Here is a 57671-nt window from a genome sequence, read left to right as displayed (position 1 = left end):
GCGCGCCGTATGTGGGCTAAGATAACTTCTGACTTAGGCGCGACTGACCCTAAAGCGCAGATGCTCCGCTTCCATACACAAACTGGTGGTAGCACACTTACAGCGCAGCAACCTAAGAACAACATTATTCGTGTATCACTACAAGCACTAAGTGCGGTACTAGGTGGCACACAGTCATTACATACCAACGGTTACGATGAGGCATTATCCTTACCTACTGAGGAAGCTGCTACAATAGCATTGCGTACCCAACAGGTAATTGGTTATGAAAGTGGTGTAACAGATACTGTTGATCCACTTGCGGGTTCTTATTTTGTAGAAAACCTCACCGACCAAGTAGAAGCGGAAGCGTGGAAACTTATTGACAAAATTGATGTAATGGGCGGTGCTGTAAAAGCTATTGAGCAAGGTTTCATTCAGGAAGAAATTGCTCGCTCTTCTTACCAATACACAAAGGACATAGAAAGTGGTGCTAAACCAATAATGGGTGTCAACAAATATGTAACGGACGAGGTGAAAGACACGCCTGTTTTCAAAATAGATGATTCTATTCGTCAAGTACAATCGGAGAAGCTAAAAGCACTCCGCGAAAAACGCGACAGTGAGAAAGCAAAAGCATCTCTAGAAGCAGTACGTGCTTGCGCTAAGGGTACAGACAATTTAATGCCTGCTGTAATAGATGCGGTAGAAAATTTGTGTACGCTTGGCGAAATAGCTAATGTGCTTCGCGAAGAGTGGGGTGAGTTTAGAGGCTAAGGAATAGCAATTAGTTTTTGCTTGAGTGTATCACTAGCTTGCTCCCAAGCCCAAGTGGTCACAGTTGCTTTTTTGTAAGAGCCCAAACCTTCTTTCTGTTGTAACATTTTCAAATACTTATCGTATGCTGCTGAGCTGTACGCACTTAAATCTGTTTTATAACGTTTGCGTATATCTCTCAAGGTATCAATGTGTGCTAATGTAAGTCCATTTAAATCGTGTTTGATACTATTGGCTTTTGCACTATCTACAATGTACATTTTGTAATGTGTATACAACCATATATTGAAGTAAGCTGAATACAGAAACGTAGTATCCTCAGTTTTTGTTCCCAATACAAATGCCAACAAATTCGCATCATCTTCTGCTGCTATACCCGATTGGTGTGCCAACTCATGGCTGACTACAAATGGCAACATAAATTTGGGTAAAAACCGATTCACCTGTGCTTCACCTGTAAGTGGATTATAATACCCCTGTATACCCATATACTGCATGGCAAAGTTGAAGAGCGATGGTTTAATATTCAGTCCGTGCAGTTTGGTTTTACAGTCGGTGTGTTCATCATAATATTTTTGGGTTCGTTTTTTTACTTCCTTAAAAGCTAAGGGCTGGTAGTGCATCGCATAGTCGTTCAGCTTACTGACCAAATATCTATCGTACAGCTCTAGTGTAGTATCATAACTCCATTTGCTTTTATCCATCTGCCAATGTTCAGCTAGCGATGGTTTGAAGTAGTTGCCGCCCCAACCTATAAAAAATAGTATATACACCACACAAAGCACGATCACAGTATTGAGCATGGAAGCTCCTAAGCGCTGCTTATGTGTTTTGAACTTGATAAGATAAACTACCCAGCGAACAAGTGTATATATTATCAAAACACTCAAGATACTATACAATATATCCCCCATACTGATGGGCACTAAACCAAAGAGCGCATTCCGTACAGACTGATAAGGAGCAAACAGAAAACGGCTATACCAATCTACCCACTTTGGCGCATGCGGTAGCACCTGCTGTATAATGGCTATCAGCAGTACCAGAGGGATTAAGACCAATAATTTTCGTTTCATACTAGTCAGTATAGCTCTTCGAATTTATTGATTAATACAATAGCTTCCTTAAACAGTTCCTAATATTTATAAAAGCATTAAGTATCTCTATTATAAGCTGCGCCTTATTGCGTAACTTTGCCCACGATTATGAAATCATTCGACGTACCTGTACAATACCGTAGTCCGCTGATAACTGCTATAAAGGAGCAACGTAAAGCAGCAGACAAAATGAAAAAAGACTTTGCACCCACCGCCTTAAACTTGGGCGATGTGACAGTGTACTTGGCGCGTCATTTCGGATTTTGCTATGGGGTGGAAAACGCTATTGAGATAGCCTTCCGCGCAGTGAATGAGAATAAAGATAAACGTGTATATCTACTCAGCGAAATGATACACAACCCTGGTGTGAATGCCGACCTTTTGGATATGGGTGTACAGTTCATCATGGATACAAAAGGCGGTATACTGATAGACTGGGACGAGCTAACGAGTGAAGACATTGTCATCATCCCTGCTTTTGGTACTACCATAGAGCTGGAGAACAAACTGAAAGAAAAAGGCATTGAGCCATCGCGCTACGAAACCACCTGCCCCTTTGTAGAAAAAGTATGGAACCGTGCAGAGAAGATAGGTAAGGATGGCTACACCATTGTAGTACACGGGAAACCAAGACACGAAGAAACACGCGCTACCTTCTCGCATAGCAAAGAGCATACACCAACCGTAGTGGTGAAGGATATGAGCGAGGCAGAGCACTTGGCTAAATATATAACAGGCGCACTACCTGCCGAGCAGTTTTATACTGATTTTGAAGGGCAATACTCTAGTGGATTTGATGTAACCAAAGACCTACAACGTGTAGGTGTGGTGAACCAAACCACCATGCTAGCAAGCGAAACACAGGGTATAGCCGACTACCTGAAAGAGGTAATGATAGCGCACTACCAACTGGCTGCCGATGAAATAAAAAATCATTTTGCGGAAACACGCGATACTCTTTGCTATGCTACCAACGACAACCAAAGTGCTGTAATGGGTATGCTGGCACAAGAGGCCGACTTGGCTATTGTGATTGGTGGGTACAATAGTTCTAATACCTCTCACTTAGTAGAACTATGCGAAGAAAAAATGCCAACCTATTTTGTAAAGAATGAGAGCTGCTTGATAGACGACAATATCATCTCTCATTTTGACCTGCACACACACGAAGAAAAAACAACGGCCAACTACCTACCCAACCAACGCCCGCTCAACATTATGGTGACCAGCGGTGCCTCTTGCCCCGACGCACTGGTAGAGGGTGTTGTAAAACGCATTGCCGAGCTAACAGGCAACAGTGAGGGTTTGGAAAGCGTAATGCAGGAGTGGATGACCAACGAATAAACAAAACAACTATGCCGCATTTTATTATAGACTGTTCTGAAAATGTACTGACCTTGCAAAACCCCAAGGAGGTGATGCGCCGAGTACACGACACTGCCGATGCAACAGGACTATTTGCCAAAGGAAATATTAAAGTAAGAATGCGCCCTTACGAGCATTATAATGTAGGCAATACCGAAAACGATTTCATTCATGTATTTGGGAATATAATGGGCGGGCGAACCATTGAACAAAAAGCCGACCTCTCTAAAAGAATTACCCGAACACTCAACGAGCTTTTCCCCGATGTGCCTGTTATCTCCATCAATATTATAGACTTTGAGAACGAGAACTACTGCAACAAAGGCATGTTGTAGATTAAATGAACAAACAGTACAAATCATAGTGCCTATGAAACTTGTACAATATTTACTTATTTATGACGTTGCAAATACACAGAAATACTAACTTGTCCCCATACAAAATCTTATCCTTATGAAACCCGTACTACTATTCCTATCAACCCTTCTTATATCTTATACCGCTTGTGCTCAAACAGTAGTATCTGGAGGCATATATAGCAATACAATATGGAACAAATCTGCCAACCCTATAATTGTCAAAAATGAGGTGGTTGTTTTTTCTGGTGCTACATTATCAATAGGCCCGGGAGTCGTTTTGAAATTTGACAAAAATGCAAAGATAACTGTAAGGGGTCACCTAAATGTAATCGGGAGTAAAAACGACAGTATTAGATTTACGTCGAACTCCCCTACACCTATGGCAGGAGATTACCTTGGCATTGTAAGCGAAGTAAATAGCGCTGTACCTTTTGGCCAGAAAAACAATCAGATAAATATTAATTATGTGGTTGTTGAATACGCTAAAGAATTTCTTGATTTTGGGGTATCTGGCGGAAATGGACCTTACAGTATTAAAAATAGCCGTTTCAACAACAATCTAAATATTCTTCAATATCTATCAGCAGCTTGTAGATCAACAAGTTTTTACTTTGAGAACTGCCTTTTTACTAATAATAAATTTTGTATAACTGGTGGTGGCGAGGATCAACATGTATACATTAATAACTGTTGGTTTATTAAAAACGAACAAGGCACGAGTGGCGGATATGTAACTAATTGCTTTTATACAGAAAACACTAAACTAGGAGCCTTCTTATATCATGAAATACACAATTCTTATTTTTTCAACAATGAAATTGGTGCAAATGTAGACATGCATCATGATACAAAGTTTGTAAACAATCAGGTTTACAATAACAAAATTGGAGTAGTTATTAACAGAATGACATCTCCAACTCCCGGAATACTATTTGAGAAGAATAAAATATGTCACAATACTACTTGGAATATTAGACATGACTTTACTCACAATATTGACTTAACCGACAATTGTTGGTGTTCTAACGACTCTAGTTTTATTGCATCGAAAATAAGAGATGGGTACGATGATATATCATACGGGTTGGTAAAATTTGATTATCACCTTAATTGCACTACCACAACTCCGCCACAACTAAACATTTCTCGTAGAGTTTTAAAAAATACTCAGTCAAAAGTTTTTATCTCTCCTAATCCCACAAAAGAAAAAATAAAACTTACTTCTGAATATTCAGATTATCAAGTGACAATTAGTACTCTTGATGGCCAAATTCTCAAACACCTAAATGTATCTTCTAATTCCATAACAATTGACGTTTCCTTTTTCCCATCTGGCCTATATATATTGAAAATGCAAAACGAAAATGGTTTAAATCAAACTGAAAAAATTCTTATTCAATAACACTAATGAGTTCAATTTTATAACATAAAATTGATTTTAGTCGAATAATTTAGCATTAGTATATCGTCACCACCAAGTCATTGGTATTAACTGGCAGGTATATCAAAGTCAAGCTTTAGCATCAACCATTTTGCTTGCTCAATCATTATAAGGTCTATTATTTACAGTGTATCTTGAAATTCCTTTAAACACTCTTTCCAAAAAGCTTTCCATTCAGCTACTTCTTCGGCAGTGTTTAGCTTTTCATGGTTTACACCAAACCCTACTTTTGCAGGTGCTTTCTGGTATATATTTATATTCGCCTTGCTATCATCTGCCAATAGTGCACGCCAGTAGCGCCACTTATCGGTCTTGGTAATTGTAGGCGGTTCTTTATAAGGCACAGTATTCAGGCTATCCTTATCTTTCATAAAGTTTTGCCATGCGGTAAATACGGCATCCATAGTACCTGCTAATGTTTTACTAGCACCCGCCTGAAAGTCCCCTTCACAGCTCTGCCCTACCTCACGCCTGCCTATCATCCGTTCATACTCTATGGTAATGGTTTGCGCCCACCAAAAACCTATGTCATGATCTTCTACAAGTTTTGCTGCAATTTCTTTATGAGATAGTTTACTTAGGTTTTGTTGTTCCAGTAGCGATAGCCACTCATCCCAAACTTTACCTGTTGCTTTCATTACGGCTTTGTCAGATGTGCTCATATTGCAAATAAAATAAAAAACTCGCAACCACTAAAAGTAATTGCGAGTATATAAAAGTATTTACTTAATACAATTAGTCCATCGTCACCACCAAGTCGTTAGTGTTTACCAGTGTACCTTCGGTGAGTTCTATAGCCGCAATGCTACCTGCATCGTTAGCGGTAATTACCGTCTCCATCTTCATGGCTTCTATTACAAATAGCGGCTGGTTCTTTTTCACAGCATCGCCTTTCTTAACCATTAGCTTAGAGAGCATGCCTTGTAGCGGTGCGCCTATATGCTTGTCGTTGTCTTTGTCTATTTTTCTATTCTCTACCTTGTCTACTTTTACAGAGCGGTCCAGTATCTCAATATTACGCGTCTGTCCGTTTAGCTTAAAGAACACCGTACGCATACCATGCTCATTCACATCGCTAATGCTCAGCAAGCGCACCAGTAGGGTTTTACCCTTAGCAATCTCTATAGTAGCCTCCTGCCCCATCTCCATACCAAATAAGAACAGCGGTGTAGGCACTACAGACACATCACCATATTGGCGGTAAAATTTCAGATAGTCTTCAAACACCTTAGGGTATAGCTTGTACGAGAGAAAATCGCAGAGCTCTAAGTCGTTGCCCAGCTCTTCTCTAAAGGCTTTTAGCTCCTTATCAAAATCAACCGGTTCTAAATGTTTGTTCGGTCTGTCGGTAAACGGCTCTTTATCTTTCAGTATTATTTTTTGTAGCTCCTTCGGTAGTCCGCCCTCTGGTTGCCCCAGCACACCCATAAAGAATTGCTGCACCGACTCGGGGAAAGAAATGCTGCCACCCTTCGTCATCACATCTTCACGGCTATAACCATTCGCCACCATAAACTGCGCCATATCGCCCACTACTTTAGAACTTGGTGTCACCTTCACTATATCGCCAAACATATCGTTTACCGTAGCATACATTTTCTTGATATCTTCAAACTTATCTTCCAGTCCCAGCGCCTTCGCCTGCGGACGAAGATTAGAATATTGCCCTCCCGGTATCTCATGGCGGAACACCTCTGCAGCACTCGCCTTCAAACCACTCTCATAAGGGTAGTAGTACTCACGCACCGCCTCCCAGTAGTTAGAAAACTCGTTCAGCGAATCAATATCGTAATGATGCTCGCGCTCATGGAATTTCATCATCTCCACTATGGCATTAAAGTTGGGCTGCGAGGTAAGCCCCGATACTGCACCTAATGCCACATCTACCACATCAACACCAGCCTCTATGGCTTGCATATATGATGCAGGTTGTAGCGAAGAGGTATCGTGCGTATGTAAATGTATCGGTATGTTCACCGTATCTTTCAAACCAGCTACCAGTTCTTTAGCCGCATATGGTTTCAATAAACCCGACATGTCTTTTATCGCCAAGATGTGCGCACCTGCATTCTCCAAATCTTTAGCTAAGCGTAGGTAATAGTTCAAATCATACTTCGTGCGTTTTGCATCCAGTATATCACCTGTGTAGCATAATGCCGCCTCTGCCAAACCACCCGTGCGGTTACGTACCATTTCTATACATGGCGCGATATTCTCCATCCAGTTCAGTGAGTCGAATATGCGGAAAATATCTACGCCCTTCTCCCAGCTTTGTTCTACAAACTTTTCAATCAAGTTGTCAGGGTATGCTGTATAGCCAACACCATTAGCCCCACGAATGAGCATCTGTAACAAAATGTTGGGCACTGCTTCTCTTATCTGCTCCAAACGCTTCCACGGGTCTTCGTTCAAGAAACGCATAGCCACATCAAAAGTAGCACCACCCCATACTTCCATACTGAAAGTTTGGGGATGTAGCTTTGCAAAATGCTTGGCCACCTTTAGCATATCATGCGTACGCATACGCGTAGCCAATAGCGACTGATGTGCATCACGCAGGGTAGTATCGGTATAATGTATTTTCTTTTCTTTCTTCAACCACTCACTAAACTTATCAGGACCAAGTTCCGTCAACAAGTCTTTAGTTCCTTTAGGGTATTCCATCCCCAATGGAGACATTGGTATCTCAGGCTTACGAAACTCACGACCATCATACTTAACCTTAACATCAGGATTGCCGTTTACCGTAACATCTGCCAAGTAGCGCAATGTCTTTGTACCCCTATCTTGTCTTTTCTTGAAATGGAATAGTTCAGGATGCTCTTGTATAAAGCCTACTGTTGTCTGTCCACTGCGGAAACCCTCGTGTGTAATTAAGTTTTCTAAGAACGGTATATTGTTCTTCACACCACGCACGCGAAACTCACGTAATGCCCTATGCATTTTCATCGACGCATCTTCCAAACTCAAGCCCCATGTACTCACCTTCACCAACATACTATCAAAAAACGGACTGATCTTCATACCAGCATAAGTACTACCTTCATCTAAACGCACACCAAAACCTGCAGCATTACGATAAGTTACTAGAGTACCATAGTCGGGTTTGAAATCGGCAGCAGGATCTTCTGTTGTGATACGACATTGCACAGCCACACCATCAATAGATAGTTTGGACTGGTCGCCTATTCCTACTTCCTTATCGCTTAGCTTATAACCGTCTGCTATGTATAATTGTGTTTTTACCAAGTCTACACCAGTCACCATTTCTGTAACAGTATGTTCTACTTGTATACGTGGGTTTACCTCTATGAAATAAATATCTTCTTTGGCATCTACCAAAAATTCTACTGTACCTAAGTTGTTATAGTTCACCTCTGCAGCTATAGAGGTCGCATATTTATAAAGTTTATCTTTTGTTTCCTGCTTTAGGGTAACGGCAGGTGCTACCTCTACCACTTTTTGGAAACGACGTTGCACGGAGCAATCACGCTCAAACAAGTGAACGATATTGCCATGATTATCTGCTGCTATCTGTACCTCAATATGCTTGGGATTCTCTACATATTTTTCTAGGAACACGGTATCGTCACCAAAAGCATTCTTTGCTTCGCTTCTTGCTTCAGGGAAAGCTTTTTGCAAATCGGCATCAGTACGCACTACACGCATACCTCTACCACCTCCACCTGAAGCAGCTTTCAGCATCAATGGGTAGCCTATCCTATTAGCTTCCTTAAACGCAATATCAATATCAGCGAGCGCTTCTTTATTACTTTCTATAATAGGCACCTGTGCTTTTATAGCAACTTCTTTTGCTGTTACCTTATCACCCAGTGCCGACATCACATCAGGACGAGGACCAACGAATATGATACCATTATCCGCGCACTTCTGAGCAAAGGTTGCATTCTCAGAAAGGAAACCATATCCAGGGTGAATAGCATCTGCACCACAATCTTTGGCAGTAGCTATTATCTCATCTATATTCAAATAAGGCTTTAGCGGATCTGTATCTACTCCTATTTGGTAAGCCTCATCCGACTTGTATCGGTGTAGCGAATACCTATCTTCATAAGTATATATTGCCACAGTGCTGATCTGCAATTCAGAAGCGGCACGAGCTATACGAATAGAAATTTCTCCTCTGTTGGCTATAAGGACCTTTTTTATCTTCATAATCTCTTAGTAATTCTTTCTTTGCTGGGATAAAGGTAATGCAATGCGATACCATTATTATGAGCATTGCTCCCAATTATGTTTAAATATTCCTTAATTATTATTCTATGTGATTTTTTACTACCAATAAATGATAGACATTTAAGGAATCGTCACTTCGATTTTAGAGCCGTAAAATTTGGGCTGCTTATTGAACATTAAGTCTATCATCATTTTCACTCTCGCCAAACGTTCTCTCAACTGTACTTTATAACTATATGCTCGAGGAACTTCCTTTGCATTAAATGCAATTGCTTTTATTTTTTTTCTATTCGCAATAAACAAGGCTCGTTCATTATGAAATGGCTGCGATATAATAGTAAAATCCTTCTCGCCAAATACAACATTACACCTCATGATACTATCTAATGTTCTAAAACCTGCATAATCCAAAAATATCCTACCCTCTGGTATTCCTCTTGCAATTAGATCTCTCTTCATGGTATTGGGTTCATCATATTGCTTGGTACTATTGTCACCGCTCACTAATATACAATCTATCTTACCTGCTTTGTACAGTTTCACCGCAGCCTCTATTCTATATTTGTAGTACAAGTTCACCCAACCTTTTTTCACATACTTAGATGTACCCAACAACAGTCCCACCTTTTTATGAGGAATACTTTTCACATCATTATACATCTGTTTTTTTACAGTAGTTGATACTGTTATATCTATAACCAAAACGCATACCACCAATGCAATTACGGATATCACCGCAAAGCGTAGTATCTTTTTAAATTTGGTCATTTAAATACTGTTTTTGCTGTATCCAGCTTCGGTATAGATAATGATACTTCTGTACCTACATTTTTTTCGCTTACAATATTAAACTTGCAATTATTCTTCTCTGCAAACTCCAAACACATTTTCATACCTAACCCTGTTCCTTTTTCTCCATTTGTACCTCTGGTAGTAAATATGTCCGACTCATTCAATATCTTATTTACAGTTTTTTCATCCATACCCTGCCCCGTATCTCTCACACTTATTTCCGCATATCCATTTTTCTCGTTTGTATCAATTGTAATCACACCATTTTCAGGAGTAAACTTCACAGCGTTGTTCAATACATTACGAACAATAAGTACCATTTGGTTAAAGTCAGCATAAGCATGTATTAAATCAGAGGGGCTATACTCTAGCTTTATATGCTTATCATCCATAGTGTATTTGTATAACCTTATACACTCTTCCACTACATCACTCACTAGTATATCAGAAGGAGCAACTTCCCAACCACTGAGTTGTGTTTGTGCCCACTCCAACATATTATTCATAGAGTCAGACAATGTAGTTACATTATTCGAGGTCGACTGCAGATGTTCTAAAAACTCCTCTTTATTGATTACATTTTCTTTTAATAATTCTAAAAGCCCCTTCAAGTTATTTATCGGCGTACGTAGGTCATGTGTGATAATGGAAAGCAACTTATCTTTTGAGTTACTAACTGACAACAACTTCTCACGAGTACTAACCCTATCCGTTACATCTATTATCGATCCGGCCATCCTTATAGGCTCGCCTTCTTTATTCCATATAGCTTGCCCTGAAGTCTCATACCACCTGTAAGTGCCATTCTTATTCAGCATTCGCACCTCATGTTTATATGGTGTACGTTTTTTTAGGTGTTGGTCTACCGAGTTTAAAATTTTATCCTTATCCTCAGGGTGCAATAATATATTCAAAAAGCTATCGTAAGTCGAAGGTATATCTCCACGCTCATACCCCAGCACCTCAAAAAACCTATCGGACCAATTTTCTTCACCTGTCATAATGTCCCATTCCCAAACACCAGCCTTAGTACCTGTTATAATTAGTTCGTTGGTCTCATACAAACTTTCTATTACCTGTTTTTGTTCTTCAAGTTCCTCTTGCTGCTTCTTTACCTTTTTATACATATTCACTAACCGCTTGTGATATGGATAAACAAAAACGATCATTTCTATTACGAGCAACAGACCAGAGAATAACGCCAGTAACTTTTGACTATTGGCAGATCTTTCCAAGTCATCCGCAGCATTTTGTTCTATAGTAGCAACAATATTGTCCATCTTGGGCAAATAAATCTGCTCTTCACTTCTGATCTTATTCAACAAACTAGTGCCGAGGTTTCCTTCAGCTACTTGTTCAAAACCAGCATATAGACTTTGGAAATATGGTGTTAACTCTTTGAACTTTTCTAAAACCTCGGGGTGACCGTCCTCATATATATTTACACCGTCACTACTATTTTCCAATGCAAAATGTGCTTTCTTCCACTGCTCTAAATTATCCTTTATAGCTTGTGAAACGTCCTCTCCATTTTGCGCTTGCAGGCTTAACTTGGTCAGTTTTTGACTCAACATCCTCTGCTTACCAGCAACATTTAGAGTTTTAGTATACTCTAAATTTCTACTGATCTCTTTTTTAATGTTAACCCTGTTAGCAAATACAAGAATTGCTATGGTACAAAAGAATAATATATATGGCCAAAAATACTTAAGCTTGAACATAAGATACAACACGGTGATATTCCTAAAGTTAGGAAATATTCATCATGCTAAAAGTTACAAAAAAAAATGTTCTACTGCAATTACTCAGCCATCGCTGTTTTAAACTCACTAGTAAAGTGGAATTGTATATCAGGGTTGTTTTGCTTCTCTGTATTGAGGAACCATTCGCTTTGTGCTAAGTAAACAAGATTACCATCTTTATCTTCCATGATGTTACTTTGTTTATACTTAATAAACTCCTCTATTTTTTTCTTATCACCTGTTATCCAACAAGCTTTGTAGAAATTCATTGGAGCAAAGGCGCAAGATGCACCATATTCATGCAACAAACGATATTGTATCACCTCAAACTGAAGTTCACCTACACAACCAATGATCTTTGTATTACCTCTATGTTGCACAAAAAGTTGAGCTACACCCTCATCTGTTAGCTGACGAATACCTTTATCCAACTGTTTGGTTTTCATAGGGTCTTTATTCACCAACTCTTTAAATAACTCTGGCGAGAAGGTAGGGATACCTGTAAATTGTAGCTCTTCTCCTTCCGTAAGTGTGTCTCCTATCTTAAAGTTTCCTGTATCGTACAATCCTATTACATCTCCCGGATAAGCATTCTCAACTACATCTTTCTCTCTGGCCATAAAAGAATAAGGGTTACTAAACCTTACATCCTTCCCTACACGTGTATGTCTAAAGTATTTATTACGCTTGAACTCTCCTGAGCATACACGCAAGAACGCAATTCTATCTCTATGTCTTGGATCGAGATTGGCATGTATCTTAAATATGAATCCTGAGAATTTATCTTCAGTAGGCGCCACAAAGCGGGAACTAGTTTGCCTGCCCAAAGGTGTAGGTGCTATATCAATGAAAGTATCTAATAGCTCCTTTACACCAAAATTATTTACAGCACTACCAAAAAACAGTGGTGCTATCTGACCTTTCATATATGCTTCAATATCCAGATCACCATATACCCCATCTAATAGTTCAGCATCTTCACGTAATTGGTTTGCATCACGCTCACCAACTTTTTCGTCTAAAAGCTTATCCTCTAAGTTTGAAATAGGAATACTATTATCATCAGTCACCCTCAAGTTAGGTGCAAAAAGATTCAAGCTTTTATTATGTAGATTATAAACCCCTTTGAACTCTTTACCCATGTTAATAGGCCAAGTAGTTGGGTGCAGTTGTATATTCAGCTCTTTTTCAATTTCGTCTAGCAAATCGAAAGGAAACTTACCGTCACGATCCATCTTGTTCACAAACACTATCACAGGCGTATCTCTCATCCTACACACTTCCATCAACCTTCTGGTCTGCATTTCCACACCATTCACGCTATCTATCACAAGTATTACGCTATCCACAGCTGTTAAGGTACGGTAGGTATCTTCAGCAAAGTCCTTGTGACCAGGTGTATCTAATAGGTTTATTAAAGTATCTCTATACTCAAAACACATTACCGACGTTGCTACCGATATACCACGCTGCTTCTCTATCTCCATAAAGTCACTCGTAGCATGTTTTTTTATCTTATTGCTCTTCACGGCACCAGCCACCTGTATAGCTCCGCCAAAAAGAAGCAATTTCTCGGTCAATGTAGTTTTACCTGCATCGGGGTGAGAAATGATAGCAAATGTTCGCCTACGGCTTATTTCGTTTTGAATACTCATACTTACTAGCTAAAACTGAAAAATGACGGCAAAGTTCCGAAAACTATGGCATTAAAACCCATTTTTTTAAGATGTGGATACTTAAATGATAAAAAAAATACATCATTTCAACAGCAATATTACATTTGTGGTAAGCAAATGCTGTTCCATATATGTCATCCACAAGAATACAGGACGACCTTTTAAAGGAGTTTAACGAAACAAAAAAAATGATTTACGAGCAGGTAGAACTGCTTGACCCTTTGGCTACGTCATTGAGAAAACCTGCTGCACAGCGGTTAATAAATAAAGGAGCTTTAGCATTTACTGAGATAGTTTTATACCTGCTTTTTGCAGGCACTATACTATTCGCCTTTTTCATGAATAAGATATATCCCTTCTATATACTTACAGAAATGAAGTATAAGCCGGAATATAGACCGCTAGGCATCGAAAAAATTGAATTCTTAAACATCACTATATATGCTGTAGTTGGCATTATCGCATTGCTATTTTATGCATTGGCGCGCACTGTTAGGCATATTAGATTGAAAAACAACATCCTAAACCTTGCTGGAAAGAATATCAAACACATTGTAGGGCAACACTTAGAACGCAAAGCTGTTATTGATGCAATAGTGCAAAGGCATTTTTTAGAATTGCCTAACACTCACTTAGAAGAAGGTGTTGTAACTTCGGCAAACGAAGTTGCTAACCCTGGCTACGACGAAGCATAGCCTTTGTTCTCTTTTAATAAAATACATTTACATAGCATATGGCACTTTACGATAAAATTGTAGAGACCACCTCTTTCATACTCGAAAAAATCAAGATCAAACCCACTGTTGGTATTGTACTAGGTAGTGGCCTAGGCGACCTTACTAATACCATAACAGTAACTACAAGGTTAGCGTATAAAAATATACCCCATTTTCCTGTATCTACCGTAGAAGGCCATACTGGCGAATTACTTTTTGGCACTATAGCCGACAAACCTATAGTAATGATGTCGGGAAGGTTTCATTACTATGAGGGCTACAGCATGCACGAGGTCACCTTCCCCATACGCGTCATGAAGGCACTAGGTGTTAGCACTGTAATACTTTCCAATGCATCCGGAGGGATGAACCCTAAACTACAAGTGGGAGATATTATGATCATCAACGATCATATCAATCTATTCCCTGAACATCCGCTACGAGGCAAAAATGATGAACGGCTGGGTACTCGCTTCCCTGACATGAGTGAGCCCTATAGTCATCATCTTATTAACCTTGCTACGGATATAGCCCAAGAACAAGACCTACCGATACATATAGGCTGCTATGCAGGTTTGCAAGGACCTACTTATGAAACGCCTGCCGAATATAACTGGCTACATACCATCAAAGCCGATATTGTGGGTATGAGTACCGTACCCGAAGTAATAGTGGCTAAACATGGCAATATGAATGTATTTGCTGCAAGTATAGTAACAGACTTGGGCGTAACGGGACAGGTCAATACGGTTTCTCATGAAGAAGTGCTGGCTGCAGCCAATAAAGCTGCACCAAAACTAGCCAACTTAGTTACTGAACTCATTAAAAGGATATAAGCATATTAAGTTATCTTTGCGGGCTATACGAAACAGATCAAGATTGTCTCAACTAAAACAGACATTACTAACTATACACTGCTTGTTGATAATAGTATTATTGTCAACGGTAAATGTTAGCGGGCAAAGCAACCCTGCAGCTCCGTTAAACATAGAGCCCGATACGGTTAGCTTTAAAAAATCAAATACTGATGAGTGGCATAATGGCGATGTTAGGATCCACTACACCTACCTTGGCTCTAATAAAGAACATACTCCAGACTCAAGCATTCATAGTTTCCACCGCCGCGCTTTGGCACAACCTTGGCAGCGAGACCTAGGCAATCAAGGTGGCCCTTCTCAAAGCCTACTCTTTACTACAAGAACTACCACAGGACCAACCCTTGGTTACTTTATCTATGATGCCTATCGTTTTACTGTAGACAGCTTAAGATTTTATAATACCAACAGACCATACTCTGCTTTCACCTTCCAGCTAGGTAGCAAACTAGAACAGGTAGCAAGCATACACCATACGCAAAACATTAAGCCCAATTGGAATTTCTCAGTTGAATATCGTAAGATATTCTCTCCTGGCTATTATTCTATACAACGTGCCAACCACGATAATGGCAACCTTACCACACATTACAGAAGTATAGACAGACGTTACAATTTATATGCTGGTGTGGTATATAACAAAGAGCAAAACGATGAAAATGGCGGCATCTTAGCTGATAGTCTTTTATCAGACCCTGCTTATGGAGACCGCAGAACAGTACCTGTAGCTTTTGCCAATTCAGGATTTGGGACTTCGGGAACCACAGTACCCCGTTCTTCTGTCAGCAATACCTTAAGAGACTATAGTGCCTTTATTGACCATAGCTATACTTTTGGAAGTACTGACACTACTTATAATGAAGATTCTACTCAATACTCTTTGGCACTTACCCCAAGATTTAGCATCAGGCATCGACTACAAGTAAGTGGCTATAAGCATGTGTTTAATGATGTAAGACCTGACTCCTTACGATATGTTGGGTTCTTCAATCAAAGTTTTGCGGGCAATGGTGCCGATTCCGTATACTCAGAGCAAAAATGGTCTTCTATTGACAATAAACTTGTGTTGAACGGCTTCTTAGGCAAAAGAGAACGTCAATTACAATTCAGTACAGGCTTAGGTTTAAGGTCTGATAAATTCAGTACCAACTACCTTGTCGGTACTGAAACTGAAAATATTGCAAGCATTTATGCTATTGGAGGGCTTCAAAAAGAAGCACTTAGATCGGGTGAGTGGTTCTATAATGCTAACGCTACATTCTTTATAACAGGTGCGGCATCGGGCAACTCCCTATTGCAAGCATCCATTGGCAAAGACCTGAAAGATGATTGGGCCACCATTGATATAGGTGCTTCACAACTCATCACCAATGCTCCTTATAGTTATGGCTTATATATCAACCAATACGATACTATAAACAAACAGTTGAGTAAAGAAAGCTATACACAGCTTTATCTAAAACTATATAGCCGTAAACTCAACCTACTTGCCGGAGCAAGAAACTATATTATAGCCAACTATGCTTACCTAAATGCTACTCAACGTCCCTACCAATACGCTCCAACATTTAATATTGCTCAAGTTTGGGTACAAAAGATATTTAGATGGCGCAGTATAGTGCTGGATAATGAGCTAGTTTACCAACAGCCTACAAGTGGAGCTCCTATCAACGTACCACAACTACTGGGCAGACATCAGCTAAGTGTAGAAACCAAGATATTTAAGAACACACTGAAAGTAGCTACAGGTATTCAAATAAGATATCATAGCGGCTATGCACCTTCTGGCTACAGTCCATTCTTCAATCGTTTCTATTATCAAGACACTTATTCCGTAAGCAATGCTCCCGAAACTGCCGTTTTCTTCAACTTTAAGATCAAGAAACGTTTTAGAGCGTATGTGATGGGCGATCAAATGCAACAATTATTTACTACTAATAACTTAATAGCACAAGGGTACGCAGGGCAAAATGCCATGATACGTTTTGGCTTCAACTGGATAATGGTCAATTAGAAATAAAAACCATATAAGCTTATTTTAATTTATTATTAAGTCTAATTGTCACATTCCATATTTGGTGTTAACTTTGTGTTCTATAGTTGACATGTACAAAGCGACCATCAACTGGATAACATATAACATAAAGGCACATACCAAACTATAGGTAGACGATGAAAGACTTCTCTTTTGTGACGAACTCACACCCCTCTTATATAGAATCGCTATACAGCGACTTTGTAAAAGACCCCTCTAGTGTTGACCCAGAATTAAAAAAATTCTTTGAAGGTTATGATTTTGCCATAAATTCTGAAAACGGTGCGGCTACTACTACAAGCCCAAGCGATAGTGGAGCAGCTGTATCAGGAACACAATTGGCTAAAGAACTAGGTGTTTTCCGCCTTATCCGTTCTTATCGTAAACGCGGGCATCTTATTGCAACTACCAATCCCATAAGAGAACGTAAGGATAGACATGCTCAACTTGACTTGGCTCATTTTGGCCTAAGCGATGCTGACATGGATACCACTTTTTCTTCAGGTGCATCTGTAGGTTTAAAGAACGCAACACTTAAGGATATACTAGCAAAGCTAAAGAGAGTTTATGCGGGAGACGTAGGTATTGAGTACACTTATATCAATGATCAAGATACTTGCGAGTGGGTAGAGAATCATTTTGAAGCTATGATGGAGCAAAATCTATCCATTGAGCAAAAGAAAAGAATTCTACTGAAGCTGAACGAAGGTGTGATGTTTGAAAAGTTTTTGCACACAAAATATATCGGTCAAAAACGTTTCAGTCTTGAAGGGGGCGAAAGTGTTATAGCTGCACTAGACACTGTTATCAACCATGCTGCCGACGAGTTATCTGAAGAGCACTCAGTAAAAGAAGTAGTGATAGGAATGGCGCACCGTGGAAGACTGAATGTGCTAGCCAATATCCTTAAAAAAACATACGAACAAATATTCTCCGAGTTTGAAGGTAATGCACCTGCAGACACTACAATGGGTAGCGGAGATGTGAAATATCACTTAGGGTTCAGATCAAATATTGCTACACCTAAAGGAAATGAGGTAAATGTGCAACTAACGCCTAACCCATCTCACCTAGAGGTAGTAGACCCTGTTGTTGCGGGTTTTGCACGTGCAAAAACAGATATATTATATAATAAAGAGCCAGATAGAGTTCTACCAATATTGATACATGGTGATGCGGCTATTGCCGGTCAGGGTGTGGTATATGAGCTGCTACAGATGAGCAAGCTACATGGTTATAGAAACGGTGGCACTATTCACTTCATCATCAATAACCAAATCGGTTTTACTACAGATTTTGATGACGCTCGCTCAGCTAACTACTGTACTAGTATCGCACCAATGGTAGATGCGCCTGTACTACATGTTAACGGAGACAATCCTGAAGCTGTGGTAAAAGCTGCTATGTTGGCTGTACAATACCGTCAGGTATACAATGGCGATATATTTATAGACATTGTATGCTATAGAAGACATGGACATAATGAGGGCGACGATCCAAGCTTCACACAGCCAAAATTGTACAACCTAATTAAAAAACACGCAAACCCACGTGAGGTTTATACTAAATACTTACTATCTAACGGAGAGCCTGATGCTAAGAAATTAGCACAGGACATGGAAAAACGCTTTTGGGATGATCTACAAGAGCGCTTAGATGAAGTAAAAGAGCAACCACTACCTTACACACTCCAAGCTCCTGAACAAGCTTGGAAAAGTTTAAGACACTCTAAGCCTGAGGACTTTGATGCTTCTCCAAAAACTGCTATTACCAAAAAGCAGGTAGAGCAGTTATTCAATGTATTAATGGATATACCTGAGGGCTTTAAACCATTGCGTAAGATCAAGAAGTTGATAGACGATAAAATAAAGCTATATAAAGACAAAGGTGAAATAGACTGGGCTACAGGAGAATTACTTGCCTATGCAAGTATAGTAGCGGATGGTAATAAAGTACGCATGAGCGGACAGGACGTAGAAAGAGGTACTTTCTCTCACCGTCACTCTGTTCTACATGATGAAGATACCAATGAGATGTACAATCGTTTGAGCAATGCATCTCCTGACGATCCTAATGCATTTAAAGTATACAATTCATTATTAAGTGAATTTGCGGTTTTAGGCTTTGAATATGGTTATTCAATAGCAGATCCAAATACACTTACCATATGGGAAGCACAGTTTGGTGATTTTGCCAATGGTGCACAAACTGTCATTGACCAATACATTGTTTCGGCAGAAACGAAATGGCGCATGATGAGTGGTCTTGTATTATTATTACCCCACGGTTATGAAGGTCAAGGACCAGAACACTCTTCAGCTCGCTTAGAACGTTTCTTACAACTGGCTGCAGAGTACAATATCATTGTAACCAATATTACTACGTCTGCCAACTTGTTCCATATGTTCCGCAGACAATTAACTTGGGACTTTAGGAAGCCTTTGATCAACTTCTCTCCTAAAGCTAACCTTCGTCATGCAGGTTCATATTCTAAAATCGAAGACTTTACTACAGGTGGTTTCAAAGAAGTGATCGACGATAGTGCTATTAAAGCACCTACTAAAGTGAAGCGCGTTCTTCTATGTTCTGGTAAGATCTATTTTGACCTGCTGGAAAAACAAGAGCAAGAGAAAAGAACAGATGTAGCAATTATAAGATTGGAGCAGATATATCCACTACCTACCAAGCAGCTGAATGAGTTGAAAGCTAAGTATAAGAATGCTGAATGGGTATGGGTTCAAGAAGAGCCAAGAAATATGGGTGCTGGAAGCTATCTATTTATGTATCCTGAAAACTTCAATATAGATAGTTTTGTTACGCGCCCGCCAAGTGCTGCATCGGCTACTGGTTTTGCGAAAAACCACCTGGCACAGCAACAAACTATCATTGACGAAGCTTTTAATGTGAAATAACTTAAAGAGATTATTATTTTTACCCCATATTAACGAGAAAGATGGAAGAATTAAAAAATACGCTAAAGCAGCAAATCATAGAATCTCTTAACCTGCAAGGCATGAAACCGGAAGAAATAGATGACAATGCTCCTCTATTTGGTGATGGTTTAGGCCTAGACAGTATCGACTCTTTAGAGCTTATGGTATTACTAGAGCGCAACTATGGTATCAAAATAGAAGATGCTCGTGAAGGTAGAAAAGTATTAGAGTCTGTATCATCAATGGCAGCTTATATACAAGAGCACCGTACTGTTTAATAAATAATTTGCCCATATATGCCAGAGAAGATCGTCGTTACCTCACTAGGCATTATATCAGCATTGGGTAATGGAGCTAAACAAAACAAAGCTGCATTATTCAATGCTGAACATGGGTTAACTCATCCACGACATCTTCAAACTGTTCATGCTGCTGAATTTCTATTAGGCGAGGTCAACTTATCTAATGATGAGTTATCGGAACTCTTAGGCTTACCTACAGGAGATAATGGCTACACACGCACCACACTACTGGCGCTTGTGGCCATGAAAGAAACGGTTTCCAATATAGATATAGAGCTACTACGCTCAGAACCATTAGCACTCATCAATGCTAATACAGTAGGGGGTATGTGCTCTGTAGAAGATATGTACATGGATTTCATCTCTGAAAAAACAGATGGTCCATTCATCAAATATATTGACACGCTTGACTGTGCGGAAAGCACTTTAAACATTGCTCAATTCTTCGACATACACCCTCTTAGTGCAACACTTAGTACTGCATGCTCCTCATCCGCTAATGCGATATTACTTGGTGCAAGAATGATCAAACACGGCCTCGTAAAACGAGCTATATGTGGTGGTTGTGATGGACTAAGCCGATATACCGTCAACGGATTCAACTCTCTAAAGAATATGTCGCGCCAAGCATGCCAGCCTTTTGATGAAAACAGAACCGGCTTGAACTTGGGAGAAGGTGCCGGCTACCTGATACTAGAGTCTGAAACATCTGCTAAAGAACGTGGCGCTACAATACTGGCTACACTTAGCGGCTATGGCAATATGAATGATGCTCACCACCCCACAGCGCCATCACCTAATGGAGACGGGGCATACAATACCATGCAACTGGCATTAGAAAATGCACAACTGCAAATAGAAGACATTGACTATATCAACGCACATGGTACTGCTACTTTAAATAACGACCAATCAGAAGGTAAAGCAATAGAAAGACTGTTTGGAGACAAAACACCACATTTTAGTTCTACCAAACCTTTTACAGGACATACGCTTGCAGCTGCAGGAGCTATTGAAGCTATATTTAGCATATGGGCCATGCAGGAAAATACGGTATTACCGAACTTGAACTTACAAACTCCTATGGAGGAGATCAATATCCGCCCTACTACCAGCTATCATAAAACAGAGATCAAACATATACTCAGTAACTCTTTTGGTTTCGGAGGTAATAATGTTTCTTTGTTGTTCAGTAAGTAATGATGAAACCTGTATACATACGTTCCGCAAGATCCATTTCGCCTCAACATAGTTTTGATGCCAACTTTATTGCCGAACAACCTGAAAACTATACTACAGGAAAACTTTTCGTTATAGACCCCAATTATAGAGACTATATCAACCCTGTAGCTATAAGAAGGATGAGCAGGTTACTCAAAATGGGTATTAGCTCCGGTATGCGTGCGCTACAAGATGCTGAACTGGAAAAGCCTGATGGTATTATTACTGGTACTGGTCGTGGTAGTATGAGTGACACGGAGATATTTACCAAAGATATTATCAAATACAAGGAAGAGGCGCTCAACCCTACTTACTTTATACAAAGCACTTACAATTCTATAAATGGCTGGATAGCACTGCAAACCAAAAGCATTGGTTACAACCAGACCTATGTACACCGCAGCAACTCCCTAGCTCTTGCATTGCTAGACGCGCAAATGCTGCTGAACGAAACAGATGATACTAAGCATTATCTAGTAGGTTGTTTTGACGAGCTGACTGATGAATATACCATTGTAAAAAGTAAAATAAACTACTGGAAAAAAGAGACCATCAACTCTTTAGAGCTCCTACAACATAGTCACACAGCTGGCACTATTCCAGGAGAAGGTGCAGCCTTTTTTACCATTACCAATAATGCCCAACAAGCTGAAGCTACTTTACTTGCTACTGTAGCGCTGGAAGATCCTGACACCACTACCCTACAAAATACTATAAGTAAAATACTAGCAGATAATAATATAGGAAAAGAAGATATAGATGTACTGTTAACGGGCAGAAATGGTGACGTGGATAGAGATGATATCTATACACCTATTGAAAATGAACTTGGCACACAAACAACTATTTGCGCTTATAAACATCTGTGTGGAGAGTATGATACTTCTGTAGGCTTTGCACTATGGCTGGCTACTAAGATGTTGGTCAAACAACAAATACCTGCAAGTATTGTAGTGAAAAACGTACCAAACGAAAGAATCAGATATATACTAATTGTGAACCAGTATATCCTGAAAGGCACTTCTATACTTTTATTGAAACAACCTTAATTTTTAAGAAGCTACTGTTCCGAGTACGTATATCTCTTCCATTGTAGGAACCGGGCTACCGCCCTCTTTTTCAAGAGATATGGCAAAGGCTTGACCATCTTTTACTAGCTGGGCTACCTTCTGCATAGTACCATCAACCACCATATCGTTACTGATAACCCCCATATCTACAGGCTTGCCATCTGCAATTACCCATAGCTGATATTGCTTACCTTTTTCAGGTACAGGCATATTATGCAATGCCAAATAGGCATCACCTTTTTCCTTACTCCAGTATATGGTACCCGCCATGCTTTTATCAGCCTTCATACTGCGCATTACAATTGTCTGCATAGTTGGGTCAGCCAACATGTCTTTTTCCTTCTTAAAGCCTTCCACTAGAGTAGCTAGTTTCTGTTCATTTGCTTTTAGAGAATCTACTATTGACGTATAAGCAGTCACTTTTTGCTGATTGGTATTACTTTGACTCCATAGTATTAGGTTAGTCAGCAAGCTACCTATAAGTGCTGCCCAAATTGCTGCTCTTGACCAGTTATTCTGGCGTCTTCTCTCTTCAGCCAGTAATGGTATCGCTTTAGTTTCCCTAGTATCCTCTTCAGCTTTTTGAGGCAGGTCCTCACCCTTCTCCTGTATAGCCTCCCATATCTTCTCCTTCATAAATGCAGGAGGAGGCACTGCATTTTCTTCTGCAAAAGACTGCATAGAATCCTCTATAGCAGCTACTTCTGCAGCCACATCAGGATATTGAGCCATATTTGCTTGTACCTCAGCACGCTCCTCTTGGGTAAGCGCTCCTAAGACATAAGCATCCAAAATGCCCGATTCTATGTATTCTTTTATATTCACTTCTATGTACTAAAATGTTCTTTTAACAATTTCATAGCCTGCCGCATACGGGTTTTCACCGTGCCCAGCGGTATTGCTAACTTTTCAGATATTTCGTTTTGGGTAAATCCTTTGTGATAAGCCAAATTAATTAATGTAGCATACTCCGGCTTCAGTCCTTCTACAGCCTTCCACAGCCCTATTGCATCTGTCTGTATATCTATATTGCCATCTGCCTCTTTATCATATACGACACTATCATCATTTTGGATTTTGCTTTGCATCTTCTCCCCTTTCGAGCGTAGTTTATCTATCGATGCATTTCGGGCAATATTGATCATCCATGTATAGATACGTGCCTTTTCAGGATCGTAGCTTTCAATACTATTCCAAATCTTCACAAAAACTTCCTGCAATACGTCTTGTGCTATTTGCTCATCTTGAACCGTTCGTCTAATTACACCATATAATGTAGCTGAGTAATTATCGTACAGATAATTAAACGCAGATTGCAGGCGTTGCTTTAGCAACACTACCAGCTCCTCTTCACTATATTTTGTTGTAACAGACACAGATAATTATAGGAAGATAGTACTTATTTGGCAAACATCATCCTATAGTCTACTCTTACCTTACCTACTGATATCTCGTGTAGCTTCTTTTTCAGCAAACGTTTCTTCAAGGGCTTTAAGTAATCTACAAATAGCTTACCATCAATATGGTCATACTCATGAAGTATCACTCTAGCAGTAAGGCCACTAAACGTTTCTTCCAGTTCACTAAAGTTTTCGTCGCAGTATCTTAATGTTACTGTTTCGTTTCTACTTATATCTTCACGTATCTTAGGAATGCTCAAACAGCCTTCGTTATACACCCAAGGCTCTCCTCCTTCTTCCACTATATGCGCATTAATGAATGTACGCTTGATCGCTTTTTCGTTAGGGAACTCTTTTTTATCCTCTGCATCAAAATTCTCCACCATCTGCTCCGTATCTACCATAAACATTCTGATAGGTTTATTTATTTGCGGAGCTGCAAGACCTACACCATTACTATTATACATAGTCTCCCACATGTCTGCTATCAATTTCTCCAACTCAGGATAGTCGGGAGTAATATCAACACACATTTTTCTCAATACAGGATGTCCGTAACCAACGATCGGTAATATCATTCAATAATCTTTAAGAGGTGCAAAGTTACGAATTATAGACGGTTTTCGAGATACTCTTGTAGCATAATGGTGGCACTCACCGTATCTATAAGTTCCTTTTTCTGCCTATCTTTCTTTTTTAGTCCCATACCGGCAATAGCGGCAGAGGCCATTTTAGAGGTCATTCGTTCATCCACTTGCTCTACAGGCATATCAGGAAACACTCGTTTCAGGTCTTTAATACACTTATCTACCAAAGGTGTGGCATGGGTAGGCGTGTCATCCATATTTAAGGGGTAGCCTATTAATATTTTCTCCACCTCTTCCTGAGCAAAATACTTTTTCAAATACGGTATCAAAGCACCAGACTCTATTGTTTCCAGCCCTGTAGCTATTATCTGCAAAGGGTCTGTAACGGCAAGCCCTGTTCTTTTCTTGCCATAATCAATTGCTAGTACTCTTGCCATCTCTATTTTATAATACGCCTAAGGTAATATTTAAGATAAATCTTCAACAGGTTTATTTTTCCCGGATGATCCGCATACCAATAAGGCTTTAAAAACCAATTAGTAGTAGCAGTATAATCTTCCAGGTAAGCATATCCTTTATGCTTACTAAGCTTAGCAATACTTTCCTTTTCTAAAGGCAGCAAGCTACTTAGCTTTCTATGTTCCACCTTCTTGTACCTATAGGTAGAAGGCCACGGTACCCAAGCTAGATGAGGCTGCGGTAGCCAATACATCTGCCATCCTTTCTCATGCCAATATTTCCCGTTACCATCTTCACTCTCCATAGGGAAAGATAAGGACACCGCTCTTGCCTTTTCTAGATTTATAATGCCTGTGTCTGCTACCCCATAACCATTAAAGGCATATAGGTCTTCTTCTTCCAACCGAGGCAACCTGTTTTCTATGCCTTCAATAAAAATCTTTTGAAGGAAGCTGGAATTACACATCAAGCATTCTTCCTTAGCAAAAACAGAAGATACTTTCTTTTCAAGACCTTCATCTCTCCAAAGAAATTGCATATCATCCTGAACGAAATAGGCATATTTATAACTACTGCTCATAGCATGGCCTATGGCCTGATCCATCATCGTATACAAACCACCATGTTTACTACTACCACTTAGTTCCTTGTGATGCACCTCAATACCCTGCTTTTGCAGTTGAGACAATAAGGCTACAGTAGCTTCATCGTCACTATCATCATCAAAAATTGCGACTTTCATTTCCGGATAGAACTGAGCAATAGACTGTAGTAGGTTTTGTAACAAACCTGCCCGGTTATAGCTAAATATGCATATGATCCAGTCTGAAAACACTATTGACGAATTTGCCCTAAATTACACAACTTAATTTCAATCGGTTACCTTAGCCACAAACAAACCTATTTGAAAAGGAACTATACAGCTGACCTGATCAAGTTTATTGCTTCATTTTTCGTGATATGTATTCACACGAAAACTACGAGCGCTATTGACGGGTTTACTACTACTTCTTTTTCTTATATCACAGATACTATCACCCATTTTGCTGTACCCTTTTTCTTTGCGGCCTCGGGTTTCTTCATAGATTTTGAACGCACGCAGAAGCTTATAAAAAAGTCTTTTCAAATAATACTTATCTACTTACTATGGTCTGCCATATTTATAATGATAAGAGACCTCAACAACTTCTCCTATCCAATATTCTATTTTTCTGCCCATGCAGAAACTAATAACAATGTCAATATCCTTTACAAGCTTTTGGTCTATGGCTATGAACGGCATTTATGGTTTTTTACAGCATACTTACTAGGTCTATTTTTAGTATACCTACTACGTAAACGACTTGGCATACTAGTACTGCTAGCAAGTATTCTGTACTTAATTGGACTTTCAGGGCATCAGTGGTCTTTTATCTATCCACAACAAGTTTCTTTTCTTAATATACCCACTTCAGAATGGCTTCGTCAAACACATCTTACCAGGAGCGGACTTTTTATCGGTTTCCCTCTGATGGCACTCGGACATATCATCAGAACCAGAAAGTATCAATTAAGAATGAGCCAACCTATAGCTTTAATACTTTTAGTTGCCTTATTCTTCATTCAATATATTGAAGCGGTTTGGGTAAGAACTAATTTTTCTGATGTACTTGCAGAATCTTACATTACGACCATACCCATTGTTATCGTGCTACTCTTGTTTGCCCAAAAGAACAACACAATAGGCCAAGCCTTACAGCCAATAACCAGACTATCAGGCGGCATCTATTTAATTCATCCGCTCTTTATGTATTTGATCTTGATACTAAAAACCGAAGTATTTTCCTATAGTTGGTGGGGATATGCTTTTACGCCTTTGCTTTTTTTGCTTTCAATAGTCAGTGCCTATCTCTTATCAAAAAACAAGTGGTTGAGTAAATTGATATTCGTTACTTAAGCTTTAGGATAGCAGTGCCATATGCTTGTGTCATTTCCTTTTCCTCTACTTTTAGTTCCATATACTTTTTCATCATCACTTCCAGTCGTTTACTATCTTTCTCTTTGCCTATACGTTCATGCAAAGAGCTCATGATCATCCTCAGCTTTTTTACCTCGAAATATAATAAGGGACTATTGATCTCATTGAGGTAATTAAGATCTCCATCTAGTGTATCTATATTATGACGTTCTTTCCAGTTATGGCTTAAACCTTGTGTTTGAAATATATCAGCCGATTTCTTTTGTACTTCCTCATCGGCATGCCCCACAAAGAAACCCAGTGTTGGAATTTTCTTTGTTTCGTTGATATACTCAAAATAAAGATCAAAAAACCTTCTGGCCAATGGTGTATCTATCAGTTCAGGGTCTACCCTTTCATGAACCAAGAAAGCCACGCTTGTATTTTCTTCATACTCCTTATCTCCGTGCTCTATTAGTGCTTTTACCAAAGCCCATTCTTGCTCTGCATCTCTAGATACTTGCTCTGTTTGCAAAGGTTGCTCCTCCACACCATACTCCTCTGCCTCAGGAGGAGGCATATTGGATCTTCGCTCCTCTTCATTTCTTTTTTGCCTACGCTCTTGCTCTATTCGCTCTCTGGTATATTTATTGACCAAGTTGATAAAACCAACATCCTGTACCTGTAGCTTGGTGGATGCCAACCTTATATAATGCTCTTTTAGGGCAAAATCATTGACCTTGTCAATTCGTGAAATACTTTCTGCAATTTCATTGACCAGTTTCGACTTCAGCACAGGGTCATTACCTATATCTCGCATACCTACTTCCATACGGAAGCTGATAATATCTTGCTTGTTCTCTTTTACATATTCATGAAACTTGGCAGCACCATTATCTTGTATAAAACTATCAGGGTCTTCTCCCTCTGGCAGCAATACCAACTTCACATTAAAACTTTGAGACAATGCCATATCCAGCCCGCGCAAAGCAGCTTTTACTCCGGCAGCATCACCATCATATAATATGGTCAGGTTCTTAGTGAGTTGCCCCACTAATCTTAACTGGTCTTCTGTAAGAGAAGTTCCACTACTGGCAACTACATTTTCTACTCCTCCCTGATGTAGAGAAATAACATCTGTATACCCCTCTACCATAAAGCACTCATCCTGCTTGCTTATGGCTTGTTTTGACTGGTACATGCCATACAGCACCCTACTCTTATTGTACAATTCATTCTCAGGAGAGTTGACATACTTGGGTGCTCGGTCGTTCTTCTTTAAGATACGTGCGCCAAACCCCAGTACTCTTCCTGTCATGTTTTGTATGGGAAATATCACTCTACCTCTGTAGGCATCGTAAGTACTGCCGTTTTTTGTCTTTACTAAACCAGCTTTCTCCATCAGGTCCTGACTATGACCTTTTTTCAAAGCATGGTATAAGAACATATTATTACGTTCAGGACAATATCCTAGTCGAAAACGCTCTATGATATCCTTTCTAAAACCTCGCTCTTTAAAATAAGACAACCCTATTGTTTGCCCTTCCTCATCTTTCAATAAGGTATCATGAAAATAAGTAGCGGCGTACTCATTAAGTATACGTAGGCTCTCTTCGGCTAGTTGTTTTTCTTTTTGCTCAGGCGATTGTTCTGACTCTACCAGTTCTATATTATAATAATCTGCCAACCAACGTACCGCCTCAGGGTAAGTCAATTTCTCATGTTCTTGTACAAAGGTGACTACATTCCCACCTTTACCACAACCAAAGCATTTATAAATACCCTTTGCTCCCGATACAGAAAAAGAGGGCGTTTTCTCATTATGAAATGGACAATTGGCTATATGATTCGCGCCACGCTTTTTCAGTCGCACAAACTGCCCCACAACGTCGATAATATCGGCGCGGTTCATTACTTCCTGTATACTTTCCGGGGCTATCATGCTGCTAAATTAATAAACCTAATTCAGGTCTAGTAGGTAATCGTATTTATAAAGCGAACTCTTTCTCTTTTTTTAGAGAAAACATGCCAATTACCATTATAATCTATATATGTAGGCAGTAGTTTATCACCTACTTGTCGTGTACGGACTTTCATGGTCACATCAAAATCGTAGACCATTGTTTTGAACGACAAAGAATAATCTCTTGCAACTATAGAATAATCTGACTTTCTAAACCAAGTACTTAGATTATTATAGACCACTTTGTTTTTATACTCTGGCTTTGGGATGGCCTTAAACAGATAACACTCTACTCCATTATACTCTTCTGATAGTAGCTTGAAGTTGTACATCTTGGCTATATCCGGCTCAAATATGGCAGCTCGGTCGCCCATAAAGGGCACCCCCGACACTTTACTACCGGGATTGAACATCAACTGCTTTAACTGTTTTACACTTCTTCCTATCATACCTCCTTTCTCTTCTTCATCATCCTTTTCCAGAACATCTGTTTCTCCGCAAATTTTCCCTTCCGTAAAGAACAAGTATTCGTATAGCTCCGTTGTAAAATAGCGATGCTCTTTCTTCTTTTTATTTTTGTAATAGTTGCCCTTTACTTTTTCATCGAGCACCTCCATTGTTCTACAATCATCAGTTCTGTGCTGTCTTGTCTTACTATAATAAGATGCTGCTACACGCCCCTTCTTATTATACACCTTTATATCATTAGTAGCATTATAAGCCATTATGCGCATGGTTTTAAATGCCTTATAAAAGGTGGTATCCTCTTGTACTCTTTTTATAAATCCCTGTACATCCCATCCACTTCTCGATGCCTTGATCACTACATTATCCATCTGTATAGGATACTTGAAGATGCTCGTATCTTCAAACTCTTGCGCAGCAACAATTTGAGCTAGGAAAAGCAATAATATTAAAACCCCGTTACGCATCTTCCAATCTCGATTCCAGTATCGCTTCCGCCACTTTCATATCTATTGGCGTTGTTATTTTCAGGTTACTCTTTTCTCCTTCTGTGATATGTACTGAAGTACCTAAATGCTCTACGACGGTAGCCTCATCAGTAAATGCATCCTGATAGTCCTGACGAAATGCTGGCAATAATATTTCAGACTTGAATGTTTGTGGTGTTTGTATGGCACGCATCATAGACCTATCTACAGGCTTGCTGTGCCCCCCATCTACCAATCGCATAGAGTCGCTAACAGGCACTGCAGGTATAGCACTGCCGTAAGCTATAGCATCATCGAAACATCGTTGTATCAGTTCTTTTGTCACTAATGGTCTTACCCCATCATGTACAAATACAATCGACTCTTCTTTTACCATATTCAATCCATTCTGCACACTATGATACCTTGTAGCACCTCCCGGCACTATCGTTAGTTCTATTCGTTCAGTAAAGGATTGCAATACCATCTGCGTATAGCTGGTCTGGTCTTGAGGCAGCACAAGGATAATATCTATATCCTCATACGCATCCTTAAAGGCCTTGATGGTATGATATAGAATAGGCTTGCCCAGCAGTGGCAAAAACTGCTTAGGCACAGCGTTATCCATGCGTAGACCTTTGCCGCCTGCTACTATTACAGCATATTTCTTCATATTCTATTTTACTTCTTGCATCAGCTTACGGATGATAGGAGATATTATTATAAGTATAATACCCGCAACTAAGGCATAAAGCCCTAGTTGTTTATACCCATCAGTATAAGTTACCAGCTTATCCATTTTAGATGCATTCTCACCAGCAGAAGCAATACCAGCACCTAGTAATCCTGCTACATACTGGCCATAAGCGCTAGCCAAGAACCACATACCCATCATAACACCCCAGAGCTTTTTAGGTGCTAATTTCGTCATTAATGACAAACCGATCGGAGACAAGGCTAACTCACCAAATGTGATGACCAAGTAACCTAATGTAAAAATATTAAGAGAGGTCATACCATCTGCATCTGCAAAGAATACTGTTGAGTAGAATACAAAGAATGCTCCTCCTAAAAACAGGAAACCTAAACCAAACTTCACAACAGAGTTTGGCTCTATTTTCTTTTTGGCCATCCATATCCATAGCAAACCTACCAGAATACTAAATATGATAACAAATAGAGAGTTCACTGTATTATTAATAACGTTAGGGTCTACTCCCTCTATACCTAATAGTGAGTGCTTCAAATTGTTTAGTGCAAACAGACTTAAAGAACCACCACTTTGTTCAAAGAATGCCCAGAACAAAACAGAAAAAACAATAAACACTAAAGCAGCTACCATTTTCTTACGCTCTGCTGCAGATAATTTCAACATCTCATATACCAAGTATATCAATGTCAATGGGCCAATAGTATACATAAAATAATCTGTGTACTCAGTCTTACTTACCATAATAAGTATTAATGGCATTACAGCCAGAGACCCTATAAACACAGCCACTTCATAAGTTTTTCTTTTGCTTGGCGTAGCTTCCTTTAATGGAGATTCCCCTATAGGTCCCATTGTCTTTTTCGTAACTAAAAAGGTTAATAGTCCTATGATCATTACTACTCCCGCAGCTCCAAAAGCTAAACTCCATGAATAATATTTACCTAAATAAACACAGAGGAAACCACCTAAAAGTGCTCCAATATTTATACCTGAATAGAACAAACCAAAACCTGCATCTCGACGAGGATCACCAGCACTATATAGCTCACCTACCATAGTGGAGATATTAGGCTTAAAGAAACCCGTACCAACTATCGTAAAGCAAGTACCTATATAGAAGAACTCTGTAGGAGATGCCGCTATAATAAAACTACCTGCTATCATCAATAATCCTCCCCAGAAAAGCGACTTTCTAAATCCTAGAATTTTATCGGCAAACAAACCGCCAATAAATGTAAAGGCATATATAAAAGCTTGAATGGCTCCGTATTGTAAGTTAGCTTCCTGATCGCTGATCATCAATTGCGATACCATGAAAACGACAAGCATACCACGTAAACCATAAAAACAAAAACGTTCCCACATCTCTACAAGGAAGAGATACCATAGTTGCTTAGGATATTTACCTTTAAAATCTTGAATTTGCTTTAAGTCAAGCGACTCTCTTGTTACTTCTGCCATTTATTTTTTATTAGAAAGCCCAATTTAGCTTTTTCCTATTAAACTACGAAGCAGCCCTATATAGAGCTGCTTCTGATAACAATTTGTTTATTAGAAGATTATACCACGCCGTGCATTAATTTATTTAATGGCTTAGATAACACCACCAATAAAAGACCAATACCCACGGTGATCAATCCCATTTGTGTATAGATATCTACATATTGGTTTAGACTCTCAGCAGCTGTAGCTTCCACACCTTCTGCACCGTGCTCTGCACCAGTAAGCTGTGCCAATATCGCCGCTACATAGTTTGCACCCGCAATAGAAAGGAACCATGCTCCCATTACCATACCAGTCATTTGCTTAGGCGCCAATTTTGTCACCATAGACAAACCGATAGGAGACAAGAATAACTCACCCGTAGTATGCAACATGTATAAGAATACTAATGTAAATAATGGCATAGTAAACTCTTCGCTTACCAATCCCATTCCACTTACTAACCACACTACTAGATAACCTAAACCTAGCTGTACGATACCCAAACCAAACTTCATCGGTATGTTCGGGTTCTTACCAATTTTAGACAGCTTCACCCACATTACAGAGAAGATAGAACCGAATATCAAAATGTATAGAGGGTTGAAGAACTGTGTAGTTGCGGCTCCTATTTCATAGCCAAACACTACCCTGTTTATATTTCTATCCGCAAAAAGAGTTAGCGAAGAACCTGCTTGCTCGAAACACGCCCAGAATACAATGTTGAAGAACATCAACAGAATTAATATCAACATTCTATCACGCAATACCTTACCACCTTTTACACCTGCTGATAATAATAAGTATAATACATATATCGCTGTAGCACCTAGTAGGTAACCTACAACATCAGTATTAGTGAGTAGCAAATAGAAAACAGGAATGATCGCCAACGTACCCAGAATAACCACATGTAGTCTGCTCAATGGGCCAAAGGCAGGTTTCATCAGTTTGTCTCTATCTGGCGGCAAACCGTGTCCTTCATAGTGCTTCTGTCCGAAGATGAATACGAATGCACCGATAAGCATACCAATACCTGCAAGACCAAAGCCATACTCATAACCAAATTTATTACCCACCTCAGCTACAACTGTAGTTGCTAAGAAAGCACCAAGGTTGATACCTATATAGAAAATGGTGAAACCAGAGTCCCTTCTAGGGTCTCCGTCAGGATATAAACGCCCCACAATACTGGAGATATTGGCTTTAAAGTAGCCATTACCAGAAATAATTACAGCCATACCCATAAGTAGCCAAAACTGAGTGCCGCCCAGTATCATAAACTCACCAATGGCCATTAAGAAACCTCCTAAGATAACAGCTATACGATAACCTAGCAAGCTATCTGCGAGTTTACCACCCAGCACTGTTACCGCATAAACTAATGCAGTATAAGCTCCGTATATAGCAAACGTTTCTTTGTCTGCTACCATTAATGTTTTAGTAAGGTAGAGCACTAACAGTGCACGCATACCGTAATAACAAAAGCGCTCCCACATCTCTGCGAAGAACAACCAATACAACCCCGGCGGGTGTCCTTTTTGTACTTGATCCATATTGTTTCTGGCTATTTTTTTAAAAGTTGAATTACGAAAGATAGTAAAAAATGTATAGCCTAAAAGTCATAAAAAAGAAAATACCGCTAATTGCGGTATTTTCTGAACATATATACTAAAGTGCCGTACGACTAGTGCACTCCTTTTTCATTCATTACTTTTCTTAACCATTTCAATAGCACCAAAAGCATTAAGGTAGCACCCATGCATAATGCAAAGTTGATCAGGAAGAAATTAGATTTATTGTCGATCTCTTCCCAAAGACCTGATAACATACCAGATAGCTTATTACCTATGGCAGTAGATAAGAACCAGCCACCCATCATTAGTGCTGTTAGTCTTGGTGGACTTAATTTAGAGACTAATGATAGTCCCATCGGCGATAAACAAAGTTCCCCGAACGTAATTACACCATAAGAAGCTATCAACCACCAACTAGAGGCCTTTTCATCTCCCATCTGTACCGACGACACCGCTGCTACCATGACCAGTGTAGATAAACCTGTGATAAACAGACCTAAAGCAATTTTTGCAGGCGTAGATGGCTCGCGCTTTTTGGTGCGCAAGAAGCCCCAAAGCCCTACAACTACAGGTGTTAGCAATACCACCCAAAACGGATTGATAGATTGATATAGTTCTGTTGAAAACAATAAAAGAGAGTTACCACTTTCAGGACGTTTATCTAACTGTAAGTTTTCAAAATATGTTCCTTCAACATTATTAGCATCGTAGGTCACTTCTTGTGCCATATTCACTTTCTGTGCTACGTTGGCTATGCTCGCTGGCATTTCTCTATCCGTGTAGTCTTTTGCCCAAACCGTTAGTGCATCTCCATTTTGGTGGAATACCGCCCAAAATATGATCACACATACCATTACTGATAGTAAAGCCCCTATTGAGTTTTTATCTTCTTTACTACCACGTGCCCATAAAGAGCCATAGAATATCACAACTGGGATACAACCAAAAAGGAAAGCGTCGTTAGAATCAGTACCAAAAATATTGCCCGGTATCATATAACCAACAACCCCACAAATGAATACTGGTAGTAATACATAAGCGAATATTTTAGCCATAGACATATCTTCTTTCTGCACAGGCTTCATCACATCAGCATGTTTTACATGTTTGGTACCAGCTAAGAAGATAAGTACACCGATAAGCATACCTACACCTGCCGCGCCAAATGCCCAGCCCCAACCGAAGTTGATACGCATATAAGCTGCCACAAAGTTGCAGACAAAGGCACCTATATTGATACCCATGTAGAATATATTATAGCCTGAATCCTTATTGGCCTTATATTTCTCATCATTATAAAGGTTTCCTACCAATACCGAAATGTTTGGTTTAAAGAAACCATTACCTAATATGATGAGTAATAAAGAAATATAGAATGTGGTCTCCCCAGGCATGGCCAATCCTAAATAGCCAGCTGCCATTAATAAACCACCTGCTATAATGGATTTACGGAAACCAAATACACGGTCTGCCAATAGACCTCCAATAAAAGGTGTTAGGTATACCAAACCTAAATAAGTACCATATATATCTGACTTAGTAGTAGGACTAAAACCCATACCTCCATGCTCTACTGAGTCGAGCATATATAGAGAGAATATCCCCAACATAAGGTAGTATCCAAAGCGCTCCCACATTTCTGTAAAAAAGAGCACATACAACCCTTTAGGGTGTTTGGCGACAGATGCATTTTGTTCTTTACTCATATTCTTTGATAAAATTTGCTGAAAGTAATACTGCTTGAGTATTTTTGTGACCTGAAAATAGCTATTATATTCGAACGACATAAATAGCATTTTATTTTATTTAAGTTTTACACATTATGGCAGCAAAAAATATCCTTTTATTAGGATCAGGCGGAAGAGAATCAGCAATAGCATGGAAATTAAGACAAAGTAAGTTTTGTAAAGAGCTATTTATAGCTCCGGGCAATGCTGGTACAGGCCAGTATGGCACCAATCTTAATATACCTGTTACTGATTTTGAAGCCATTAAAGAAGCCTGCCTACAAGATAATATTGACATACTAATACCTGGCCCTGAAGACCCGTTAGTATCAGGCATATACGATTTCTTTAAAAATGATGAGCAATTAAAGCACATCGTAGTAGTAGGCCCATCAAAAGAAGGCGCACAGCTGGAAGGTAGCAAGGCGTATTCTAAAAAGTTCATGCAGCGTCATAATATACCTACTGCTGGTTATCAGGAGTTTACTGATGCCAACTATGATGAAGGCGTTGCTTATATCAAACAACATAGCCTGCCTATCGTATTGAAGGCGGATGGATTAGCTGCGGGTAAGGGGGTAGTTATTGCGCAAACAACAGAAGAAGCATTGACTTCTTTTGAGCATATGATCAAAGAAGCACAGTTTGGCGATGCTAGTAAAAAAGTGGTGATAGAAGAGTTCCTTTCGGGTGTAGAGATGTCTGTATTTGTGTTGACAGATGGCACCAACTATGCACTATTACCTCAAGCTAAGGACTATAAGCGTATTGGTGAGGGAGATACTGGACTGAACACAGGTGGTATGGGAGCTATCTCTCCTGTACCTTTTGCTGATGATGCCTTTATGGCAAAAGTCAAGAACCAAATTGTAGACCCTACGGTAAATGGTTTAAAGGCGGAAAACATTACTTATCAAGGTTTTATCTTCTTTGGATTGATCAAAGTAGATGGCGAACCTTATGTAATAGAATACAACTGCCGTATGGGCGACCCTGAGACAGAAGTGGTGATGCCAAGACTAAAAAGTGATTTGGTAGAAATGATACTACAAATGGAAGAAGGCAAGCTAAATGAATATACCGTAGAACATGATGAACGTGCTGCATGTACCGTAATGCTGGTATCAGCAGGCTACCCAGGGAGCTATGCCAAAGGAAAGGTGATGACAGGTTTTGATAGTGTAACCAATAGCACCCTCTTCCATGCAGGAACAAAGAAAAGCGATGGTGAAGTGGTAACCAGCGGTGGACGTGTTATTGCCATCACCTCATATGGTACTGATATAAAAGCTGCTTTGGCTACGTCTTATGAGAATGCTCAAAAAGTAGACTTTGAAGGCAAGACCTACCGAAACGATATTGGATATGAGTTTAAGTGAGTTTAAAAACTCACTTTTTTTGTGCTATTAAGAATATGGAATCTCCTTCTTCCACCTCTGCATACTCTTCTAAATGAAGTATGTTGAATTTTGTAGCAAATAGGCTTCCCAGTTCTTTTTTTGTATGATAATTGACGAACATACCTTTAAACAGTTCTGAACCTTCTCCCTTCCAAAAAGAGTGACAAACAATACCGTCCCTATTTAATAATTCATGCTGTCTGCTTATGGAGCTGGTCAGCTCTTCGTCTTTTAGATGATGCAGTACTTTGTTGGAATAGATGCAGTTAAAACATAAATCCGTTACTAATGTTGCAGCATTGAGGTGTAAGAAATCTACATTGGGCAGTCTATTTTTCAGCACCTTCAGAAACTCTTCGGAGTAGTCAGAACCTGTTACCTTATAATATTGGCTAAGTAACTCTATATCCTTACCACTACCCGACCCTAATTCTAAAACCGTTGAACCTATTGGCAGCAAAGGCATTAACTCTTTTATTAAATATGCACCGTCATAGCCTTCAGATAGTTTAATGTATTCTTCTACCGACTCCTTAGTATGATAATATTCACTACTCATTTCTAATACTTACTAATTATCCTAAAGGCCTTACCCAGCTTAGTAATAATATCGCCTGCTACAAGAGCTTCTTCCGATTGCTTGCCCGAGGCTATATCTCCTGCAAGCCCATGTATATATACGCCCATCATTGCAGCCTGCTCCGAGCTGTAGCCCTGTGCCAACAAACCTGTTATGATACCTGTAAGCACATCGCCACTACCTGCTGTAGCCATACCAGGATTACCAGTAAGGTTATACCAGCAGTCACCCTTAGGCGTCACCACAATGGTGTACCTATCTTTCAGGACTATATATATATTATAATGCATCGCTTCTTTACGAGCACGCTCTAATCGCTGCATGCTATTCGCCGATTTGCCAAACAAATTATCAAACTCTTTTGGGTGGGGCGTCAATATACTTCTCGCAGGCACTTTGCCTAACAAGCCACTCCTTTGAGCTAAAAGATTTAAGCCGTCGGCATCTATTACCACAGGCACTTTACATTCTTCTATGAACTGACTAAAGGCTCTGGCAGTATTTTCATTAGTACCTAAACCTGGCCCTATTCCTATAGCATCCACATTTTCCCAATCGCAAATGCGGGAGATGTACTTTTCGCCATATACTGTGCATATCGCTTCAGGCACTGCGGTCTGCATAATATTATAACCGCACTCGGGGAGCAGTATCTTGATCTTACCTGCCCCTGCTCTAAAAGCTGCCCTTACCGCCAATATAGCAGCGCCTATCATACCATGGCTACCTGCTATCAAATAGGCAAAACCATAGTCGCCCTTATGAGAAAACGGTTGCCTTTTCTTGTATATAGCTCCTATGGCATCGGTATCAATTGTAGCATAGTTGGTATGTGTAGCTGTTATAAAGGTGGGATGCAATCCTATATCTAACACATGTATAAAACCTGTATAGATACCTGTTTCCCTATGCAAGAAAGAGCGTTTATAGAACTGAAAACTAATAGTATGATCCGCCATAATAGCAGCAAAGTCACCTTCAGGGATATTATCAGCAGGTATACCACTCGGTATATCAATAGCTATCTTTATATTTTCACTCTCATTTACATTTTGGATAAACTCTGACAACCATCCCGATACAGGCCTGTTCAAACCCGTACCTAATATAGCATCAATTATATATACATTTTGGGGTATATCTGCTACAAACATGCCTTCCTGTAGCACTTCTACATAGTCATTATCTATATTTTTCAGTCGTTCATAATTCGTATTGCAGTCGGGCGTCATTTCGTCATTTATCTCCAGCAAAAAGGCCTTCACTCCATATCCTCTTTGGTGCAGTAGCCTTGTAATAGCCAGGCCATCCCCTCCGTTATTCCCCGAACCACATAGAACGATGAACAAAGCATCTTTGGGCAGATGAGTAGACAACCAGTCTACACACTTATTAGCAGCACGCTCCATAAGGTCTATAGACTTCATTTTAGAGGCATGTATCGTATAAGCATCGCATGCTTTTATCTGCGACGAGGAAAATATTTTCATAATCACAAGTTAATCGAAATTTGGCTTTTTACCAGCTTATCAACATAGTAGGGAACTTGTATTCGCAAAATCTGCTGAATCGCTTTGCCACAAAAGTGTAATTCCTATCTTTGTGGCTATTTATACTGCAGGTAAATCTGTACTTTTCGGGATTAAATTTCCTTTTTGAAGTTAAACTATCCAGCTATGCAAAAACGCATCGGACTTTTATTTATTGCTTTATTAAGTCTTTGTACTTCTGTTTACGCACAGTCAACAGGTACCATTAAAGGTTTCGTTTATGATAAAGAAACGGGCGAGCCTATGATATATACCAACGTTGTGCTAATAGGTGCAAACGTCGGTGTACAAACAGATGTTAACGGTTACTATTCTATAACTAAGGTAAAACCTGGTACATATACACTATTCACTACTCTTTTAGGTTTTGACACGACAAGAGTATCTGTAACAGTAAAAGCAGGTGATATAGTCACTAAGAAACTATTCATCAAGCAACAATCTACACGCCTTAAAGGAGTAGAGATCTCTGCAAGAAAAATTGAAAAAACAACCAAAGTACAGGCTGGTACTATAAATGTTACTCCTAGAGAAATGAAGCTATTACCTAGTGCTGGTGGTGAGCCTGATATTGCTCAATACTTACAGGTAGTTCCTGGTGTTATCTTCACGGGAGACCAAGGTGGTCAATTATACATTCGTGGAGGTTCTCCAGCTCAAACAGGTATATTGCTAGACGGGGTTACTATATACAACCCTTTCCACTCTATAGGTCTTTACTCTGTATTCGAAACGGATGCTATACGTAACGTAGATGTACATACTGCGGGTTTCAATGCAGAATACGGCAACCGTACTTCGGCTATCGTAGACGTAACTACTAAAGATGGTAACAAAAACCGTCTTGCTGGTAAGCTATCAGTTTCTCCAGTAATGATGAGAGGTATGCTAGAAGGTCCTTTATCTAGAGCTAAAAAACAAGGTGGTGCTGCTACAACATTCCTTTTATCTGTTAAGCACAGCTATCTTGACCAAACATCTAAATCTATATACGGCGGCTTGGGTGAGCCTTTTGAAAGTGGTCTTCCTTATAGCTTTACAGACGTTTATGGTAAAGTAACTTTCAATGCTGATAACGGTAGTAAGCTTAACTTATTCGGTTTCAACTTTGACGATAAAGCTAAAGTGATCAACCCTGCTACAGATTCAGTGAATGCTGATTTTCACTGGAAAGCTACAGGTGCAGGTATGACATTCGTTATTTCTCCTACCAATAGCTCTGCATTGATCAATGGTCGTTTTGCTTATTCTAAATACCTAATAGACTACAACGAAAACAACTTTGCACCAAGAAGCAGTGGCATCGACGGGTTTGAAGGTGGTATTGACTTTACGTACTACTTCCCGGGTTATAGCCAGTTGAAATATGGTGTGGAAGTAAGTGGCTTTCATACACAGCTAGACTATACGAACCAACTAGGTAATGCTACTAAACTAGATAGAAGAAATACACTTGCAGGTCTATTTGTTACTTATCGTAAAAACTTCAGCAAGAAGTTCATCTTCGAGCCAGGGTTCAGACTACAGTACTACTCTAACATAAGTGCATTATCTCCGGAACCAAGACTAGGTTTGAAGTATAACGTATCTAAAAATGTAAGACTGAAAGGTGCCGCTGGCTTATACTCTCAAAACATCATCAGTACCAAAAGCGATAGAGACATCGTAAACTTCTTTACAGGTTTCATTCTAAGTCCTGACCAAACGATCTTAGATACAGATGGCAATCGTGTCAAATCAAATTTACAGCGCTCTTACCATGCGTTATTGGGTATAGAAGTTGATGTGAAAGGTGTAGAATTCAATCTTGAGCCTTGGTACAAAAACTTCAACCAAAACATAGAACTTAGTCGTGTGAAAGTAAATGGTAGCGACCCAGACTTTACTGCAGGTAGCGGTATTGCTTATGGTGTTGACCTTTCTGCAAGATATAAAAAGAAGCGTATTTACCTTTGGGGTGTAGTTTCTTACCAGCAGATCAAATACAAAACAACTATACTAGAAGACAATAAGGTTACTAACAACTATGTAAACGGTGTACCTAATGGTGTTAAAGGTGTTACTGCTGTTCAAGAGTATGCACCACCATTTGATCGTCGTATCAATGTTAACTTATTAGGTTCTTACGCAGCAGGTAAACACAAAGATTGGGATCTATCTGTACGTTTCAACTTTGGTTCTGCATTCCCATTCACACAAACACAAGGTTTCTACGAAAACCTAAGCCCAACAAGCAGTGGTGTGAATACAAATGTTACTACTCAAAACGGAAACATAGGCATACTTTATGCTAATGACATTAATGGAGGTAGACTATCTGCTTATCATAGATTAGACCTATCTGTTAAAAAACGTTTTGACTTGAACGAACATTCTAATTTTGAGACTACCTTTAGCATGAGTAACGTCTACAATCGTAATAACATATTTTACATAAACAGAATAGACAATACTCGTATATATCAGTTACCAATATTCCCTAGTGTAAATGTGACTTGGAACTTTTAATTACAAATTGCTGAATGGCAAAAAAATATAGACTGTCGATTACCCAAATACTGGTTTGCTTAATTGCTTTTACCGCATTAAGCAAACCATTGTCGTCTCAAGTATTAGCTCCTGAACAAACAGAAAATAAGTGGTTGGCCCTAGCCAAGCAACAATTTCTAGATGGTCATTACAGAGCTGCCATACAATCTGCCGACAAATACCTTTCACTACCCTCAACTACCAACGCTAAGCAGTACTATAAAAAAGACGAGGCTACTTATTATAAAACAGTAGCCGCTATAAAGCTGAATGATGCTGATGGGATAGACCACGCTGGAGACTATGTATATGGCACAGCCAACCCTACGTATAAACAACGGACAGCATTTGCATTAGCACAATACTACTTCAATAATAATCAGCTTGGTGAAGCTATTGAATATTACGAGATGGCAGGCATTGCCAATCTGGACAATAGAGAAATAGCTGACGCTAAGTTTGAACTTGCCTATGCCTATTTCAATAATAACCAGCTAGAGCAAGCTGCACCATTACTTGCAGCCATCAAAGAAATAGATGGCAAATACAATATTGCTGCCAACTACTACTATGGCCTACTGGCTTATAATAATGGCAACTACGATGCCGCTCTGGAGAGTTTTAAGAAAGTAGAAAAGAACCCTGAATACGAAAGCATGGTTCCTTACTACATTGCGGAGATACATTACTTCAAAGGGGAAAAAGAAAAAGCGCAAAAAGAAGCATTAAGACTAATTCAAAAAAGAGAAAAAACATATTACCACAACGAGCTGCACTTACTAGTAGCTCAGATATATTTTGAGGAAGGCAATTACGATGCTGCACTCCCATACTTTGAGCATTATTATAACAATACCGACATCATCAGAAAAGAAGATCTCTATGAGTTTGCATATTGTTATTATGACGCTAGCAAATGGGAACAAGCCATTGACAAGCTAAAACAACTTAGCGACACCAAAGATTCGTTAGGACAAACCTCTATGTACCTACTTGGTGATTGCTACCTAAAAACAGGCGATAAACTAAGTGCCAGAAATGCTTATAGTATTTGTGCAGACATGCCTTATATATCGGCACAAAAAGAGGCATCTCTATTCTTGAGTGCAAAACTATCTTACGACTTAGGGTATAATGCTGAGGCGATATATTATATCAACTTATTGCTAGCAGACTTTAGTCGATCTCGTTTTGCCGACGAAGCCAATACCATGCTTTCTGACCTGCTGATAAAAACCAGCAACTATGCAGAGGCCTACAATGCGCTGCAAGAAGTAGCCACTAAAACTTCTGACTATGCTCGGGTATCGCAGAAGGTAACCTATGGCTATGCCATGCAACTTTTGCAAGCAGGACAAACTGCTGAAGCGGAAGCACTACTCAACAAATCTTTGAAATACCCTGTAGATAATACCTACACAACAGCTAGTAATTTCTGGAAAGCAGAAATTGCCTACCAAAATCAGCAGTATGCAGATGTTCTAAAACATGCTACTGCTTACCTGAACAACCAAGAGGGTAGAAAGTGGGTTACCTACTTAAGCCCTTCGGCTTCTGAACAAAACATATTGCTCAACATGGGCTATGCCTCTATGGAGCTTGGTAAATATGATGAGGCTCAGACTTATTTCAATAAGTCTAAACTCTTAACACAACAACAAGACTCAGCTATTGCCATTGCTACTACGTTGAAAGAGGCAGATGCAGTGTTCATGCAGAAGAACTACCCTAAAGCCATTGAGCTTTATAATAGTGTGATTGCTGCCAATAGCCCTGAAAAGGATTACGCCTTATATCAAAAGGCTATTATTTTAGGCTTACAAGGTCAAAACAAAGAAAAAGTGACCTTATTACAAGGATTGGTTGAGACCTCTAAAATGTATGCTTACGAGGCGAGATATGAAATGGCGTTGACCTATATAGAAGAAGATAAATATAGCGCTGCTATAAAAACATTAACTCCTCTGACCGAAGCTTACGACCGCAGGAATCTTGCACCGAAAGCATGGATGAAAATAGGCTTCTCGTATCAACAGGTAGGTCAACTTCAGAAAGCTATAAATGCCTACAAAGCAATAGCAGAACAATACCCTACATCAGAAGAAAGACCACCAGCATTGGAAGCGCTAAAGAGTTTATACATACAAACCAATCAGCCTAAAGCCTACGTACAGTTGCTTAAAGACAACAATATGGCTGAGGAGCACCAGAACGCTACCGACTCTACTTATTACGCTGCAGCGGAAACTCAGTTTGCTGATAACAATTTTGAAGCTGCCATTACCTCTTTTCAAAAATATATAGCTGAGTTCCCAAATGGCATATTCATTACCAAGGCCAACTATTATACGGCAGAGTCTTATAAAAAGTTAAACAAAGAGACTGAAGCGCTATCTTATTACGATGCTGTTTTAGCGAATAACTGGAGCAATTTCTCTGAAAACAGTGCTCTGCAAGCAGCTGTTATTGCCTTCAATAATAAAGACTATACAAAGGCCACTCAATACTACTCGCTACTTCGCAATAGTGCTTTGGAAACAGAGAGCTTGAAAATAGCTTACAATGGCTTGATGCAGAGCTACTATCTACAAGGAGACCTAAATAATGCTGCGCTCTTTGCCGACACATTATCTTCTTTGCCTGGCATAGATGAAAATACCTTAACCAACATAAACCTATACAAAGCCAAAGCGTTCAAAGAGCAAAAAGACTACCCTGCAGCGCTGGAAGCCTACAAGAAGATAACCGATGCCAAAAAAGCAGACGTAGCAGCAGAAGCGAGATATAACATTGCCGAGCTATACTTCTTACAGGGGCAGGTAACTGAAGCAGAGGAAGCCGCTAGTGAAACGATAAAAAAATCATTGGGTAGCGACTACTGGGTAGTTAAGTCTTACTTATTGCTGGCAGATGTTTTAACCAGTCAGAAAGATTACTTCAATGCGCAAGCAACATTGAAGAGTATCATAAAAAACACTAAGATCGAAGAGCTAAAAACAATAGCAAAAGACAAGCTTAGTGAAGTGAAGAAATTAGATAAAAAGGAAAGTAAATTATCTGAATAACAGTGTCGTACATGAAGTATACATACCTATGTTTATCGATAGTGCTTTTGCTAAGTAGCAAAATTGCTGTTGCGCAAACAGCTGAAGACACGACTATAAAGGGGTCTACTATTGAGATAATACAATCTTACAAGCCTGAAGTAAAACAAAGTGCTAAACCTGCTTTAACGCCTGCATTACCACCGCTGGATACTTCTAAGCCTAATTTTCGTTATGATGTTCCTCCTCAAAAGTTGAACTATACATATAGCCCCCTTCCTTTACAACCATTGGCGCTTACTAAGAACAATAGTCAACAACCATTTGCCAACTATGTAAAGCTTGGTGGGGGTAATTTATCTACCATCTTTTTAGATGCAGGGATAGGTAGCCTGCAAGGAGAAAACTATAAAACAGCCATACACTTACAGCATCTTTCTCAAAAAGGGAATATTGCAGGACAGCAAACTTCCCTTACAGGAATGGAAGCTGAAGGCACTTACTACAAAGGAGACAATGCCATTAATGTAGGTGTGGGCATTAGTCGTAACCAATATTATTACTATGGGTACGACCATACCGTATATGCATATGATACGGATAGTTTAAAACAAGCTTTCACTGGTATTCATATTGATTTGGGGCTAGCCAACAATCAAATGGGTATCAAGCGCATAAGCTATCAACCAACTATATCTTTTGACAGTTATTCTGATAGTAGAAATGCTTCTGAAACAAGCATTGGATTAAATGCCCCTTTTCAATACGAAGTAGATAGCACTTTGCAACTATTTGCTGGTATTTACGTAGAGACCAACCAGTTTAAAAATAGCCTAACCAGTCAAAGCAGCAATATCATTCAGTTCAGACCGGGTATTAACTTACATACTAATAGTTTTGACTTAAGAGCAGGTATCAACCCAACGTTCGGTCAAAACAGCAGCACTTACATGTTGCCAGACATTGAAGCTTCTTTCCGAGTACCTAATACTCAGTTTCTACTCAATGTAGGTTGGCAAGCTAAATTGTTAGCGAATAACTATCGTAGCCTTTCAGGTATTAACCCATACATGAGCAATAGTTTTACGGTACAACAAACTACTACCAATGAGGTCTTTGCTGAAATAAAAAGTAATATAAGCAACAACCTTTCTTTTAGCGGCCGTGCAAGCTGGTGGGAGTATAATGGCTTACCGCTATTTGTCAACGATACACTTACTGATAATAAACGCTTTAATATCTTGTATGACAGTAAGATCAACAACTTGTCCTTACAAGCTTCTATACGTTACCAAATAGCTCATACATTCACACTTGGGTTTAACGGAAGGTGGAATAACTTTTACAAACACAGTTTTGTTGAAGTATGGCACATGCCGGGCATTGAGTTTGGAGCAGATGTGGCAGCATCTCCTATCAAACACCTTACTATCACAGGGTACTTATCTGTAAAGGATGAGCTTTATGCTCTTGATAAGAATAACAAGAAAGTAAAACTTAATACGATCATTGATCTTGGTGTGGGTGCAGAATATGAGTTCATTAAACGCCTATCAGCCTTTGTGAATGCCTACAACTTGTTGAATAGTGGCTACCAAAGATGGTATGGATACGATGCTTACGGCATGAACGTATACGGAGGTATTCAGCTTAAATTTTAAATAATCCTTATTTCAATTGCTTAATTCTTTGGCGATTGCTTATTTTGCAGCCCAATCGGACATAGTAGATGAATGTAGCTAAATATATAGGTCTTTTTCTCCTAAAGCATAACAAATGTTATGTGAACGGTCTAGGTACGCTTGAGCTAAAGTCAAAGCCGGCTACCTACGATGGAGAGTCGCTACACGCACCTATCAAGGAGATCCTTTTATCTACTAATGGTAATATCGATGAATCTTTATCCAACTTTATTGCTACCAATGAGCAAATAAGTATCTCCAAAGCTACTAAAGCGCTTAATGAGTTTAGCGAAAAGGCTAAACAGGAAATAGCTGCAGGAAATACGGTAGCGATACCTGCTCTTGGTAAGCTGGCAGAGGAAAGCGGGAAAGCTTATTTTATTACTGCACCTCAACTACAATTCAGGCCACCTGCTATAAAGGCTCCTAAGAGCCCTGCAAAAAGACCTGAAACAACAATTGGTGGATTTACTTTGCCACAGCAAACACCAATACCTCAACCGGTAACACCTGGCTACCAACAACAAACCTCACACATACCAGATGCTCCATCTCTTGAAGAAGAAGAGCCTAAGCTAAACTGGGTGAGAATAGTTTTGGTGGCGTTAATCGTCATATTACTAGCGGCAGCGGGTTTCTTAGGTTGGCAGTTTTATAACCAGATGAATGGTAATAAAGCTAGTACTACACCACCTCCTACCCCTACAGAAGAGCTACTTAACCAAACGCTACCTGAGGAAGAAACACTACCTGTAGTTAGCCCAGTTGACACAACTACAAGTGACAGCACTGCAACTAATGAAGCAGAACCAGAAGAAGAAGTTGTGGAGGAAAGTACTTCAATGATAGAAGCAACGCCAGTAACACTAAAGCTTAAAGTGATCCTTAACACTTACGACAGTAAAGAACGTGCTCACAAACGTTACCGCCAGCTGAAGAGCTATGGCAATAACGTGGAGATCATCAAAGAAGATACCAACTACTACTTTGTAGCCATGCCTATTAGCGCCAGCCCTAGCGACACGTCAAGAATACTGGACTCGTTGAGTAGAAACTTCAACCCAAGCGGTGTATTTATTTACTAATAACCGCTCTTAGCTTTTCTAATACATAATAAGTAGCCGGGCATATTGTTGCATTCTTCAACGTTATGTTCACACGTTTGAGCAATACATCTTCATCTGTATAAGGGTACCTCCTGCAATCCGTAGGACGATCTTCATAAATATCACAGGTATTATCACTAGCCAAAAAAGGACAAGGAGACTGCCTTAAAACATAATCCCCATCTTCATCCATAGTCAGGTATTGCAATATCATATCACCCTCCTTCATGCCTATCACCTTGGCAATACGCTTTATATCAGGCTTTTTGAAACGGGGAGAATAATTTTTACAACAATTGGCACAGTCCAAACAGTCTATTTGTTCAAATGCCTCTTCATGCAGATCTGGCAATGCTTTGAGGATCAGATTCTTCTTACCCTTCTGCAGCATTTGCTTATATAACTTCTGATGCGCTTCTGCTGTTTTCCGCCAATCTTCTGGTACACCGTTCATAATATGAAAAAGGGGCTGTGTTACAGCCCCAAATTTATAAGTTCTTATTGATTAATTACAGCTTCATTTGTTCCATAATACGCTCTAGGTCTTCGTCATTATAAAATTCTATAGTAACTGTACCTTTTCCTGTCTTCTTTCTATCCAGCCTTACTCTTGTAGAAAAATGAGAGGCCATATTATCTTCAATACGCTTATAGGCAGGCGGCAACTTGGTAGCAGGCGCTTTTTTAGTCACTCCTCCGTCTTTAGATGCTATATTCTTTACTAACTGTTCCGTTTGTCTTACCGACAGCTTTTTCTCTCTCACTTCTCTAAACACATAAAGTTGCTCATCTACCTGCTCCAGCCCTATAATAGCTCTTGCATGGCCCATACTTAATTGCCCATCACGTACCGACTTTTGTATATCCGGTGGCAGACGTAATATTCTTAAGTAGTTGGTCACCGTTGTACGGTCTTTCTTCATACGCTCTGCTACTTGCTCTTGCGTCAAGTCGCATTCGTCCATCAACTGCTGGTAGCTAAGTGCTATCTCAATAGCGTTCAGATCTTCACGTTGCAAGTTCTCCAACAGGGCTAACTCTAACAACTCCTGATCGTCTTCTGCAACACGTATATAGGCTGGCACATCTTTCAAGCCTGCCATTTTGGAAGCTCTCCAACGACGCTCGCCCGATATAAGCTGATATTTATTAGGAGCAAGCTTTACGACTGTAATAGGCTGTATGATGTCGTGTAGTTTAATACTCTCCGACAATTCTTTTAACGCCTGCTCATCAAAATCTCTTCTCGGTTGCTTAGGGTTAACCACTATCTGCTCTACAGGTACACGCATAATGCTACCCGCATTATCTCCCGATACTGAAGGGGGTACATTTTTGATCGCACCCGCATCCTTCACCTCTTCGTCAATGGTATTCAATAATGCGCGAATACCTTTCCCTAATGCTTTTTTCTTATTGGTCTGTGACATTTTCGTCCTCAAATATTTTATCCTCGTTCTTAATCTTAGTCATATTATTCTTCTGCAAGATCTCCTTGCTCAAGTTCAGGTAGTTGATAGCACCTGTACTTTCCGCATCATACATCAATGCAGGAGAACCAAAGCTTGGCGCTTCGCCAAGACGAGTATTTCTATGAACTATAGTATTGAATACGAGTTCGTCAAAATGGTTTTTAATTTCTTCCACTACTTGATTAGATAGGCGCAAGCGACCATCGTACATGGTCATCAGGATACCTTCTATCTGTAGGTTAGGGTTTATTCTTGTCTGAACTATTTTGATCGTGTTTAACAATTTACCCAAACCTTCCAGTGCAAAGTATTCACACTGTACCGGTATCACTACACTATCTGCAGCGGTTAATGCATTCACAGTGATCAAGCCCAATGAAGGAGAGCAGTCGATAATGATAAAGTCATACTTATCCCGCTGATGATCCAGCGCTTGCTTCATCACATGCTCCCTATTAGGGTGGTGGATCAATTCTATCTCCGCACCCACCAGATCGAGGTGAGATGGCAATAAGCTTAAATTGGGTGTTTCCGTCTCCAATATCACTTGAGAAGAGTCTGTGTCATTGACCATGCAGTCATACAAACTCAACTGGATATTTCTCAGGTCAAAACCATTACCTGTAGTACTATTTGCCTGAGGGTCGGCATCTACCAATAATGTTTTGTACTCCAGCACTGCTAAACTTGCTGCCAAGTTGATTGCCGTAGTAGTTTTCCCTACTCCTCCTTTCTGGTTTGCTATAGCTATTATTTTCGCCATGTTTCTGTTCTTAAATTAAAACCTTCTACAAATTCAAGTTACCTCTTTTTTCTACACCACGCTCTTGTTATACCGTTAATGTCTCGCCTATTTCAGGTAGTATCAGCTGCTTACCCGCTGCTGTAAATGCCTGTTTGGCCTTGTCTTTATCTATGCTTATTGGTGGCCATGTATCATAGTGCACACCAATTATTTTATCACATTTTATAAAATCCGATGCTATTATGGCATCAGCTGCATTCATGGTAAAGTTGCCACCTATCGGCATTACTGCAAAGTCAATAGTCGCAAAACGAGGTATCAACTGCATGTCCATCATCAAACAGGTATCTCCGGCATAGTAAAAACTACCTTCGTCTGGTTTGATGACAAAACCGGCAGGGTTGCCACCGTTACTTCCATCGGGCAGAGAGCTACTATGCCCTGCTATTACCATACGCACCTCACCAAACTCCATATCTACAGCCCCATAGTTCATAGCATGCACATTATCATAGCCTTGTGCTTGTACCCAGCCAGCTATCTCGGCCATGGCCACTACCTTGGCACCTGTACGCTTGGCTATAGGCAACAAATCGGCAATATGGTCTTCATGTCCATGAGATTGAAGGATATAATCAGCCTTAATCTGCTCAATGTCAACATGTTGCGCCTTGTCGTTCCCTGAAATAAATGGGTCGAACAGCAGGGTTTTACCACCAACTACCACCGAAAAACAAGCATGTCCGTAATACGTCAACTGCATATAGATCTCACCTTATATTTTTCAATATCCTGTGCTATACAAAGTTAACGTTCCACGCGATAAATGGAACAGTTCCACGCAGAATGTGGATAAGACATAGGTTATCCAGTAGTTATGCAGATGTTTTATTAATAAATATTAAATATAAACTGATTTTCAATAGCTTAAGTAAAACTAAGCCAGCTGACTTACTCCTTTTTCCAACATATCTATCAACACATCCACATGCTCCACATGGGTTCGGAAAGACAAGCAGGCAAAACGCAACACATATTTGCCTCCTACGTTGGTAGATGAAATAAACACTCTACCATCTTTATGCATCAGTTCTAGTAATTTTTTATTGAATTCATTGACATCCCCAGCCTTAGGCACATAGCGATAGGTGACCACGGTTAGCTCAGGGTCATTGCAGAGCTCAAAACCTATTTCCTGTACTCTTTGGCAAAAATACTTGGTCAGTAACACCTTTTCTTGCAGGCAGTCTTTAAACGCTTGTTCTCCATACAGCTTTAAGGGCAACCACATGCGCAGCCCTCTGAAATGCTTACTCAACTCGGGCGATACTTCTGCAGGCGACAGCTGACTGTCATAACCATTGGTATCCTGCATATAGTTGGCCTCGTAGGCAAAGGCATTTTTTAGATGCTGCATCTCTTTTATGAGCACAATACCAGTACCATAAGGCAAGAACATACCCTTATGTGGGTCTAACACAATGCTATCCGCATATTGTATGCCATCCATTTTTGCCTTTTGCTCTTCCAATAGCAAGAAATACCCTCCATAGGCCCCATCTACATGAAACCACAAATTATTCTTTCGTGCCGCTTCACTTATCGCCATCAAAGGGTCTATTGCTCCTACATCGGTACTGCCTGCATTGGCAATCACCATAAAGGGCTGCAACCCCATGTTCACATCTATATTTATTTGCTCCTGCAAGGCGGCTACATCCATACGATACGCCTTGTCCATTGGCACTTGCCTTACCACACACTCCCTCAACCCAGCTATAATGATGGCTTTATCTACACAATGGTGCGCTTGCTGTGTAGTGTAGATAACCGTTCTATGAAAATCTTTGGCTTTGATGCCCTTAGCATCACGTGCTGTTGTCACAGCTATTAGGTTGGCAATACTCCCGCCAGAGGTAAGGTTGCCGCCAAACCCTTGCTCATACCCTACCAACTTGCCCGTCCATTCTATCAATGAGTTCTCTATGCGTACCGCTCCCGGTGAAGCATAAAAAACACCTGCATATTTATTGGTCACATCGGCCAGATAATCGCCAATAGCAGCAGCATACAATCCTCCTCCTGGTATATAACCTAAGTGCCCACCCGAGGCAGTATTGATACCAGGGTGCTCCATATGCTGCTCTAAAAGATCGACAACCTTTTTTATACCCGTACTACTATTAAAATCTGTACTACCCAAAGCATCATCATCATAGCCTTCCTGTATAAAAGTAGGAGTGGTCGTTACCCTACTCAAAAACTGATCGCCATAAGCTTTGGTGGTAGCCAAAACCTCTTCTCGCTTTGCAGCATCCGGATCTAGCACACTCGATGCTTTTTCCAGTGCTCTTATCTGTTGTAGTAAATCTGCACTCATAACAGAAACAAATGTAGCAAAGAGCTGAAACAGATTTCTACTAAGCCTATCTTTATACTTATGAATACAGCGAAAACTTTTATTAATGAGGTCATCTCTATCAAATACAACGATTGGGAAGAGCCCATATCGGGCATGGTGATAGACTATAACGAAGACTGGACCCTACTCGCCAAAAATCCTAACGATTATATGCATGATGGTTATATAATTGTCAACCATCAAAACTTAGATGGCTATAAAAAAGACGAGATGGAAGAGTTGGTGGAAAAAGTTTTTAAAATGAAAGGCATAGACAAAAACTTGCCTACACTCTCTTTAGATGATGTAGAAACAATACTTAATCATTTATCTAAAGAGTATCAGCTATTTTCTATACAGTTAGCGACTCAAGAAGATAGTTGCTATGTAGGTATTGTACGCTCTATATCCAACGGACAACTGGCGTTACAATCAATAGACATTGACGGCAGATGGGATGAGGATGAAGAATTAATTAACCTGAAAGAGATAAGAGCAATCGAGTTTGATACCGACTATTTACAGTCATTATCAATGCTGAACAAATCATTAAAATAGCGTATATTTGCTATAATAAAACTACTATATAGCAATTAGTATTTCATAAAATGACACCTACCCTTAAACCACTCTATCCTATGAAGTTTCATCAACATATAGCATACAAAATGTTACAAAATCATGAGGTGAAATTTGTAACAAATCGGAACAATTTAGGAGCAGGTACTGTATCATCAGTTTTTCCAATCAATAGTTTAACATTCCTAATAAGGTTTCCTTGGCAAAGGGCTTATCTTTACACAAATTATGATTACAGTAATATCAGGCACAAGCAGGGTCGACAGTATGACACTACGTGTTGCCAAACATTATCACAGCTGCATAGCCAAGCATACCAATGATGTGCAACTTTTATCCCTAGAGGGGAAAGCTGTTTGGGAACGTGGTCACGACCTGCTCAACATAGAGCAGAACCTATTAATACCTTCCAATAAATTCGTCTTTGTAATGCCGGAATACAATGGCAGTTTCCCCGGCATTCTGAAAGTAATGATCGATAATAGTGACATCAAAAAATGCTGGTGGCATAAAAAGGCGCTATTAGTAGGTGTTGCTGATGGTAGAGCAGGTAATCTTCGCGGTATGGAACATATGACCAACATTCTGCATTATGTAAAAATGAATGTACACTACAACAAGATACCGCTTAGCCGTATCAACGAAGAAATAAACAAGAAAGGGAGAATACTAAAAAGAGAGACCGAAAAAGTGATCAATGAACAAATAAATGAATTTCTAGCCTTCTAAGCTCAAACAGATGCGTACACGTTTTCTCATTTTCCTTACGATAGTATTATTGGCAGAGTTTTACAGCTTTATTTTAATACGTTCGATAGCTAAACCCATGGCTAACCCTTGGAAGGCTATCATATACACCTCCTATATTGCTGTCACCCTTTTTACTTGGACCAGCTTTATTTTAATGAGATCATTAAACTGGGACGCAATGCCACCTATGGCAAAGAACTTGATCATAGCATTCACCATGGGCTTGTGGGTAGCTAAAATACTGGCAGCCACAGTAATGATGCTTGACGATGTACGCAGAATATGCATGTGGGTTATCAACTATATATACAATCCCACTACTCCCGATGTTACAGATGAGATCGCTAAATCGAATGGTATTTCCCGTTCTACATTTTTCAAACGAACGGCACTAATATTAGGAGGCACAGCTGTAGGGGCTTTTTTATATGGTATTACCAATCGCTACAACTATAAAGTTCATCGAGTTAAACTCAAATTTGCCAACCTGCCTGCATCCTTCAAGGGATTGAAAATTGTTCAAATATCGGACATACACTCAGGCAGTTTTGATAACGAACATGCGGTAAGTAGAGGTGTAGAAAAAGTGATGCATGAAGAGCCTGACATTATCTTTTTTACCGGCGACTTAGTAAATAACAAAGCTGAGGAGATACAACCTTACACACACTTATTCTCTCAACTAACTGCCCCTTTAGGTGTATATTCTACACTAGGCAACCATGACTATGGCGACTACGTAACATGGCCTAGCGACGATGCTAAAAGACAAAATTTAGAACAACTAAAGGAAACGCATGACAAAATGGGCTGGCGCTTGCTCATGAATGAACATGTGGAGATAGAGAAAGGAAATGATAAAATAGCAGTAATCGGCATAGAAAACTGGGGAGCAAAAGCTGGTTTCCCTAAATATGGTAGTATGAGCAATGCTTATGCTGGTTTGAAAGAAAAAGATATACCATTTAAAGTACTTCTCTCTCACGACCCCTCGCACTGGGATGCAGAGGTGATAAAAGATTATCAAGATATAGACCTCACACTAAGCGGTCATACTCATGGCATGCAATTTGGCATAGAGATACCGGGACTAAAATGGAGTCCTGTAAAATATATTTACAAAAACTGGGCTGGATTGTACCAAAAAGGCGCACAACACCTATATGTAAATAGAGGGTTTGGCTTTCTTGGATACCCAGGTAGGCTGGGTATATTACCAGAAATAACCGTTATTGAATTAGCGTAATGCTTTTTTCAAAATGTTCTTTACAGATTGACTACGTGGTTGTAATAGATCGGATGCGGCTTCTTTTAGCACATCATTCATTTCTATTATTAAATCTGAAAGCTTGACATTTTCGTGTCGGTCAGGATCAAACATCTCGGTTTCTTGCGCGTCTTTGATAGTAATTTTCTTGAGTAAAGTTTTCTTCATAGATGAACATTTGGATATTAAACGTAGATAAAAAGGCTTTATTGTTTAAAATACAATATTATTATACAGCATAAGATTAAAATCATTTAATATATATCATAACTAAGCTGAAAAAGAGCAAAATGCAACAAATTATAGGTATAACAGGAGGAACAGGCTTTGTGGGGCAGCATTTAAAGACAATGCTCATCAAGAAAGGGCATGAGGTTGTGATATTTACAAGAAACCCTAATAAAAAAACTAATGAACAAGGAGTAGAATATGCTTACTGGAATCCATCAAATGAAGAAATTGATATAGATATTTTACCCAAATTAAACTCTGTAATACACTTAGCAGGTGCAGGAGTAGCAGACAAACGCTGGACTAATGATCGCAAGAAAGTGATCGTATCCAGTCGTGTAGATGCCACAAACTTTCTTGTAAAACAATTAAAGCAATATGCTATTAACTGTAATAGTTTTATTGCTGCCTCTGCTACAGGATATTATGGGCCAGACAGGACTGATCAACCTTTTAAAGAAACAGACCAATACTATAACGACTTCTTAGGAAATACATGCTATCAATGGGAAACCGCATCAAAAACAGCTTCCGATAAATTTAGAACTGTAATCATTAGAATAGGGATCGTTTTAGGAAAGGAAGCAGGAGCATTTAAAGAGTTTGAAAAGCCAACAAAATTTGGGATTGTACCCATATTAGGTTCGGGAAAACAAATAATTAGTTGGATACACGTACAGGATCTTGCCTCGCTTTTCACATTTGCTATTGAAACAGACAACATGAGTGGTATATATAACGGAGTAGCTCCTAACCCTGCCAGCAACAAGGAGCTCATGAAAACCATTGCCCAAATAAAAGGAGGCATAAAAATACCTGTACCTGTTCCAAGCTTTGTTTTAAAACTAATGCTGGGTGAAATGAGTATTGAAATACTAAAAAGCTGTACTGCTAGCTCTGAAAAAATAGAACAAGCAGGATTTCAATTTCAATACCCTGTACTTGCCAACGCTATAAATGATCTTCTACATTAACTATAAGCGTAATCACTCAAATACTCGTAGTCTCTGGTCAATTTACCACCTTTACATATTGTAGCACGATTGATGATATCGCTATTATTACTCAACAGCTCTTTCAATACGAACTTTTCGATATGTGCCCCAAAATAATGGGATGCGTCTCTTGGTAGCTCGTTAGGCAAATTATCAACAGCCATTACATCTATGGTATCTTTTGTATTCTGAAAAGGTGCTACTTTTTCTAGGCTGTCCCTATCAATACCATATACCGGATCATCAATTGTTGAAGCTCCTACATTTATAGGTACTGACCCATCAATATCACATGTAATATCTGCAATAACACTTATACGCCAGTCTTTCCTTCGTATATCTTTTTTCTCAAAAAGACGATCAATATCCTCATCCCAGTATATACCATTCATCAAAATATCCGTTTGGGCAATATAGTTACCAAATAAACATTTGTACGCCTCAGGGTTGGCATGAAAACCATCTCTATAATAGAGGCCATTATCCTTTCTGGCATACAGTGCACTACCTTTTAAATGTGTATATACTGGGTAATCATACTGGTGTGTTAAGTAATCTTCAGGTTCCACGGACTCGATATCTAAATTGGTCATCACCTCTACAATACCTGCGGCTACTCTACCCGACCCTGTAACAGCGATTTTTATATTAGGTAGTCTTTGTTTTCTATAAGCATGTATCAAGGCTTGGAAATCTTCCACGGAATTTGCTGGAGGTAATTCAAAAAGCTCATGTTTCTTACCATAAGTAAGCAAACCATTATGTGCTCCAACAATTCCTGCAAACAAACCAAAACCTAATATGCGCTGTTCATCTTTATGGGTAAGACATTCATAATCTACCATGCTGATCTTCTTCTCAATAAGCGCCTTCATGAGCGGTTTATTATAAGGTTGCATTTTTTTAGTATGAGAGAAAAAGCAATAGGTTTTATTAGGTATTAAGTGATCAATAGGCACCTCCTTTACACCAAGCAAAATATCGCAATCACTGAGATCTTCAACCAATTTTATCCCCTCTGCTGCATACTCCTCATCTCGAAAGCACCTTGTTGACGATGGTTCAACAACTACCTCTACTCCTTCGTAGGTTTTATTAATGTACGCTGCCTGAACAGGCGTTAATGCTACCCTGTAATCTTCCGGAGTTTTTCGTTCCTTTATTAATCCTATTCTTACCATGTCCTAAATTTTGCAATCAAATATAAGATAACCATCTTTGCCAAATGGTAAACTATTTTGAATTATACGGCATAGAAGAAAGCTTTAACATCGATGAAGCTTTAGTGAAAAAGAAGTTTTATGAATTAAGCCGCCAGTACCACCCTGATAGATTTTCTCTAGCTGATGATGACACTAAAGCTGAAGCGCTCAAAATGTCGGCACTGAATAACGATGCCTATAAAACGCTTACCGATGAAGATAAGCGCACTGCATATATATTAAGAACAAACAACCAATTAGAGGAAGAAGAGAAATATCAACTGCCATCAGATTTCCTTATGGAGATGATGGAGCTCAACGAAACCGTAAGTGAATGGGAGATGGATGCTGATGACAAAACACTGGAAGAACAAGCTACAAACGCATACAATACGGCGATAAAGGAGATCAACAACACCCTACTACCATTATTTGACCAATACACGGCTTACAAAGGAGATCTTTCCCTATTGGCACAAGTAAAAGACCTATATTTTAGAAAAAAATACCTGTTGCGTATTCAGGAAAGAATGAATACATTTGCAACCCGCTAATAGCGCTTTTTGCCCTGGTGGCGGAACTGGTAGACGCGCCAGACTCAAAATCTGGTTCTCGAAAGGGAGTGGGGGTTCGATTCCCCCTCTGGGCACTCTGATTACCAAGCAGTTACGTATAAACGTAGCTGCTTTTTGTTTTAACTCATTTCATTATGCACTAAAATATGCACTGAACTTAAAAGGGAAGTCAATATTGGCCTTTATTTGAGTACCAGACTTGCACGCCTTG

The 57671-nt window shown here is 39.5% G+C and carries 48 protein-coding genes and 1 tRNA gene (1 of these 49 running past the window's edge); 23 read left to right on the top strand and 26 right to left on the bottom strand.

The genetic code is table 11. From position 1 onward, the window contains the following. Positions 1-756 carry the 3' portion of a methylmalonyl-CoA mutase family protein gene (locus tag R2800_00245; protein ID MEZ5015458.1) on the top strand. 798 nt of this gene lie to the left of the window's left edge, so 756 of the gene's 1554 nt are visible here — the last part of the coding sequence; its start codon lies beyond the left edge, outside the window; its stop codon occupies positions 754-756. Here the strand turns inward: R2800_00245 and R2800_00240 are convergent. Further along, positions 753-1832: a DUF3810 domain-containing protein gene (locus R2800_00240; GenBank protein MEZ5015457.1), complete on the bottom strand. Its 1080-nt coding sequence runs from the start codon at positions 1830-1832 to the stop codon at positions 753-755. The genes R2800_00245 and R2800_00240 overlap by 4 nt on opposite strands. A gap of 129 nt (positions 1833-1961) precedes the next feature. Here R2800_00240 and R2800_00235 point away from each other — a divergent pair, with 129 nt between their 5' ends. The 3 genes from R2800_00235 to R2800_00225 all read left to right on the top strand — a co-directional run bounded on the left by R2800_00235 (position 1962) and on the right by R2800_00225 (position 4979). Then, positions 1962-3197, top strand: coding sequence for a 4-hydroxy-3-methylbut-2-enyl diphosphate reductase (locus tag R2800_00235; protein ID MEZ5015456.1), 1236 nt, complete (start codon positions 1962-1964; stop codon positions 3195-3197). 11 nt (positions 3198-3208) lie between these two features. Then, a complete protein-coding gene (locus R2800_00230) occupies positions 3209-3553 on the top strand; it encodes a 5-carboxymethyl-2-hydroxymuconate Delta-isomerase (GenBank protein ID MEZ5015455.1) in 345 nt (114 codons plus the stop codon). Between the two features lie 118 nt (positions 3554-3671). Then, complete coding sequence (locus R2800_00225; GenBank protein ID MEZ5015454.1) at positions 3672-4979, top strand: T9SS type A sorting domain-containing protein; 1308 nt, start codon at positions 3672-3674, stop codon at positions 4977-4979. 161 nt (positions 4980-5140) lie between these two features. On the opposite strand, the gene R2800_00220 is transcribed toward R2800_00225, so the two are convergent. The 5 genes from R2800_00220 to R2800_00200 form a co-directional block, all read right to left on the bottom strand. Further along, on the bottom strand, positions 5141-5680 hold the full coding sequence (locus tag R2800_00220; protein ID MEZ5015453.1) for a DUF4287 domain-containing protein: 540 nt from the start codon (positions 5678-5680) through the stop codon (positions 5141-5143). 73 nt (positions 5681-5753) lie between these two features. Next, positions 5754-9194: a pyruvate carboxylase gene (locus tag R2800_00215; GenBank protein MEZ5015452.1), complete on the bottom strand. Its 3441-nt coding sequence runs from the start codon at positions 9192-9194 to the stop codon at positions 5754-5756. 141 nt (positions 9195-9335) lie between these two features. Then, complete coding sequence (locus R2800_00210) at positions 9336-9983, bottom strand: ElyC/SanA/YdcF family protein (GenBank protein ID MEZ5015451.1); 648 nt, start codon at positions 9981-9983, stop codon at positions 9336-9338. Beyond that, positions 9980-11728, bottom strand: a complete 1749-nt coding sequence (locus tag R2800_00205; protein MEZ5015450.1) for a PAS domain-containing protein — start codon at positions 11726-11728, stop codon at positions 9980-9982. Before R2800_00205 ends, R2800_00210 begins: the two co-directional genes overlap by 4 nt. 80 nt (positions 11729-11808) lie before the next feature. After that, complete coding sequence (locus R2800_00200; GenBank protein ID MEZ5015449.1) at positions 11809-13404, bottom strand: peptide chain release factor 3; 1596 nt, start codon at positions 13402-13404, stop codon at positions 11809-11811. 152 nt (positions 13405-13556) lie between these two features. Here R2800_00200 and R2800_00195 point away from each other — a divergent pair, with 152 nt between their 5' ends. The 7 genes from R2800_00195 to R2800_00165 all read left to right on the top strand — a co-directional run bounded on the left by R2800_00195 (position 13557) and on the right by R2800_00165 (position 22556). Continuing rightward, positions 13557-14120 (top strand): hypothetical protein, encoded by a 564-nt coding sequence (locus tag R2800_00195; protein ID MEZ5015448.1) that lies wholly within the window; start codon positions 13557-13559, stop codon positions 14118-14120. Positions 14121-14158: 38 nt separating this feature from the next. Then, entirely contained in the window at positions 14159-14977 is an 819-nt protein-coding gene (locus R2800_00190) for a purine-nucleoside phosphorylase (protein ID MEZ5015447.1), read from the top strand. A 43-nt stretch (positions 14978-15020) separates the two neighbouring features. After that, complete coding sequence (locus R2800_00185; GenBank protein ID MEZ5015446.1) at positions 15021-17030, top strand: putative porin; 2010 nt, start codon at positions 15021-15023, stop codon at positions 17028-17030. 158 nt (positions 17031-17188) lie between these two features. After that, the gene (locus R2800_00180) at positions 17189-19963 is read left to right on the top strand and encodes a 2-oxoglutarate dehydrogenase E1 component (GenBank protein ID MEZ5015445.1); all 2775 of its coding nucleotides are present in this window, start codon (positions 17189-17191) and stop codon (positions 19961-19963) included. A 41-nt stretch (positions 19964-20004) separates the two neighbouring features. Beyond that, on the top strand, positions 20005-20262 hold the full coding sequence (locus R2800_00175) for a phosphopantetheine-binding protein (protein MEZ5015444.1): 258 nt from the start codon (positions 20005-20007) through the stop codon (positions 20260-20262). Between the two features lie 18 nt (positions 20263-20280). After that, positions 20281-21486: a beta-ketoacyl-[acyl-carrier-protein] synthase family protein gene (locus R2800_00170; GenBank protein MEZ5015443.1), complete on the top strand. Its 1206-nt coding sequence runs from the start codon at positions 20281-20283 to the stop codon at positions 21484-21486. Further along, positions 21486-22556 carry a beta-ketoacyl synthase chain length factor gene (locus R2800_00165; protein MEZ5015442.1) on the top strand — a complete coding sequence of 357 codons (1071 nt, stop codon included), beginning with the start codon at positions 21486-21488 and terminating at the stop codon, positions 22554-22556. The genes R2800_00170 and R2800_00165 overlap by 1 nt, the downstream gene beginning before the upstream one ends. A 3-nt stretch (positions 22557-22559) precedes the next feature. Here the strand turns inward: R2800_00165 and R2800_00160 are convergent, their stop codons facing one another. Genes R2800_00160 through R2800_00140 form a run of 5 tightly spaced genes read right to left on the bottom strand, consistent with a single transcriptional unit; the run spans position 22560 to position 25858 of the window. Beyond that, entirely contained in the window at positions 22560-23402 is an 843-nt protein-coding gene (locus tag R2800_00160; GenBank protein ID MEZ5015441.1) for an anti-sigma factor, read from the bottom strand. Positions 23403-23404: 2 nt separating this feature from the next. Next, positions 23405-23953 (bottom strand): RNA polymerase sigma factor, encoded by a 549-nt coding sequence (locus R2800_00155; GenBank protein MEZ5015440.1) that lies wholly within the window; start codon positions 23951-23953, stop codon positions 23405-23407. A 23-nt stretch (positions 23954-23976) separates the two neighbouring features. Further along, complete coding sequence (def, locus tag R2800_00150) at positions 23977-24555, bottom strand: peptide deformylase (protein ID MEZ5015439.1); 579 nt, start codon at positions 24553-24555, stop codon at positions 23977-23979. Between the two features lie 32 nt (positions 24556-24587). After that, the gene (gene ruvX / locus R2800_00145; GenBank protein ID MEZ5015438.1) at positions 24588-25001 is read right to left on the bottom strand and encodes a Holliday junction resolvase RuvX; all 414 of its coding nucleotides are present in this window, start codon (positions 24999-25001) and stop codon (positions 24588-24590) included. A 2-nt stretch (positions 25002-25003) separates the two neighbouring features. Continuing rightward, a complete protein-coding gene (locus R2800_00140; protein MEZ5015437.1) occupies positions 25004-25858 on the bottom strand; it encodes a glycosyltransferase family A protein in 855 nt (284 codons plus the stop codon). A 69-nt stretch (positions 25859-25927) separates the two neighbouring features. Between R2800_00140 and R2800_00135 the strand changes: the two genes are divergently transcribed. Next, positions 25928-26959, top strand: coding sequence for an acyltransferase family protein (locus tag R2800_00135; protein ID MEZ5015436.1), 1032 nt, complete (start codon positions 25928-25930; stop codon positions 26957-26959). On the opposite strand, the gene dnaG is transcribed toward R2800_00135, so the two are convergent. The 6 genes from dnaG to R2800_00105 all read right to left on the bottom strand — a co-directional run bounded on the left by dnaG (position 26952) and on the right by R2800_00105 (position 35331). Beyond that, a complete protein-coding gene (dnaG, locus tag R2800_00130) occupies positions 26952-28901 on the bottom strand; it encodes a DNA primase (GenBank protein ID MEZ5015435.1) in 1950 nt (649 codons plus the stop codon). The two genes, R2800_00135 and dnaG, sit on opposite strands and share 8 nt — an antisense overlap. A gap of 29 nt (positions 28902-28930) precedes the next feature. Next, positions 28931-29854: a hypothetical protein gene (locus R2800_00125; protein MEZ5015434.1), complete on the bottom strand. Its 924-nt coding sequence runs from the start codon at positions 29852-29854 to the stop codon at positions 28931-28933. Further along, entirely contained in the window at positions 29847-30527 is a 681-nt protein-coding gene (locus R2800_00120; protein ID MEZ5015433.1) for a 2-C-methyl-D-erythritol 4-phosphate cytidylyltransferase, read from the bottom strand. Before R2800_00120 ends, R2800_00125 begins: the two co-directional genes overlap by 8 nt. A 3-nt stretch (positions 30528-30530) precedes the next feature. Beyond that, entirely contained in the window at positions 30531-32027 is a 1497-nt protein-coding gene (locus R2800_00115; protein ID MEZ5015432.1) for a peptide MFS transporter, read from the bottom strand. Between the two features lie 98 nt (positions 32028-32125). Next, complete coding sequence (locus R2800_00110; protein MEZ5015431.1) at positions 32126-33604, bottom strand: oligopeptide:H+ symporter; 1479 nt, start codon at positions 33602-33604, stop codon at positions 32126-32128. A gap of 131 nt (positions 33605-33735) precedes the next feature. Further along, positions 33736-35331 carry a peptide MFS transporter gene (locus tag R2800_00105; protein ID MEZ5015430.1) on the bottom strand — a complete coding sequence of 532 codons (1596 nt, stop codon included), beginning with the start codon at positions 35329-35331 and terminating at the stop codon, positions 33736-33738. A gap of 116 nt (positions 35332-35447) precedes the next feature. On the opposite strand from R2800_00105, the gene purD reads away from it, so the two are divergent. Next, positions 35448-36731: a phosphoribosylamine--glycine ligase gene (gene purD, locus R2800_00100; GenBank protein MEZ5015429.1), complete on the top strand. Its 1284-nt coding sequence runs from the start codon at positions 35448-35450 to the stop codon at positions 36729-36731. A gap of 10 nt (positions 36732-36741) precedes the next feature. Here purD and R2800_00095 read toward each other — a convergent pair whose 3' ends face one another. Together R2800_00095 and R2800_00090 are read right to left on the bottom strand one after the other, a co-directional pair. Further along, positions 36742-37311, bottom strand: coding sequence for a class I SAM-dependent methyltransferase (locus R2800_00095; protein ID MEZ5015428.1), 570 nt, complete (start codon positions 37309-37311; stop codon positions 36742-36744). A 2-nt stretch (positions 37312-37313) separates the two neighbouring features. Further along, positions 37314-38822 (bottom strand): NAD(P)H-hydrate dehydratase, encoded by a 1509-nt coding sequence (locus R2800_00090; GenBank protein MEZ5015427.1) that lies wholly within the window; start codon positions 38820-38822, stop codon positions 37314-37316. A 186-nt stretch (positions 38823-39008) separates the two neighbouring features. On the opposite strand from R2800_00090, the gene R2800_00085 reads away from it, so the two are divergent. The 4 genes from R2800_00085 (at position 39009) to R2800_00070 (ending at position 47222) form a co-directional block, all read left to right on the top strand. Next, entirely contained in the window at positions 39009-41390 is a 2382-nt protein-coding gene (locus tag R2800_00085) for a TonB-dependent receptor (protein MEZ5015426.1), read from the top strand. Positions 41391-41404: 14 nt separating this feature from the next. After that, positions 41405-44476 carry a tetratricopeptide repeat protein gene (locus R2800_00080; protein MEZ5015425.1) on the top strand — a complete coding sequence of 1024 codons (3072 nt, stop codon included), beginning with the start codon at positions 41405-41407 and terminating at the stop codon, positions 44474-44476. Between the two features lie 11 nt (positions 44477-44487). Continuing rightward, on the top strand, positions 44488-46116 hold the full coding sequence (locus R2800_00075; GenBank protein ID MEZ5015424.1) for a hypothetical protein: 1629 nt from the start codon (positions 44488-44490) through the stop codon (positions 46114-46116). 68 nt (positions 46117-46184) lie between these two features. After that, the gene (locus tag R2800_00070) at positions 46185-47222 is read left to right on the top strand and encodes a hypothetical protein (GenBank protein ID MEZ5015423.1); all 1038 of its coding nucleotides are present in this window, start codon (positions 46185-46187) and stop codon (positions 47220-47222) included. On the opposite strand, the gene R2800_00065 is transcribed toward R2800_00070, so the two are convergent. The 5 genes from R2800_00065 to R2800_00045 form a co-directional block, all read right to left on the bottom strand. Then, the gene (locus tag R2800_00065; protein MEZ5015422.1) at positions 47212-47697 is read right to left on the bottom strand and encodes a YkgJ family cysteine cluster protein; all 486 of its coding nucleotides are present in this window, start codon (positions 47695-47697) and stop codon (positions 47212-47214) included. The genes R2800_00070 and R2800_00065 overlap by 11 nt on opposite strands. Positions 47698-47752: 55 nt before the next feature. Continuing rightward, positions 47753-48673 carry a ParB/RepB/Spo0J family partition protein gene (locus R2800_00060; protein MEZ5015421.1) on the bottom strand — a complete coding sequence of 307 codons (921 nt, stop codon included), beginning with the start codon at positions 48671-48673 and terminating at the stop codon, positions 47753-47755. After that, positions 48657-49478, bottom strand: coding sequence for an AAA family ATPase (locus tag R2800_00055; GenBank protein MEZ5015420.1), 822 nt, complete (start codon positions 49476-49478; stop codon positions 48657-48659). Before R2800_00055 ends, R2800_00060 begins: the two co-directional genes overlap by 17 nt. Before the next feature lie 67 nt (positions 49479-49545). Beyond that, positions 49546-50223: a metal-dependent hydrolase gene (locus R2800_00050; protein MEZ5015419.1), complete on the bottom strand. Its 678-nt coding sequence runs from the start codon at positions 50221-50223 to the stop codon at positions 49546-49548. Between the two features lie 174 nt (positions 50224-50397). Continuing rightward, on the bottom strand, positions 50398-51840 hold the full coding sequence (locus R2800_00045) for an aminotransferase class V-fold PLP-dependent enzyme (protein MEZ5015418.1): 1443 nt from the start codon (positions 51838-51840) through the stop codon (positions 50398-50400). Between the two features lie 60 nt (positions 51841-51900). Between R2800_00045 and R2800_00040 the strand changes: the two genes are divergently transcribed. The 3 genes from R2800_00040 (at position 51901) to R2800_00030 (ending at position 54436) form a co-directional block, all read left to right on the top strand. Further along, positions 51901-52419 (top strand): hypothetical protein, encoded by a 519-nt coding sequence (locus R2800_00040; protein MEZ5015417.1) that lies wholly within the window; start codon positions 51901-51903, stop codon positions 52417-52419. A gap of 249 nt (positions 52420-52668) precedes the next feature. Continuing rightward, entirely contained in the window at positions 52669-53169 is a 501-nt protein-coding gene (locus R2800_00035; GenBank protein MEZ5015416.1) for an NAD(P)H-dependent oxidoreductase, read from the top strand. A gap of 10 nt (positions 53170-53179) precedes the next feature. After that, positions 53180-54436 carry a metallophosphoesterase gene (locus R2800_00030; protein ID MEZ5015415.1) on the top strand — a complete coding sequence of 419 codons (1257 nt, stop codon included), beginning with the start codon at positions 53180-53182 and terminating at the stop codon, positions 54434-54436. Here the strand turns inward: R2800_00030 and R2800_00025 are convergent. Continuing rightward, a complete protein-coding gene (locus R2800_00025) occupies positions 54428-54625 on the bottom strand; it encodes a hypothetical protein (GenBank protein ID MEZ5015414.1) in 198 nt (65 codons plus the stop codon). The two genes, R2800_00030 and R2800_00025, sit on opposite strands and share 9 nt — an antisense overlap. A gap of 122 nt (positions 54626-54747) precedes the next feature. Here R2800_00025 and R2800_00020 point away from each other — a divergent pair, with 122 nt between their 5' ends. Then, complete coding sequence (locus tag R2800_00020; protein MEZ5015413.1) at positions 54748-55662, top strand: TIGR01777 family oxidoreductase; 915 nt, start codon at positions 54748-54750, stop codon at positions 55660-55662. Here the strand turns inward: R2800_00020 and R2800_00015 are convergent. Further along, positions 55659-56864: an NAD(P)-dependent oxidoreductase gene (locus R2800_00015; protein MEZ5015412.1), complete on the bottom strand. Its 1206-nt coding sequence runs from the start codon at positions 56862-56864 to the stop codon at positions 55659-55661. The two genes, R2800_00020 and R2800_00015, sit on opposite strands and share 4 nt — an antisense overlap. 44 nt (positions 56865-56908) lie before the next feature. Here R2800_00015 and hscB point away from each other — a divergent pair, with 44 nt between their 5' ends. Both hscB and R2800_00005 read left to right on the top strand, forming a co-directional pair. Next, entirely contained in the window at positions 56909-57439 is a 531-nt protein-coding gene (hscB, locus tag R2800_00010) for a Fe-S protein assembly co-chaperone HscB (GenBank protein MEZ5015411.1), read from the top strand. An 11-nt stretch (positions 57440-57450) separates the two neighbouring features. Then, positions 57451-57534 (top strand) — tRNA-Leu (locus R2800_00005). Positions 57535-57671 lie beyond the last annotated feature (137 nt).

The sequence above is a fragment of the Flavipsychrobacter sp. genome (assembly GCA_041392855.1).
Lineage (GTDB): Bacteria > Bacteroidota > Bacteroidia > Chitinophagales > Chitinophagaceae > UBA5543.
The sequence above is the reverse complement of the archived record's forward strand: the minus strand, read 5'-3'. Positions and strand labels throughout refer to the sequence as shown.

What these genes read in the sequence shown, in the direction of transcription:
- R2800_00110 (MEZ5015431.1), bottom strand. Translation starts at nt 33,604, where the DNA reads ATGGATCAAGTACAAAAAGGACACCCGCCGGGGTTGTATTGGTTGTTC.
- purD (MEZ5015429.1), top strand. Translation starts at nt 35,448, where the DNA reads ATGGCAGCAAAAAATATCCTTTTATTAGGATCAGGCGGAAGAGAATCA.
- R2800_00180 (MEZ5015445.1), top strand. Translation starts at nt 17,189, where the DNA reads ATGAAAGACTTCTCTTTTGTGACGAACTCACACCCCTCTTATATAGAA.
- R2800_00045 (MEZ5015418.1), bottom strand. Translation starts at nt 51,840, where the DNA reads ATGAGTGCAGATTTACTACAACAGATAAGAGCACTGGAAAAAGCATCG.
- R2800_00115 (MEZ5015432.1), bottom strand. Translation starts at nt 32,027, where the DNA reads ATGGCAGAAGTAACAAGAGAGTCGCTTGACTTAAAGCAAATTCAAGAT.
- R2800_00095 (MEZ5015428.1), bottom strand. Translation starts at nt 37,311, where the DNA reads ATGAGTAGTGAATATTATCATACTAAGGAGTCGGTAGAAGAATACATT.
- R2800_00035 (MEZ5015416.1), top strand. Translation starts at nt 52,669, where the DNA reads ATGATTACAGTAATATCAGGCACAAGCAGGGTCGACAGTATGACACTA.
- R2800_00210 (MEZ5015451.1), bottom strand. Translation starts at nt 9,983, where the DNA reads ATGACCAAATTTAAAAAGATACTACGCTTTGCGGTGATATCCGTAATT.
- def (MEZ5015439.1), bottom strand. Translation starts at nt 24,555, where the DNA reads ATGATATTACCGATCGTTGGTTACGGACATCCTGTATTGAGAAAAATG.
- R2800_00235 (MEZ5015456.1), top strand. Translation starts at nt 1,962, where the DNA reads ATGAAATCATTCGACGTACCTGTACAATACCGTAGTCCGCTGATAACT.
- R2800_00240 (MEZ5015457.1), bottom strand. Translation starts at nt 1,832, where the DNA reads ATGAAACGAAAATTATTGGTCTTAATCCCTCTGGTACTGCTGATAGCC.
- R2800_00090 (MEZ5015427.1), bottom strand. Translation starts at nt 38,822, where the DNA reads ATGAAAATATTTTCCTCGTCGCAGATAAAAGCATGCGATGCTTATACG.
- dnaG (MEZ5015435.1), bottom strand. Translation starts at nt 28,901, where the DNA reads ATGATAGCCCCGGAAAGTATACAGGAAGTAATGAACCGCGCCGATATT.
- R2800_00085 (MEZ5015426.1), top strand. Translation starts at nt 39,009, where the DNA reads ATGCAAAAACGCATCGGACTTTTATTTATTGCTTTATTAAGTCTTTGT.
- R2800_00060 (MEZ5015421.1), bottom strand. Translation starts at nt 48,673, where the DNA reads ATGTCACAGACCAATAAGAAAAAAGCATTAGGGAAAGGTATTCGCGCA.
- R2800_00080 (MEZ5015425.1), top strand. Translation starts at nt 41,405, where the DNA reads ATGGCAAAAAAATATAGACTGTCGATTACCCAAATACTGGTTTGCTTA.
- R2800_00055 (MEZ5015420.1), bottom strand. Translation starts at nt 49,478, where the DNA reads ATGGCGAAAATAATAGCTATAGCAAACCAGAAAGGAGGAGTAGGGAAA.
- R2800_00065 (MEZ5015422.1), bottom strand. Translation starts at nt 47,697, where the DNA reads ATGAACGGTGTACCAGAAGATTGGCGGAAAACAGCAGAAGCGCATCAG.
- R2800_00215 (MEZ5015452.1), bottom strand. Translation starts at nt 9,194, where the DNA reads ATGAAGATAAAAAAGGTCCTTATAGCCAACAGAGGAGAAATTTCTATT.
- R2800_00220 (MEZ5015453.1), bottom strand. Translation starts at nt 5,680, where the DNA reads ATGAGCACATCTGACAAAGCCGTAATGAAAGCAACAGGTAAAGTTTGG.
- R2800_00020 (MEZ5015413.1), top strand. Translation starts at nt 54,748, where the DNA reads ATGCAACAAATTATAGGTATAACAGGAGGAACAGGCTTTGTGGGGCAG.
- R2800_00030 (MEZ5015415.1), top strand. Translation starts at nt 53,180, where the DNA reads ATGCGTACACGTTTTCTCATTTTCCTTACGATAGTATTATTGGCAGAG.
- ruvX (MEZ5015438.1), bottom strand. Translation starts at nt 25,001, where the DNA reads ATGGCAAGAGTACTAGCAATTGATTATGGCAAGAAAAGAACAGGGCTT.
- R2800_00165 (MEZ5015442.1), top strand. Translation starts at nt 21,486, where the DNA reads ATGATGAAACCTGTATACATACGTTCCGCAAGATCCATTTCGCCTCAA.
- R2800_00050 (MEZ5015419.1), bottom strand. Translation starts at nt 50,223, where the DNA reads ATGCAGTTGACGTATTACGGACATGCTTGTTTTTCGGTGGTAGTTGGT.
- R2800_00195 (MEZ5015448.1), top strand. Translation starts at nt 13,557, where the DNA reads ATGTCATCCACAAGAATACAGGACGACCTTTTAAAGGAGTTTAACGAA.
- R2800_00190 (MEZ5015447.1), top strand. Translation starts at nt 14,159, where the DNA reads ATGGCACTTTACGATAAAATTGTAGAGACCACCTCTTTCATACTCGAA.
- R2800_00200 (MEZ5015449.1), bottom strand. Translation starts at nt 13,404, where the DNA reads ATGAGTATTCAAAACGAAATAAGCCGTAGGCGAACATTTGCTATCATT.
- R2800_00225 (MEZ5015454.1), top strand. Translation starts at nt 3,672, where the DNA reads ATGAAACCCGTACTACTATTCCTATCAACCCTTCTTATATCTTATACC.
- R2800_00105 (MEZ5015430.1), bottom strand. Translation starts at nt 35,331, where the DNA reads ATGAGTAAAGAACAAAATGCATCTGTCGCCAAACACCCTAAAGGGTTG.
- hscB (MEZ5015411.1), top strand. Translation starts at nt 56,909, where the DNA reads ATGGTAAACTATTTTGAATTATACGGCATAGAAGAAAGCTTTAACATC.
- R2800_00230 (MEZ5015455.1), top strand. Translation starts at nt 3,209, where the DNA reads ATGCCGCATTTTATTATAGACTGTTCTGAAAATGTACTGACCTTGCAA.
- R2800_00175 (MEZ5015444.1), top strand. Translation starts at nt 20,005, where the DNA reads ATGGAAGAATTAAAAAATACGCTAAAGCAGCAAATCATAGAATCTCTT.
- R2800_00070 (MEZ5015423.1), top strand. Translation starts at nt 46,185, where the DNA reads ATGAATGTAGCTAAATATATAGGTCTTTTTCTCCTAAAGCATAACAAA.
- R2800_00025 (MEZ5015414.1), bottom strand. Translation starts at nt 54,625, where the DNA reads ATGAAGAAAACTTTACTCAAGAAAATTACTATCAAAGACGCGCAAGAA.
- R2800_00075 (MEZ5015424.1), top strand. Translation starts at nt 44,488, where the DNA reads ATGAAGTATACATACCTATGTTTATCGATAGTGCTTTTGCTAAGTAGC.
- R2800_00120 (MEZ5015433.1), bottom strand. Translation starts at nt 30,527, where the DNA reads ATGAAGAAATATGCTGTAATAGTAGCAGGCGGCAAAGGTCTACGCATG.
- R2800_00170 (MEZ5015443.1), top strand. Translation starts at nt 20,281, where the DNA reads ATGCCAGAGAAGATCGTCGTTACCTCACTAGGCATTATATCAGCATTG.
- R2800_00205 (MEZ5015450.1), bottom strand. Translation starts at nt 11,728, where the DNA reads ATGTTCAAGCTTAAGTATTTTTGGCCATATATATTATTCTTTTGTACC.
- R2800_00125 (MEZ5015434.1), bottom strand. Translation starts at nt 29,854, where the DNA reads ATGCGTAACGGGGTTTTAATATTATTGCTTTTCCTAGCTCAAATTGTT.
- R2800_00040 (MEZ5015417.1), top strand. Translation starts at nt 51,901, where the DNA reads ATGAATACAGCGAAAACTTTTATTAATGAGGTCATCTCTATCAAATAC.
- R2800_00015 (MEZ5015412.1), bottom strand. Translation starts at nt 56,864, where the DNA reads ATGGTAAGAATAGGATTAATAAAGGAACGAAAAACTCCGGAAGATTAC.